Consider the following 57,671-nt stretch of genomic DNA (forward strand, 5'->3'; position numbering starts at 1 on the left):
ACAAGCTAGTTAACTACCGGGCACCGGAATTAGTAAAGCCGAGGATGATAAAGGAACTATACGCGGAGGTTAAGCGGAGACTCGACACGAGGTCTTACATCGCGTACGTGGATGTGGGTGATCCTGAAAACCCGCTTCTAGTAGAACTCGAGTCAGACTACTACTCGGACGCCATGAGTGTTAAGTACCTTTATGATGCTAAATCGGTAGCCATCCTCGTCTCGGAAGGGGTTGCCAGCGATCTGGCGAAACTAGTGGACGTTAATGTAGCTAAACGGGTATTAGAGGTCGAACGTGCGTATAGGAGCCTCGAAGAATTGCTACTTAACGCTGTCAGTAAGAACATGGTTAAAGAGGCCTCCGAGAAACTCGTTAACGCTGTCAAGGAAATGGGCATCACTACTTTACACGTAAACGAGGTTTTAAAAAACCTCGGTGAGGGTAATGTAAAGCGCGTCCTAAAGAAGGTACTCTCACTAGTGTTCGAAGGAAGGTCACTTTTATCAGGGGACTTACTAGAGTACATTGAAAGACTCGTTGAGGCGCTACGGGAATCGAAGTGATCTTCTAGTCCATACAACTGCCCCTTCGAATGAGCCACCATTTGCAGTTCAGCAATTCTACCACCATCCCTACCATGTGAAAGGAAACAGTTGATGCTTAGAGATACCCTACGAGTAAGTAGCCAGTACCATGGAGGGGTGATCGTGGCGCTACGTGAACGGTTTAATCAACGTCGTGGTTCCCGCTTAAGATTCATGAATTTTAGCTCGGAAGCGATGAAACTAGATTTCGGTGATGAGCACTGAAGGTCGCTGTATATACGGAAAAAGCCCCTAAACCCGTTGGTCCTTACAGCCAGGCAATCTGCACCAATGGCTGGCTCTTTTTATCTGGGCAAATTCCAGTGGACCCCATTACCGGTAGCCCCATCGAAGGAGACTTCAAGGTAAAGGTAAGGCGTGTATTAGAAAGCATTAAGGCGATTGTAGAGGCCACGGGAGGCACATTACGAGACATAGTCAAGGTAACCGTATTCCTGAGGAATATTTCAAGGTTCCAGGAGTTCAATGAAGTTTACAAGGAGTACTTCTCCGAGGAGCCTCCGGCTAGGAGCGTGGTCGAAGTAAGCGGTTTACCCCGGGATTCCGACCTAGAGGTCGACGCGGTAGCTTATGTTGGTAAGTGCAGGTAGAGCTAGGTCCAATGATCAAGATTACTCTTTTTTAACGTAAGGTTTATAAGTTACACGATACCATATATTCTTAGGCTCAACCGCCAGCTTAGTAACGAGGGATCTCTTATCGCATTTTTTCAGAAGAAAGTGGTAAGCCTTATCGATGATTATGCCAGTAGACTGAACCTGCCAGTACAGGTCATTATCGAGGCCAAGTTAATCGCGGAGAGGTCCATTGTAAAAGACATAGCACTAGGCTATAGACCTGAAGAAGTTGCGGCTGTTAGCATATACGTCGCGTGTAGAAGAAATAAAGTACCACTCTCATTTAGAGAAGTAGTAAAAACAACCCGGGTGAGTAGAGTTAAACTGGGAAACCTGTACAAGAGGATTCTAATACACCTCGACGTTAAGATGCCTTTATCGAGCCCCGAAGACTACCTGTATAAGAGGCTAGTACCATTGCTCGAAGTAAAAAACGAAGTCGTCTCCCGTGCAAAGGACATAATAGAAAAGCTCAGAAACAGGGGGCTTGCTGGTGGCAAAAACCCCGGCGCAGTGGCAGCTGCAGCACTTTACATAGCATCACTTTCCCTTAAACAGCCCGTGAGAATTAGTAGGCTTGCAAAGGCCGCTGGGGTGACCACGGTTACTATTAAAAACGTTACGAAAAGCCTTACGCGAGCCCTAAACTTATAGTTCTAGCTGGAGCGCCGTTATTTACCTCGTACTGTATAACTCTCTGACTGGGGTGCGCTTGGCTGGCGAGAAGAAGTTCGACTATTATGATGTGGCTGAGGCAGTTAAGAAGTGCTTAGAGCAGGTGAACGCTAGTTACATAGAAATACTCATCACGCCTCTAAGGAGTGGTTACAGAGTGGAGATTTATCCCCAGCAAACCCGCCAGCTCCTAGAAATGCTTGCTCGCTGTGTGTCGAGGCTCCTTGAAGCCGGTACCGAAATGAAGGAATGCCCTTACGGCGTAACACTAGTAGTAAAGAGATAAATTACATTGCTTACCTAATAATATACAAGGTTGGTGTATGCATTGAAGTTTAGACCTAAGATCCGTCCTTTTAGGCAGGAACATTATAGGTGGATGAGAGAGGGCGTTCCGAACTTCGATGATCGAATATTCCAGCACATCAAGGAACTGGAGGTTATAGCGAAGAAGGACGTGAAGCGGGTTTCACCGATCACTCCCATAATGAGAGCGCTCGAGGAGATGGCACGCTCGTACAGAAGCCTCGTGGTAACCTCCACCGACCTCTTCGCGGGGCTAGTTACAGTTATGAAGGTCGTGAATTACCTCGGTGGAGGGGATTTATTTCAGTTAGTTGAAAGAAAACACAAATACAACATATACTCGGCCCTAAACAGGGAAACGGTAGAAAGTATTACCGAGAAAAACCCCGTTGTCGTGTACGTGGATGAAAGTATACGAGAGGCACTAATGAGAATGATCGTGTACGGAGCTGGCATCTTACCGGTCTTAAAGCGAAGTGGTGAAGTTTACGGTATCGTAACGGAGCACGACTTCGTTAAGTACCTTGCTGGGACGGTATCGATAGGCCTAAGGGCGAGGGACTGCATGTCGAGCCCTGTGATCACCGTGAACGAAGGTACTAATTTAAAAAAAGCCTTAGAAACCATGGTGCATTACGGCTTTAGGAGGCTCCCGGTGGTAAACGATGAGGGTGTTGTAAGTGGAATAATTACGGCCGTGGACATTGTGAAGGGGTTTGGAACACACGATCTCATAGAGCGCTCTCAGAGCGGCGATATACGTGAAGTATTAGCACTCCCCATCACGAATATAATGGTGAGGGACGTTGCAATCGCCCATCTAGAAGACGACTTAGCGCACGTGGTGAGCACGATGCTTAGTAGAAATGTGAGCTCCGTCCTGGTTATCGATGAAGAGGGGGTTCTCAAGGGCATTGTAACCGAGCGCGATGTTCTTTATGCAATTTTAGCTCCGAAATAGTTCACTAAGCTCCGTCCGCACGTTTAGGCTCATTTTTATTTAAAGACCTTTACGGAGTTAATTTTACGGTCTTGTATATGAGTGACGAGCCGAGATTTATAGTAGATAACATGTTGGGGACAGTTGCACGATGGTTGAGGATACTGGGTTACGATACCGTGTACGATAAAAAGGCTGAAGACTGGCAAGTGCTGAGGAGGGCTGAGCTCGAGAAGAGAGTTATCGTGACACGAGATAGGGCATTACACAATAAGGCAATCAAGCTCGGTTTGAAGAGCATACTGCTCTGGGAAGACGGCATGGCTGATAGGCTTGCGCACGTAGCAGTAGTCACTGGTATAAGGCTCAGCGTAGACTTTCAAAGAACCCGTTGCCCCGAAGACAATACGCCATTGGTAAAGGTAGATAAGGAAAAGGTGAAGGAAAAAGTTCCACTTAATGTTTATAAGCTACATGGTGATTTCTGGGAATGCCCTAGGTGTGGTAAAGTTTACTGGATCGGCAGTCACTGGAGAATGATAGAAAGGATCCTCAGTGATGCCAGGGAAAAACTGGAAGCTTTAAAGGATAAAGTGGCTATTTAGTTAGCGTGTTTGATACGTAGTGTATTGAAAGCCTAGGTGAGCCAAGTGAAACCTATTCACCCCTCCGAGCTAACGTACGAAGAAGGCGTGTACCTTGTAAAGCTCGCAAGAAAAGCCATTGAAGAGTATCTCAGAACTAATGAACGCTTCAAGCCCACAGACATTCCCGGCGAAAAACTACTGAGACCTGGCATGACCTTCACGACGTTGGAAACGCTGAACACAGCTACTGGTAGGACCAGCCTAAGAGGCTGTATAGGCTTCTTGGCTCCAATTCACAGCTTAGTGGAGTCAGTTGTAGAATCGGCCATTGAAGCCGCCACCGGTGACCCCAGATTCCCGCCAGTAGAGCTTTGGGAAATGGACCAAATCGTGGTAGAGGTTACAGTGCTCTCTGAACCCGCTAAACTAGATGCGACTGATAGGCTTGAACTAGTAAAACGCGTAGTAATAGGTAAACACGGCTTAGTGGTGGAGAAGGGGTGGTTTAAGGGAACATTGCTACCCGTAGTCCCCGTAGAGTACTGCTGGGATGAGGAGACGTTTCTAGCTGAGACCTGCCTAAAGGCCGGCTTGAAACCGGACTGCTGGCTGGACCCCGCTACTAGAGTGTACTACTACGAGGGGAGGGTGTTCAGGGAAAAGACTCCGCGCGGAGAAGTATACGAAAGGGATATGAACAAGGAGTACAAGGAAGTTTGCCGGCTTACCGGGTAGGAGGGTTCAAGGACCCCGACACCCTCAACTACATGTCTAGCTGGTACCTTGCAATGTGGTAGTAGCAAAGGACTTGGGGAATCACCCATGGAAGTCTGGTTGTTTTGGGTCATGGGCTTAACGCTATCGACCTGTACGGGGGCCTTTCTGGTAAGGAGATTCAGGGACTCCTACGGTTACCCTGTACTGGTATCGCTGTACGTTGCGTTTATACTAGTATCGAACATCCTAGCGAGCAGGCTCGTAGTGTACAATCTCTTCGGAGTCGTGGCGGTAACTGCCGGTGCAACCCTGATCTTCCCCTTCGTGGCCCAGATAGTAGACATGGTGAACGAGGTTTACGGTAGAAAGGCGTCTTACATGGCGGTACTAATAACCCTCATGGTAAACATCATCGCAAGTACTTTAATATGGCATGTAGCTTGCGAAGAACCCGCACTAGAGGAAATGGGCTTATCGAGGGATCTAGCAGTAGTCTACGATGAGGCGTGGAGGTTTTACATGTTACAAACGCCGAGAATAGTAGTGGCCTCTTACACGGCGTTCTGGGTAGCAAATATTCTCGATGCGAAGATCTTCGCTGATCTGAAAAGGCACTTCTACGTCAAGTATAAAGAGGCTTATAAAGACGTGAAGATAGTAACAACGTTCGTGCTCGTTAGGAGCATTATAAGCGACTTGGTAAACATGGTTGTCGATAGCCTCGTATTCTTCCCACTAGCGTACGCTTTGACAGTGCCCTGGGAGGTTTTACCGGAAGTAATACTCGGCGGTACGTACGTCAAGGTAGTAATAATCTTGCTAACACAGCCGTTCCTGATAGCTTATAGGTTGCTGATTAGGGACGTTCCGAGGGTTATAGATTAGGCCCTTACATGATTATACTACATGATAATAGACTGGCTAGGCTGGGTGAAATGGTTGAAGCTCACAACTAAAGATGTTATTAACATACCTTACACCACTGTGTTGGACTCGCTTGTGCGTTTTGTAAGAGAGTACTTCAAGGATAGTGGGGCTATTAGGGTCGTCATGGGGTTAAGTGGAGGTCTGGATTCCTCCGTACTCTTAGCACTATTAGTCAAGGCCCTTTCACCCAGTAGAGTTACAGCTCTAATACTGCCTGATAGTAACGTAACGCCTGAAGAAGACACGAAAGACGCTGTCGAGCTGGCGAGGTCCATGGGCGTGGAACACCACGTCGTATACATCGATCAAATAGTTGAGGCGTATAGGGTTGCACCCTTCGTACAAATAGCCGAGGACATCCCTACGGGTAATCTGAGAGCTCGCATTAGAATGAACGTCCTCTACTACTACGCGAACAAGTACAACGCCGTGGTGGCCGGGTCTAGTGATAGGAGTGAACTACTAATAGGCTATTACACTAAGTATGGTGACGGCGCTGCCGACTTCCTTCCACTCGGGTGCCTGTACAAGACCCAGATCAGAGAGCTCGGAAGGCATCTTGGATTGCCTAGCCAAGTAGTCTACAAGCCTAGTGCACCGAGGCTTTGGAAGGGGCACACGGCACTGGGCGAACTTGGTTATAGCTATGATGAAATAGACTTGGCATTATACGCCCTCTTCGACTTAAGGATGGGTATAGATGATGCAGTTCAAGCAACAGGCCTACCTGTAGAGCTCTTCGAGAAGGTGCTATTAATGCATAGAAAAAGCCGGCACAAAAGAGTTGCTCTACCTATACCTAGTTTGCCGTGGCTTTCCGCTCCAATACGGGAGATCTAATGTAAATACTCACCAGGAACGGCCTTTCCTCGAGTCTAATAGCACCCGGCTCGTAGTGTAGAACAATTCTCTTGGGCGCGAACACGATGGAGAGGGCTAACCGGGCGCTTTCAGCCTTTACTACTAACTCGTAAACATCACGTACAGTATTATCAGTTCTCACGATCAAGCCTTTTCTGTACTCATGTACCTCTAGCCTACCCGGAGGAAGGGCTCCAGGCGTTCCTTCAACTACTAGTACTCCTGGGAGTTCCATGGAGACGTTTGCCTTCCCGCTGAGGAGCACCTCACCACTTATACCGCTACTTTTGCTGACCCTGATCTCGCCAGCCACCTCCCCGTGTATAAAGACCTCTGTAGCCGAGTATGGTTTACCGCCAACCTCCACGAGGCTATTCCGTATTTTCACAATAGGCATTAAGAAGACCCCCTATCAATACTCTAATAGGAGATGGTGGAATAAAAGCAATAGCTTGTTACGTTCACAGACCGCTCAACGCCACTGTTCTGGCAGAAACAGCGTCGTCGGCTGGGCTAGTACGGTATTACTGGTACTTTACCAAACCTCTTCAAGTCTACAATATCTCCTGGGTTGCCTGTCACGGGAATTGCTCTAAGCGCTAAGGGTCGGGACTTAACGTACGCTACCGCCATAGTGCTAGCTACGAGTTGAGTAAACATCTCTCTATTTTCCGGTACCACGACCATGTCCAATCCTGCAACGCATGTAGCAGCGTACGCCAAGAAGTCCCTGGCCCTGATCAGCCCGCTGGCTCCGTACTCTACGAGTGTGAGGTCCTCCGCATACGGTAGCATTACCTCGTTAAAGCCCGTCCTTAGGCGCTGATCCGAGCACTTCTGTATGTACCTGTTCATCAACCACGTACAATACTGCGCACCCGGTTCTAAGAGCGGGCACTCGATTACACTATATAGCTCCGCTACGCTGTTATCCATCCACGGAGATAAGCTGTAGTCCACGACTACTGGCAACTGCGAGATACTCTTGACAATACTCGCTACTTTTTCAACCTCACTGAAAACGCGCTCGAATGACTTGCCGAGGCTTAACCCGCTCCTTACCAATTTAACCAAATACCTCGGGTACAGAAGCGCTAATCCAATCGCTCTGAGTCCTTTACTTGACGAGTCCGGGAAGTACGGTGTTTGGAAGTCTTCGTCGTGAAAGCCTATCGCTATTCTAGTAGCAAATACGGGGTCTTTTAATGAAGCATCGTGAAATATTTGCGAATACGTCTTCGCGTCGTCAACATTGGGCTCCTTTGCATGGAGCAACGGTACATATAGTCCACTCGTAGCGAGATTAACGACATCCGTGGGTTTTAACGCCTTGGAGTAGCCTATGCTGACCAGCACGTCTTTACTCACACGATCTACCAGCCTATAGGCGAGCTCTCTTGATCCTCCAGGCAGGGAAATTCTTTTTGTGAACACTCCATACCCGTACTCTTTAAGCGCCTTCTCAACCCGGGTGAGAACGTCTTCAGCTATCTTAAGTTCGTTTTCAGCATCCTGGAGCGTTTCAATTCTACCCGTAAAGAAAGTTATAGCTCTAATCATGATGTCCGCGCCCAAAGAGGTCACCACGAGTTCATAAGAAGGGTCACAGTTATAAGCTAAAGTTCTACGGGACGATTTCATTCACGCGCATGGTGCGGGATTAGCACTACTGCATGCTAGGCTTATAAACTACACTAATAATATAGATAACCCTCGGTGGTCAATTATTGAAGCCTGAGGTTAGAGTGAAGCCCGGTAGTCCCGGATCGAAGTCTAAATACTGGATCGAAGAGCACTACAAGCACATTGCGACAACGACACACGATCCTGAAATACTACCACTGGTGATCGAGAGGGCAGAGGGGGCGTGGATTTACGACGTGGATGGAAACAGGTACTTGGACTTTTCTAGCGCGATAAGCGTTTGTAACCTCGGCTATCCCACGCACCCCGAAGTGAAGAAAGTAGTATTTGAGCAGCTCGAAAAGCTGGCACACGGTGCGGGTACAGACTTCTTTAACCCTTATCAGGTTGAACTGGCCAAGAGACTAGTAGCCATAACTCCCGGTAGCATGCCTAAGAAGGTGTTCTTCGCGAATAGCGGTACAGAGGCCAACGAGGCCGCGATTAAGCTAGTGAGACAGGCTACTGGAAAGAAATTCATAATAGCGTTCTACGGAGGGTTTCACGGGAGAACCATGGGCACTTTAGCGACAACTGCAAGCAAGAGCGTCCAGAAAAAGGGGGTATTTCCCTGGATGCCCGGAGTAGTGCATGTACCCTATCCGAATCCCTTTAGAAACCCGTGGCATGTTGACGGATACGAACAACCCGGCGAACTGGTGAATAGAGTGTTGGAGTTCATTGAAGAATACGTATTTGATAAGCTAGTGCCGCCGGAAGAAGTCGTAGCTACCATTTCCGAGCCTATTCAAGGCGAAGGCGGTTACGTTGTGCCGCCGAGCACTTTCTTTTCCGAGCTCAAAAAGCTCTTAGATAGGTATGGAGTGTTACTTATAGATGACGAAGTTCAGATGGGTCTTGGCAGAGCAGGCAGGATGTTTGCAATAGAGCACTTCAACACTGTGCCAGAAGTAATAACTCTGGCTAAGGCTCTCAGCGGCGGTGTCATACCAATAGGTGCAACTATTTTCAAAGCCGACTTAGACTTCAGACAGCCTGGCGTTCACAGCAACACTTTTGGAGGACACGCACTAGCGTGCCTGGTCGCGTTAAAGACTATAGAGATCGTTGAAAGGCTATTACCTCACGTACAGGCGCTTGAAAAGATTTTCCGCGAAGAACTACTGCCTCTCAAGGAAAAATTCGAGAGAGTTGGCGATGTCAGGGGCATTGGATTAGCGTGGGGCGTCGAGTTCGTAACTGATAAGAAGTCAAAGAGGCCGGATGCCATGACACGCGGCAAGGTCGTGAAAACAGCCCTCGAAAAGGGGCTAGTGATGCTCCCATGCGGTAAAAGCGCTATTAGGTTAATACCACCGCTTACGATAAGCGAGGAGGAGGCCAAGATCGGGTTAGAAATATTTAAGCAAGCCGTGGCCGAGTCTGCGTAACCATTTATTACATAAAAGTCATTAATACTATGATAGCGAGTGCCACGATTAACAGAATGACTCCAGTGGCCATGAGCATTTTAATTAATAAAGTTCTACGGGTACTCCGAACCACTGCTTTCTCCTCTTTGCGCGTTTCAGCCTCCTCCACCCTAAATGTCGCCTCGCGGCTAATGCTTAGTCGCTTTTCTTCCCTACATGGGATCTCTGAGAGGATTCGAGCCAGAATATCCGCGTATTCTCTAAGCTTTTTAATCCTAGGATCCCGTTGAATGCTGGCCTCGACTACGTCCCTGTAGCAGGATAAGGCCTTGAGCTCGTTAGCTATTAATGGGTGTTTTAGGGTCTTTTCAAAAAGCTCTCTCGCCCTTTCCACGTTGCCGTAACAATAGTCTTCTAAGTCGTATACTAGAGAGGATAGCTTAACTAAATATCCATCGATGCTTTTGGAATGCCTCAGCTCCTCCGCTAATACTTGTATCTTTTCCTGGAACCACAAGTCCATGCTTTCACCTAGTAATGAATACTCGGTACTTCCTATACAATAATAGGCCTGTAAAGGCTATTAGAGGTAGGTACTCGAGTCTACCGAAGTACATAAGCGCCATTAATACGATCTTTACGCCGAGAGGCGCGTGTGCTGAGATCACGCCGACTGATAGGCCAACGTTACTTGCAGCTGAAGTGGTTTCAAATACTGCGTCAACCATGTCTACGCCCGGTACAATAGCCTTCACCAGGCTAGCCCCTACGAGAAGGGCCGATAAATGCAGTATTATGTAGATCAGCGCGTTAGCAACTTCTCTTTCATCTAATACGTCTCCTCCAAGTCTAATGTCCGGGGAAACGGTGCCCCCAGTTAAGAAAGACACGATGTACGATTTTAGCTTCTTACAGAGAATAACCAATCTCACGACTTTTATGCCGCCTCCAGTTGAGAAGCTCATACAGCCTATGAACATCGCCAGCGTGAGAAGTAGTTTCACGTGATCGCTCATAGAACCCAGCCGACCTATGCTAAAGCCCGTTGTTGTCAGCGCAGATAATGCGTTAAAAACCCCGTAGAGCAGGGAGTTTTCTAAAGACCAGTTAACAGTTGGAAGGACTGTTAGCATTGAGATACCCATAAATGTGATGTTGAGGTATATGAATGCCTTAAACTCCTCGCTCTCCCACGCGCGCTTAAACTCGCCACCTAGTATGCGGCTAAGCGTTACGAAATTAAAGCCCCCAATGATCATGAGTATCGTTATAGGGTATATGCTTAGTGGAGCGTATTGGAATACCTTCTCGTAGTTTGCATCATAATTGCTCATTCCACCAGTAGCTATCGCCGTCATCACATGTACCGCCGCGTCTAGGGGCTCTACGCCGAGGTAAACGCACGTAACTATACCGAGTACTGTCACTAGCGAGTAGATATAGAAGATCTTCATCGCCGTTTCCCTCAACGACGCGGAGATCCTTGTGGGCCTTTCCAGGCTATAAAGTATGACCCCAAATCTCCAGAAGAACGGTAGGAATACCGCTGTAAATACCACTACACCGAGCTCGCCTGTCCACTGCATGAGGCCCCTCCAGTAGAGTATGCTACGCTTAGTCGAATCCAGGCCCATCATTACCGTGAGGCCTGTTCCCGTAAACCCGGATATACACTCGAAAAGAGCATCTTCGTAGGGTATCGAAGACTCCAATGAAAGCGCTACTGCTGATATTGCCGGTAGCAGTAGCCACGCAAGCGAGTACGTTATCATGGATTCGAGAAGACTCATTTCAACCACCTTGCCTACATGTTCTACTAACTTGTACAGCACATACCCGGTCACAGTACAAGCCAAACCCACAGTGAGGAACCACAGACTAACCGGTTCCCTGTAAATGGCATCTATTAAGGGCACGGTAAGCATGAGCAATCCAAGCAGCATGGTTACAGATAAAAAACCCTCTACTATTGCTAGTAGCCTCAAAATGCGAACACCCTATGGGCAGGCATCTACGCTAGTACTTCCTGTGTACACATCAGCAGTAGGAACATATATAGCTTGTCGGCTAAAAACACAAAACCAGCTATCAGGTACACCGTATGAACTAGGCTAGTGCATTAAGTTGCTTTTCAGCGAAGTCTTTATTTATAAGGTCTTACAATTATATAGTGAAGGTGCAAGAGAAAATTACCGAGGCTGGTTTTTTGAGCCGTGTACCGAGAAATATGAAACCACCAAGCCCATTAAAACTACTGAAAAGCGCGGAAGGTAGCATAGTGCTGGTAAAGACTAAAGGAGGGTACGAGTACATAGGTGTGCTCGAATTAGCTGATGGAGTAATGAACGTCGTTTTATCAAACTGTATAGAATACAACGATGAGAAGCCGACATTAAGACTCGGCAAAGTAATAATTAGAGGCAGTAACATAGAGTTCGTGAGCATAGATTATGGCAAGGTTGCCCCGGAAAACGTTCAAGTCAAACTCTAAACACGTGTTAGCAGAGCTAACCAGTTAGTAGAACAAACTCGACAGGCCGCTCACCGGTAAATTGGCAAGTTAGTAGAGTAAACGATTGGATTTGAAAAACAAATCACAAATTGTACAAGTTATAGGTTAGCATTAGATGCACGTAACTGTTCTTACGATCATCACACCCATATCCGCGTTCACGCTTAACTTAAACTCCAGGAGCGCTGATTAGCGTAAACGTGCCGTTCTGTTCTCACTATTCTCAGCGAATATCCAATGTGCCTTACGAGTTGCCGTGAAAGAGCTGGTGATGATTACTTCAACCATCACCGGTAAACTCGCAAAAATATCACAATCCCCGTAGACAAGGTAGAGCTTCTCGAGCGCGAAAACCGAGGACGAATGGTTTGACGTAACACATTAATTTACCATCTACCTACCTGGTAGCCATGTAGAAGTCATCAATACATTGACCCACATAAAAGAAACTCTCATCCACATCACGGGGTTTTACATGGTAGGTCTTTGGATGACCGGTAACAACAATTACGCCTCCCATTCTCAGGGCACTCTTCAGGTCTTTCAACATGCTAGGTGTTCTCGATAGAACACCCCATGTGGAGATCGAGACTATGAGGTCGAAGGCATCGTTACGGAAGGGCAGCTCTTCGGCGTAACCTTCAATGAGGATAATTAATGGTGACCTTACTTTAGCACCCGCTATCTTCAACATCTCTGGGTCCGGATCTAGGCATACGTATTTTGCACCGGTTTCACCGCGGTTTGATTCAACGTACTCGTATAGTAATGCCGTTCCACACCCCGCGTCTAGTATCGTTCCTTTGAATTCTACTCCCAGTTCAAATAGACACTCGTATTTTGTAAACTGCTCGTCTCTGTATAGGGAATCATATATTTCCGGCTTGATGAGACCCATTGCTCGGCGGCCTCCCCTGGAAGTCTGTTAAAGCCGCTTTCCTCCTTTGACCTTTTTTGAGTAATTCCCACAACTTCTTCGGATCGACGTGTTTACACTCTAGTCCGAGCTTTAAAGCTGTTTCAAGCGCTGTGGGAGAAAACGCGGGTGCCATGAGTATACCGCGTGGCACAACGCCGTACTCTATTCTATAAGACTCTACATACTTGTAAAGCTGCAGGACAGCTTCTCTAGTTGCCGTTACTCGTTTCAATTCTATGAGAACATGCCTACCCACCCCGTCAACGGCATATATGTCTACGTAACCGCCTCCCACCATCTTCTCTACCGCGAGAACCCTCAAACCTTCCTCTATTAGCGACGGGTTCTTGGCTAGCACGTCTCTCATTTCCTTCTCATCAATGTACATTGTAAACTCTCCTACATCTCTGAGTCGACTCACCACCAGGAGCAGAATCTTTGTGAATACAACTGTCAAGTACTCTCTAGGTCTATCCCTGAGGGTATGAAGTATTAAACCTATACCAGGCTTGTACACCACTTCTATGGTAGGTGAAGGAGGTTGCCAGTTGACGGGCGAGTAGCCCGTGGGTCTGTGAACTAGTATAGCTCCATCTTGCTTAATAATAACTAATCTCTCACCAGGTTCCAGTCTCGAGGCTGCACGACCTTCATAGTCCACTCTGCACTCGCCTAAAACAACTATCAATTGCTTACTCATAATAGCTTTTTTAAGAGCCGATGCAACGACTTCTAGGTCAGGGTTTTCTAGTACTTTTAATTCCATGATTCCCTATCCACTATTAATAGCAGGGTTAGGGGAGCTTTAAGCACATCATGGAGGGGTCTGTCAATGAAGGTTAAGTTCATATCGTTTGATAGCATGGGAGTTAGGAGCATGGCTACGCTTGTTGAGACAACCGGTGGCACCTTTTTCATAGATCCTGGTGCGGCGCTCGCACCCCGCAGATACGGCCTTCCCCCGCACGAAGAGGAGCTTGAAGCGCTTGAACGCTTTCTCGGCGAAATACGCGAACGGACTCGCGAGGTAGATTACTTAGTCATAACACACTACCATAGAGATCATTACCTTTACAGGAATGGGGAAGAGGAGTACTATAGGGGTAAGCTGATATACGCTAAAAACCCTTATGCGCAGATAAATCCAAGCCAGAGGGTTAGGGCTTACACTCTTTTCAAGAAGATGGGAGTTAGCTTCTTAGCTAAACGTGTCCTGTACGCTGATGGTAGCACATTCACCGTAGATGGTGTAAGAGTGGAATTCTCTCCACCACTGCCGCACGGCGAATGCGGAACAAAGCTCGGTTGGGTTATAGCAGTGACGATGATGGAGGATGACTATGTATTTACGCATGCAAGTGATACGCAGGGCTGTATGTGTTCAGAGTCACTCAACTATCTCGGGAGGAGAATGGCTGATCTGCTGGTAATAAGCGGCCCGCCGACATATTTCAGCCCGCGCTATGAAGTACCGGAGAACACCATTAAGCTGGTGAAGAGCCTCAAAGAGGGCTCGACGATCGTAATAGATCACCACTTCCTCAGGGATCGCAACTACATAAAGCACATGGAGCGTTTAAAAAACCTGAGAAAGGACGTGAAGGTATTGACGGCCGCCGAGTACATGGGGTTCGAGGTCAGGCAACTAGAAGCTTACAGGGATGCTTTATGGGGTGCCAGAAAACACGAAAAAAGGTGAACTTCAGCTCGAAAGCTACTAGGCCATCACTAACCAGTACCAGAAACCCATAGTTTTCTAGCAGTAAGCCTCTCGCACAGTCTGCCGATAAGGCGGTATTCGCCATTAAGTATAACGCTTAAAAGGTGTTCTTGGGAGATTATATAACTAGCTGGTGAATGGTGAGAATTGCATCCGGTAGCCCTGCTCTTCATAATTAACTTGACGTCTGCCATCTTAAAGATCATCAGCGTAACGGGGACTACCGCTACCAGCGTATTTGTAGACATGTTAAATGATGTTGGCGACGCCGTTGGATTGGGATTACTACTTCTCGGCCTCAGCTACGAGAGAAGAAAAAGTGACATTGTATATCCATATGGCACGCGGCGGGCACTTTACGTTCTCTCTTTAATAACAATATCGATCATTAGCGGTTCAATATTTACGATAGCCTTATTCAAGGTAGTTAACGTACTAAGAGCACATGAAGGCATGGTGGTCTCATTGCAGTCCATTTACGCATTTATGCCTGCATTCCTACTGAACGTGGGGGGCTTATTAGTGGTATATCTAAGCATGAGAACGGGTAACAGCGATCCGGCACTTGAAGGTGGGTTGTTGGACTCCATGAGCGATGTAGCTGGTAGCGCGCTGGCATTAAGCTCGCTGATACTTGCAAGCGAGTTCCTTGATATTGTGGGTAGTTTGGTGCTGTCCTGCGTAATATTGATATCCGCGATTAGCGTTGGTTACAGGTACTTCCAAGTACTAATAGGTAAGGCACCGCCCAGACAGGTGTTAAGACGTGTACTAGAGCGCTTACTTAACATGGGTGAGATCAGAGATGTGAACGTGTTTAATGCTACGATGATCACCGAAGACGAATACATGCTCGCACTGGAGGTAGAAGTGGATAAGCACCTGGATGTAGAGGACTTAGAAAGGCTATCAGGTAAGATAGAGGAAGAAGTAAAGAAAATAGAGCCGAGATTTAGGCATGTAATAGTGGAATTTGTAGCTGAAAAACACGAACCGAAGACGTATAAGAGGCTACTGCACGAGATTGAAAACTCGGAGAGCTTGTGAAAAGCATAGCTATATCGCTCTTTCTTCCCTGTAAAACACCTTACCCAGGCTCGTTGGCGGTAGTAGGGCTTTACCTATTCTCGTCTTACTGTAAATTATCATGGCTGCAAGCGCCGCTATAAAAGGTATGGACTTAGCTACGTCCACCGGTATTCGGAGAGTAGCCGTGAGAAGTATGCAACTATGATAAAGCCCTCCAAACAATAGTGACACCGGTATCAGCACTAGGGGATGCCTTCCAGCAACCAACGCTACGGTAAACGCTAGCCAGCCAAGGCCGAGCGTGTAGCTCCTGATATCCCAGTACCTCTGCCAGAGTAGTGGGAACAGTGAAGACCCGAAACCTATTAGCGCGAATCCTATAGCAGCCGCTAATAGCCTAGTCTTCAAGACGTCGACTCCAAGGGCTGTTGCGACAGCTGGGTTCTCACCGCACGCCACAATCATTATACCCAGTTTCGTTTCTTTTAGTAGAAAGTGGAGTACAATGCTCACGAGCAGTGTCGCCGCAAGTAACGTTACGTATGTTTCAGCGCTGATGGTGTAAGCATACGTCGCTATACCGCCAACGAACATTCTCACGGGGTAGCCGAATATTATGCCTAAGCCGTAACCAATGAACATCATTGAGAGGCCAACAGCTCCGTGGCTGATGGGCAACACCGTCATGACATATGCAAGTAAAAGCCCTATACCACTAGCTACGACTGCCGAGGCGAACGAGCCTACTAGTGGAGATCCTGTACTGCACGCCACGAATACAGCTACGCCGGTTGACAGGAAGAAAACCCCATCTATAGCTAGGTTTAAGAGACCTGACTTTTCAAATACGCTATGACCTAGTGCAATTAAGTGCAACGTTGCATACGCTGATATAATTCCCCAGAGCAGGTCTATTGACATCGCTATTTCATCACCTTGATTTCGTACTCGGATAGGAAGCTGAGTATAGAGTAAGAAAATAGTACTGTCCCAATGATGAGTAGTGATTGTTCAATACCACCTAAACCGGTTATTTGCAACGCTATGCCAGCATTCCTTAAGGCTCCGACCACGTACGCCATTACAGGGATATACTTCAATTCCAGCAGTGACAGCCAAGCAACAAGTATTGCTAAGTAGCCGTAACCGGCTGTTTGCGCCTCGATCGGGTATGAAAGCCTTTTAGCATAGCTGAGCAGGTACATCGCGCTGGTTATGCCTACGAAGAAGCCTGAAGCGGCTAAGGCAATGACGTAGTACTTTTTAACGTTAATGCCGCTTGCCAGGAGGAAGTCTGGATTGTGCCCCAGGGCCCTAAGTCGTAGCCCTAAGGTTGTTTTGCTCAGTATAAACCACACTACCAGGGCCGTCGCTATAGCTACCACTAACCAGTAAACGTAATAGGTTAACTGGTATGTAATGTCGTAAGCCCATCTCAGCACAGGATATAGCGGGCTCGATTCGGGAGTTGGTGAGCTCAGTTTAAGGTATACGTTCAGTGTGTAGTGTTTTGGTAACTCATCTGTTCTAGTGTAGCCGTATACATGTCGTCCTCTGAAGGGGTAGTATACGAGGTAGTTCACTATGTAGTAAGCTACGTAGTTGAGGATTAGCGTTATGGGAACCTCATTTACACCAGTATGCGCCTTGATTAGCCCCGCTAACATGGCCCATGATGCACCCATAATACCTGCTAAGAGGGTGGCTAAGGCTACCATTAGGCCTGGTAACGGAAATTCAGGGTACTTCACTATTAGTAAGTAGATAAGAGGTATCATCGCGACGAAGAACTGGCCTTCTGCACCAATGTTCCAAGTAGCTGCCTTAAACGAAAGTAGCAAAGCATAACCCAGCATCGTTAATGCGAGTACGTCTAGCACTATGCTCGGTGACGTGAAAGACATTAAAATAACTCTTAATACGTCTAGAAAGTTCTTACTTGTTGCTTGCAGTATTAAGCTGAACAGTATTACACCTAGCACTATTGAATAGAGCGATATAATAGGTTTTCCGCCTTTGAGAGGCTTTTTTCTCTTTAAGATTATAAACTTCAACCTCACATCACCATGAACTTTTCAAGAACGCTCTTTTCTACAGTCCGGGTTTCGAAAGGCCCATGCAAGATTCCGGAGCTCATTACGTATACGGTGCTACTCACCTGCATCACCTCGTCTAGGTCCTCTGAGACGTAAAGGACTGCGAGCCCTTCTTCACGGGCTTTCCTTACTATTTGTTTTCTGACAACACTGCTAGTATACTCGTCCAGGTTCCTTGTTGGATTGTATGCCACGAGCGCTTTTTTCGCGTACTCCAGTTCTCTGCCTATTACGACTTTCATTAGGTTGCCGCCTGAAAGCAGCTTAACGGGGACCTCATCATTTTTAGTGGCGATGTTGTAATCGTTAATGATTTTTAGAGTTGTTTTCTTCACCGCGTTTAAGTCCAATAAAAGCGTATTCCTACTCAACACTAGAGCGGTATTCTCGAGTATGCTCATGTCTAGCGCGACGCCGTACCTAAGCGGGGTATCAGGTATGAAACCCACACCCATGCTTCTCGCAGTACTCGAACCCTTGTTTGTTACGTCAAAGCCATCAATGTATATCTTTCCGCGGAGGACTTTTCGAAGCCCCATAATAGATTCTACGAGCTCGCGCTGACCATTTCCAGTTAACCCAGTTATGCCGATAACTTCTCCCGCCCTGACATTAAACGTTACACCCCTCACAGACTCTTCGCCATAGTCGCCGGAGACCACGAGCTCTTTTACAGTGATGACTTCCTTGCCTGAATGGGCGGGTTCACCGCGCTCTTCTACCATACTGTGGGCGGAGTTTACACCCACACCGAACATGAGTAAGCGCACTTTTTCAGGTGTTGCATCGTTCCTCGATAACACGTCTACGAGAACACCGCGTCTTAAGATGGCTAACCTATCAGCTACTTCTAGGGCTTCTGATATTTTGTGCGTTACTAGGATAATGCTGTTGCCCTTGGATTTAAAGTCCAGCATGAACTTGTAGAACTCTTTTCGTCCACTTTCAGGCAAGTATGTGAGCGCCTCGTCTACTAGCAATACGCGTGCATCGAGTAATATGGCTTTTATAACTTCAACTAACTGTCTTTGCGTATATGTAAGCGTATGAACCTTTAGATCGAGGTCTACCCCAATACCGAGTTCGCTAGTGATTTTTTTAACGCGCTCAAGAAAGGCCTTCCTAGTTGTAAACGAGCCCGCCTCTCTAAGACTTAGTAGTATGTTCTCGGCGCCAGTGAAGTTATCTATGAGCTGGGGAATTTGCGAGATCAGTACTATTCCGTGCTTAATAGCGTCTCTCGGAGCACTTATTTTAACTTCCCTGCCGTTGATCAGGATTTTACCTTCATCCGGAACGTACATGCCATACAGTATCTTGATCAGTGTGGACTTCCCAGAGCCATTTTCACCTAAAAGAGCTAACACCTCCCCAGGATATACATCGAGAGAGACCTTGTAGAGCGCCTTAATCCCCCCGGGAAAGGACTTCGATATGTTCCTTACCGATATGATTGGTGAGCTATAAGCACCCATAAATCCACCTTGAAAACGATGCTGGGAAGCGCGATGAGAACGTTCTAGAAGGAGTTTTAGGAACTGAAAAAAACAGAGATTGAACACTACTATTCAAGGTCGTCCGCACCCTTTGCCTCTAGCCGCCCACTTTAACTACCCACGATACAAACCAATCCATGTTCCACAAATCGGCGTGACCTAGCATCAGGCCGCTAGGTATTTTAACGGTCCCCCCTGGTCCTGGGCTCTGGCACCACGAACTATAAGACCTCTCTGGTGGTAGTAGACAGTAGCCTTCAAGGGGCCCAGTAAACGGCTCGAAGAGCTGTGCTACCGGGTACTTCACCACTCCTATCTTACCGGCCCAGTTAACGCTGATGTACGAGGTGTTTGTGTATTTATGTCCAATGGCACTAGTATCCAGTATCGTTGGCAACATTCCCGATCTCATCTGGTAGTACCTCTTCATGACGAGGTCATAAACGTTCACGCGCTCACCGGTAAGTTTGTCTACAACGTGGACAGTACTGAGCACCTGCTCGTACATCGGGTTAATCATTACTACCGATCCGTCAGGGTTGATGTCAGCTCCTAGTTCAACTGCACCCGAGCTTAGAAGCCACCAGTAATCCACGTTCTCCAAGTTGTATGGTGTGTAGATGCCGCTCCTGATCTTTAGTAGTATGTCCGCGTATATGTACTCCCATCTGACGAGCTGCCCGCTCACCACCACGTCCTGACCGAACTTGAGCATGGGCCCATAATGGCTAAAGACGTAGAGTCCATTCTCTTTCGCGTATTCAACCACAGCCGTTGAGTCTTCCGTAAACGCTAGCACGTCTACACCATACTGTCTGTGAAGAACCTCTGCCGCCTGCCTAGCTCTAGCGGGGTCGTACCATGCACCTATTTCAATCACGTACACCTTAATGTCCTTGCCGAGCTGTTCACCCACCTCTTTTGCACCAATGGCAAACGCGTTAATGTGCCTAACTACTTCTGGTATCAGATGTGCCGCAACGTAGCCTATTTTATCGGTCTTTGTAAGCGCGCCTGCTAATAACCCATTCAAGTAGTAAACCTGGTAGAGGTCTGCAAAATACGTCCCCACGTTAGGCGCCCTCTTGTAACCGGAACAGTGGAAGAACATTACGTCCGGGTACTTCTTAGCTGCCTCGATCGTCATGTCCATGAACTCGAAGGATGTCGTGAAGATTACGTTGTATCCTTGCGCTACAAGCTCGTCAATCACGCTAAGAAGTTGCGCCTCAGTAACGCTCTCTTTATACGTTGTCTTAAGCCAATCTCCAAACAGCTCCTCTACCACCCTCCTTCCAATATCATGCATGTAGCTCCAGCCCATGTCCCCGACCGGCCCCACATATATCCACGCCGCCCTGATCCTCTCAGGGGGAGTCCATGCCGGTTGCGATGACGGCGTTGGTGTAGTGCTCTGTATAGGAGATGCGGGAGTTGTTGACGGTAGAGGGCTTTCTTCACTCACTACGGGCGGCTTCGTCAATACTCCAATATAGTACCCGGATATTGCTGCGACGATTGCGATGACTAGTACTATAGCAATTAAAGCGTGCTTCTTCATGCCTAGGCACCAGAACAAATTGTAACTTCGTTAAAATCGCTTAAAAAGTATATATAAGATAGGGTATCAGCATATATTGATATTTTGGAAACAGTACGGGTATTATTGGATCATCTAAAGCATGTAACGCCGTTAACCTGGAGCCACCAAGTTCATAGTAGTTACAAGGACTTTTATACCCTCTCGTTGAAGCCGAGTCTACGCGTTTCTTCTTGTGGGTATAAAGTGGGCAACTTATTCTATCTCCATTTAACCTCTCTTTTTGGGTCTTCTCAGGTTTATGTGAGATGTAGCACGCTTAATTAGGAAGGTTATGCCTACTAGTTTTAGGTGTTAGTGCTTAGAACATCTAAGGTGTGGCCCGTGAAGGCGGCGGTCCTCTATAAAAACGCGGAGATCTTCGTTGAAGGCTTACCTCGTAGATCCATGGAGCTTCCACTAAAAGAAGACCCTCTTACACTTACAGACCTCGACACCCCCGCTCCGAGTAATAACCAGGTACTTGTACGCGTAGAAGCCTGTGGTGTCTGCTACACAGACATAGATATTATTGAAGGTAGGATTAAGTGCAAACTGCCCATAATACCTGGACACCAAGTTATCGGTAAAGTCGTAGAAGCCCCGAAAACTATTAGTAGGATCGCACCGGGGGATAGAGTTGGTATTGCTTGGATTGCTTGGACGTGTAGTAACTGCGATTTCTGCAAGAGGGGCTTAGAGAACCTCTGCGTGGACTTTAAGGCCACGGGGTGCCACATCGATGGCGGCTACGCGGAATACACCACGGCTTACTTAGACTATGTATACCGGGCTCCGGTGAACGTTAACTCCGTTAAGCTCGCGCCATTAATGTGCGCTGGCGCAGTTGGATACCGTGCACTTAGGTTAACTAACATGTCTAACGGTCTTAGACTAGGCTTGTTCGGTTTCGGCGCATCTGCTCACATAATAATACAGGTCGTTAGGAGGCTGTACCCAGACGCCGAGATATACGTCTTCAGCAGGAGCTCCGAGCACAGAGAGCTGGCTAGAAGGCTTGGAGCGGATTGGACAGGCCACCCGCAAGAAGACCCTCCTGCGAGGTTAGACAGGGCAATAGACTTCACACCCGTGGGAGAGACCGTTAAACGCGCTCTTGAACTACTGAACAGAGGTGGAAGACTCGTTATAAATGTTATTAGGAAGCAGACGCCTGTAAATCTCGTTTACGAAAACCACTTATGGGAAGAGAAGGAGATCAAGAGCGTTGCAAATGTTACAAGACGAGATATAGAGGAGTTACTGCGACTGGCGGCTGAAGTACCCATAGATATCCACGTAGAGGAGTATGAGCTTGAAGGGGTCAACATCGCGCTGAGAAACTTAAAGTCGGCGAGGATCAAGGGATCGGCTGTACTACGAATAAGCTAAGTTTGGTTGATGCGGTAAGGTGACTGGATTTCAGCTCTACCGAGACGTTATCTCCTTCCATATATCATCCCTCATCTTGCGGTATTTTAGATAGTACTCTAAGCCGTTTGCTATTAGCGGTCTGCTGTTGACGAGAGGATACCGGTACGGCAGGTACACATACCCCTGATCGGTTTCGATGTAAATGCCATCAACGTATTTGAAGCGTGCTAAGTCTTTGTTCCTCCATAAGTAATCAATGTAGTACGTTGCCCCATCTATGCTGTATTGCCCGTTACCGATATTGCGCGATTTCACGCTATGTGGTAGTCTACTTGTTATGTACTGATGCGTCCTTCCACGCGGCGGATGATCACCCAGTATGCCGCCAACTATTACGTACTTCGCCGTTGCCAGGTCCTGGTAGGTTAAGGGCGTTTCAGCTCTTGGGTCCAGCACTATGATTTCCTCGAGCTTCATCTCGCCATTGCTGACAAGGGCAATTACGCTTTCGCGCCTTACTTTACCGTACCTAGCCAATAGCTTGTGGTACCTTTCAGGTACGTTAGTGAATATTACGTGGTCGCGGCCATATATCAGCGAAGCGTGTCTGTATTCTAGAATAAGCCATGGACTTAAATCCGGCTCGCAGTGCTCGATAACTAGCATGGGTTTACGCGTCGACATGATCGCGCCACTTCAACTCGGTGTTACCCTGACTCGCGGCATTAAAGGTCAACGCTACGTGAACGTTACCTGGTCCGTAGACTACTCGCTTCTTCGAGTACTTTCACCACCTCTTCTAGGCTTTTAACAACCCTCAATTCGGGTATTTGACGGCATAACTCTATGGCCTCTTCGCTCCTTGCGAGAAGTATCGGCTTTATTCCAGCAAGATACGCTCCAATGACATCTCTAACGCAGGAATCCCCTAAGTGAACGGCTTCGCTTGGCTCTACGTTTACAGCTTTAAGCGCGGCGTAAAATATTCTTGGATTAGGCTTCACCACCTCGGTGTCCGCTGAAGAGACTATGTAGTCAATGTATTGTAGTAAACCGGAGTTTTCCAGAATCTTCGCGATTGCTTTAGCTGAGAATGACGTGTTCGAGACTACAACGACCTTTAAACCCCGTTTTTTAACGTATTCGAGTAGTATTTGAGCGCCCTCCATCACTTTTGGTTTATAGGCATATACAGCTTCCTCGTAAGCCCTTACGGCTTCTTCCGTAACCGGGTTACTTGGTTCAAACCCCTGTAGTAGTGCTAGTATGCGGGCAAAGAGCCGGGGCGGTATTGTGTCTTTGTAACGCATGATTTTCATATATGTGCGCAGAAGGTCATCTATTTCGATAGACCTATATTTACTTAGTGAGTATCTAAGTGCCTCGAGCTTCATCAGCGTGTAAGATTCTAAGGGCCCCTTCTCATTCTCTATTATCGTGCCCCAGAGGTCCAGCGAGACCGCTTTTATCACCTTCTCACCCCCAAATGACCTGCAACCTCGTAGAGTACTATTGCCGTTAATAGCCACGCGCCGTAAAAAGTTGCAAGACCTCGAAGATATGTTTGGAACCTGCTAGTGGGCTTGTACTTGACCACGATGTGAACTACCGTTACGTAGTATACTAGCACAGACGTAGACCATGCTAGGGGGGAGAGCGTGAGTGGAGGGACGAAGAAGGACGCGGCGAAGACTGCAGCTCCGAAGATGATCCCCACTACGAGTCTGTGCAGTACGATCCTGTCTTCGATGGTCAGGTTCTTGAGTACACTTATCAAGCACTACACCTAAGTGTGTAATATGAGGTCCCCCTGCTTAAAAGCCACTCCAGGTGTTAATGGTGCTCAAGAAGTCTATGGACGTCGTGGATACTTATGTTTGGACAAGCCTTCACAGTGAGGATCTGAAAGAATGCTTCGTAGATAACGCGTATAGGTTGAAATATAGCTGGCTTTTGAAGATCAGGTGCAAGGGCTCTACTAAGTTGCTAAAGGTAGAGCCCGGGCAGCGAATACACATCTCCGTTAGCGAGCCCGGGGAAAAAAGTATCGACAATGTGGCTAGGTACTTGCGTGCGCATGTAAGAGATGGAAAGATCGTGAGCGTTGAAATGCCGTGGTGGGAAAGAATAGTAGTTATCAAGGCTCTAAAAGGTAGTAAAGAGCTAGTAAACTACGTTGAATTACTGCCACGGGGTCTATGGGTATTAACGGATGCAACCGGTAAGGTTATCTACTCTTCGCGCTTCGAGGAGTTCAAGGATAGAACTATAAAGCCCGGCCTACAGTACCAACCACCACCGGTAAGAGGGCTACCACCTTGGAACGTTAAAGCGCTAGTAGACGCTGTGTTGAAGGGAAAGGACCTTGTAAGGGGTCTAGTCTCTGAATGGGGATTACCCGGCTACATCGCCGAAGAATTACTTTTGAGAACGGGGCTTTACGAAGATAAACTAAAGAAACCTACAGAAATTCCCAAATACGCTTTAGAAGAACTTGCACGCTATTATGTGCTATTGGTAACGGAGTCTCTAGAAGGCAAAGGATACTTAGTCTACGGGAACAAGGGAATTGAGTTTTACTCGCCCTATAAACCAAGGCTTTTCGCCGAGATCTACGGGTTAGAGGTTAAGGAAGTCGGAGACTTTGACAGCGCAATAGACGCGTACTTTACTGATCTAGAAGCTTACTTTAAATCCGAAGAGGAAAGAATGAAGGCCGAGAAGCAGGCTGAGATGTGGAAAAAGAGCATTGAAGAGCAAAAAAAGGCTATTGAAGAGTACCGAAAAGAGCTTGAAAGGGTCACGAAAGCCCTTTCACTCATTTACGAAAACTACTACACCGTACTAGGAGTACTAGAGTGCGCGAGGAAAACGCGCGTTGAGAGAGGATGGCAGTATTTAGCGGAGTGCAACGTAGTGGAGTACGACGAGCGACGTGGAACTATAAAAATCAAGACCGGTGACAACGAGCTAGAGCTCTCCATTAGGGAAGACCTCGATAACCAGGTTTTGAGGTTGGAAAAGCGGCGCGGCGAACTCCAGAAGAAGATTGAAAGGGCACTGGAAGCCCTTAAGGCCCTTGAGAACAAGTCTATCGAGCTGGAAAAGCGTCTGGCTCCTCGCATACACGCTAAACCTCCACCTAGATACTGGTATGATAAGTTTAGGTGGAGCTTAACCAGGAACAACCTTATTGTTGTAGCCGGGCGCGACGCTGCTCAAAACGAACTACTTGTCAAGAAGTATTTGGGAGAAGACGATGTATTTCTCCATGCCAATGTACATGGTGCGCCGGCAACTGTAATGCTAAGAAACAGAGCAGAGCTTAACGAGGATGACATAGCCGACGCTGCCGTTATTGCCGCGTGCTACTCCAAGGCGTGGAAAGCCGGTTACAGCTACGTGGAGGTTTACTGGGTTAAGGGAAGACAGGTCTCGAAAAGCCCACCTTCAGGAGAATACCTTTCCAAGGGCGCGTTCATGGTTTATGGCGAGAGAAACTATCTCAGGGTTCCGCTAAGGCTCGGAATAGGTTTAAGGGTGTTCTGTGATAGTATTTATGGAGCTTACGTCAAAGTTTACGCGGCCTCTCCTGAACTAGTAAAAAAGACTTGCGTTTCCTACGTCATAGTGGTACCGGGTGATGTAAAGCCCGTGGAGGCGGCCGGCGAGATCGTGGGAATTCTAGTAAACAAAGCGCTCGAAAAGACCGGTACCAGATACGTTTTAAGCGAGCAGCAAGTACTTGATGTGCTGCCCGGTCCGCTTAGGGTAGTAGAATACGGTATCGGTGAAGGGCCCTTTTATTGTGAGGAGTGAAACTAGCTGCTCAAGGAGCTATGGCAGTAAACTTTAAAATCTTTGGATTAATTAGCAGAAAATAGCATTCAGGGTGCTCGCGGTGGGGGTTTCCCGAAATATTGAAGTGGAGCTTCTACGTATGCAGAACGTTCAAGACATGAAAGTGGAACTGGTTGAGAGGAAAGGTCTCGGACACCCCGATTACATCGCGGACTCCGCCAGCGAGGCGGCTTCCCGGATGCTCTGCAAGTACTACTTAAAGGAGTTTGGTACTATTCTACACCATAACCTAGATAAGACGCTACTGGTGGGTGGGCAGGCGTCCCCGAGATTTGGGGGCGGAGATGTAATAGAGCCTATATACATAATCGTCGCCGGCCGCGCGACTACAGAGGTTAGAGTTAGTGGTGTTACCTACAGCATTCCATACGGTAAGCTTGTAGTGGAAGCAGTAAAGGACTGGATTAGAAAGAACTTCAGGTACCTCGACCCCGACCTCCACGTGATAGTGGATTACAAGATCAGAAAGGGTAGTACGGACCTGGTAACCGTCTTCGAAGCCGGCAAGGAGTACGTACCTTTAGCTAACGATACAAGCATCGGAGTAGGTTTCGCCCCGTTAACGGTTCTCGAGAAACTGGTCTACGAAACCGAGAGACTTCTCAATAGCAGGGAATTCAAGAAAAAGTACCCAGCCGTGGGAGAGGACATCAAGGTGATGGGGCTGAGAAGAGACAGGCAGGTAATACTCACGATAGCTGCGGCTATTATCGATAGTGAAGTAAGCAATAAATACGAGTACTTGAAGGTTAAAGAGAGCATAGTCGAGGAAGTTATGGAATTGGCCCACAAGATCGCGCCTGAATATGATGTCAAAGTATACGTCAACACCGCTGACATCCCTGAAAAAGACAGCTTCTACATCACGGTGACGGGTACTTCAGCCGAACATGGCGATGATGGGGCTACAGGTAGAGGTAATAGAGCTAATGGCCTGATAACGCCGATGAGGCCTATAAGCCTCGAAGCGACAGCGGGCAAGAACCCAGTTAACCATGTTGGAAAAATCTACAATGTACTAGCGAAGATCATTGCGGAAAGGGTTCACGCCGCGCACGGGGATATACTAAGCAACGTCTACGTCGAGATCCTTAGCCAGATAGGCAAGCCCATAGATCAGCCGCTCATAGCCAGCGTGAAGCTTGTACCGGGAGATATGAATATTCCAGACATACCTGGACATGTAAAGAACGACATCATAGGAATCGTAGAGGAGTCTCTTCTCAACATCAAGAAGATAACGGAGCTCATTATAAACGACCAGGTCATCCTCTACTGAGTCTTTTTTCTAAGCTCTTGATACTCCTTTATCATTTTGAATATCCGTTCCCTCCTTTCGCGTGCCTCCAGCTCTTCAATTCTTTTCCATTCGTTCTTTATTTCTTCGAGAACGCCGCTATTTACCAGGACATAGTCTCCGAGATCTGCAACAACGTCCACCTCTACTACAGGTACGCGAAGCGCTTCTAAGCCCTGTACCCCAAAACGCCTCGGAACAAGTATACCTGTTCTGTGACTTCTAGCGTACTCCACACACTTAGTGATGTCTAGTTCCTTTTCAACGTATGCAGGAAGCCCTTTACACACGGATATTGCCTGGGCTTTACACGCTATAGTGTTCTTACCCATGGCTGTGTCTACGAGCAGTTTCTCGAACAAGGAAACCTTATCGCGTAGCGTACCAACCAAGTTAGACCTCTCGTCTAGGAGCCTTTTGAGGGCATCCAGCTCGACTTGTACCTGGTTAAGTTTTCTTTCGCATTCCTCGTCTAGGGGTCTTTTCTTAAGTAGCTTTAATTCCACTTCAAGGCTCTTTAACAACTCTTCCCTACGCTTTAACTCCTCTTCGAGTCTTTTTACAGCGTTCTCGAGCTCGGAGACCTTACTACGTAGCCTCGCCGTTTCATCGCTATCTCTGTATGGTTTTTCCACCTTCCTCTCAGCGGCTTCAACGCCTCGTATTCTTCTCCTGCTAAGCACCTTCAAGAACACCTCTTCTAGGACATCTGAGAGCGTCCTGCCTCGTAGAACTTGAACTACGACTTCGTCTCTGTCTACGCCGCTCATGCCCCTGATCTTGGACTCTATCTCCTCCATGAGGGGTCTGATGTGTTTATACGCCTTTATGGCCGCTGCGAGAGCGTCTCTGGCATGCGTATCTGGCACATCAATGTTGTGCTGTGACAAGTACTCGTTTACTATTTTTTGCTTCTCCTCGAAGCTTAAGTCCTCGTCAGGGGTGTGGAGTTGTGCCCTGAGCATTGAAGCTATCTTTCTGACATACTCCGGTGGCTTAGCAACGTCTACCGTTACTATGACGGGTTTACCCACCGAGAACACCTCTGCAAGAATTTGCTCTCTATCTGGATTCTTGTAACTTCTAACGAGAAGGGGCCTTCCGTCAAAGTCTAATACGGCGACGCCGACGCTAATACCCGGGTCTAAACCCAGTATCACCACTCTGCGGTGTTTCGTGACCGTTCTTACGGTAGTCACGGGCTTAACCGAGATCTTGACGTTTCTGCACCTTACCGGCGATATTATCGCACGTACCTTATCCGGTGAAGCATAGACGACGAATAGCCCCCTTTCGAGCCCTCCATCGCTTTCCTTAACTACGAGATCGTAATCTACGTGGTTTTTATCTAGAGCTTCCTTGATTTCTCTCACTAGTTGAAGAACAGATGCTCTGATACTTCGTTTAAACCTATCACTACTTGCACCCCCCTGACTCGGGGTTCTACCCTTAGATACAATGATGTAAACTCTCTCGGGAGGGAGTTTTACTACTCTCCCGTAACCCAAATACGCAGCGTAGGCGTTGATTAATGCTGTGTCAAGGGACGTTGTAGGCTTGACTTGCAAGTTCAATATCGTGGCAAGCTCCTCTACGCTAACAAAACCGCTTTCAGTGCTTGTAACCTCTACCACTTTGCACCATGAGGGAATTATTCTGGATATCCTTGCAAGGTCTTTCGAGCTCCCTACGACCTCGTAGATGTTGTCGACTGCGAGCACGTCGACATGGTACTCTATTACGAGCCTTATGATGCTGTGTAGTGGCACGTCATCTAGCCTACTGATTACCCGACCATCTCTCAAGATCACAACTGCATATTTAGGTGTCCTGGAGGACCTGGGTGAATGTCCTGGCTTTATATCAATGCCCATAACCGTGACTAATGCGCCCACCCGTGCACCAAGCCACCTTTAATGACAATTAAGCGTTTGAACTTTTATATCTCCTTATGTACTCTGCCAGCTTAATACGCGTTTAAAGGCGTCTTCGAGACGAACTTCTACGCCATAGACCCTATTGAAGAACTTTGCTATGTAGTAGACGTCTCTCTTAAGTAACTCCGTGGAACTAGGGTCGTCCCTGTAAACGTACTGCGGCCAGTCTATTATGAATGGGGCCTCATCACCCTTCCTTATCAGTACATTATATTCGCTTAGGTCTCCGTGAACGATTTGAGCCCTATGATAGGCTACGGCGATCGTCTCTACTATTTTGTCTAGGACTTCCTCTGGGCTTTCTAAAGGAGGCCTCCTGAAGAGTTCAATGCCGTCAATAAACTCTGTTACCACTACGTGTCTGTTGTACCCCACCGGCACGGGGACCTGCGCCTTAAACTCCACCAGCTTCTTTAAGGCCCTGTATTCCCGTTCAGCTGCCACTTTTGACTGAGTGTACCACGAGAGGCTCCCATCACGCGTCCATACCCTAACTCTTGCTGTTTGCCTAAAGCTTGTTTTGCCTATTCTCAAGAACTTCACGGCGACCTGCATCCCGCCCCGTGCAAGGCCCAGGTATATCTCGCTCTCTTTGCCTGTGCCGACCTTACTCCCTAACGCCTCGATAACGTCAGCTTTCACGAGAGCTCGTAAGGCTAGCATGTCATAACCCAAGTAGGTGAGCCTATACATCTTCTCGCCACCGACTGTTTCGCGTTTAATGAGCTTAAGGTCGTGTAGTTTCCTGAGAACCAGCTGCAATCTTTCTTCATACATACCGCTAAGCCTTTCAAGCACCCTTAATGGAACATACTCGTGGTCTGCTAAGCCCTTTTCTAGTGCGGCTAAAACCTTGAAATCCTCCTCCACAAGGCTCTTATACGTTACCCCGATGTGTACCAACTGCTCCCAGCCCTACGTTCTTGGCGTTTCACGAGGCAGCCTCCTACACACTATTAAGTAGTACTTAGGCTAATAACACTACCATGGATGCCAAGAAACGCTCTAGGTGGTTACTCGTTGAGTTTTTACATTTCAAGCGGTTTCAAGGTAAAGTGCAATAAGTGTAGCTCACAAGCTATTGTAAGGGTGCCGTACGCTAAGCTAAACTTGTGTAGAGAACACTATCTCAAGTACATCGAAAGCAGGGTGCATAAGTTTATCGAGAAACGTGGACTGTTAAAGGGCGTTAATAGTCTGCTCGTGGCCCTCTCCGGGGGGAAGGATAGCTTGAGCTTACTGTACATTTTAAATGAACTAAAAGACGCCCTCGGGCTCAAGGCCGTTTACGGCGTTCACTTAGATCTCGGAATAGGGCTGTATTCTGAAATGTCAAGGAAGGCCGTAGAGTTGGCGTGTGAAAACGTAAACGCGAAGTGCTTTACCGTTGCACTCAGCGAATTGGTGGGACATACTCTTCCAGAGCTCGTTAAGTTGGTTAAGAGGCCTGCTTGTAGCCTTTGCGGCATGATTAAGCGGTACTTCATAAACTTATTTGCGGTGGAACTAGGTGTAGATGCCGTTTCGCTTGGACACCACATGGATGACATCTTAGTGTTCATACTAAAGGACTTCATGCTACAAGACCTGGTGGACATGAGCAAAATGGTGCCTGCCATACCCGGCATACCGGGCATTGCCACGCCAAAGCTCAAGCTTCTATATGAGACATATGAGAACGACCTCTTGATGTACGCCTCATTACGGAACATCAAATACGTCGAAACGGACTGCCCCTTTAAGTACAGGGATCCATTTAAAGCATCTATTCGCAAGATGCTGGATGAGCTCGAAGAGGTAATGCCGGGCTTTAAGCTTTCTCTAGCGAGAAGAATCTTCAAGAACCTCTCAAAGTACGTTAGTGCCAACATCGAGAAGAAGGTAGTGCCGTGCAAATATTGTGGAATGCCCTCATCAACGGGTACTTGCGCCTTTTGTAGGCTAACCGAGAGAGCAACGGGCGCGCCTCTAGGCCCCGTAACTAGGGAAAGAATCAAGAACATTGTAAAATTAGCCAGAGGGTATTGAAAGGTCGTTTGGGTAGAGGGCTGGCTGTAAGAAGCGGTAAGCGTAATGGGATGAATGTAATCGGTAGCTGAAGTCGATGTAGCCGTTGTAGGTGAAATAGTTACGTAGCATTTTGGAAGCTACCAAGCATGCAAGCGTATTCCCATTTAGGTCTTTACCCGTTGACCTGAGAAGGGTCACCACCGGTTCTCCCGGGTCCTCTCTCCACAGATAACTATGGGTCTCAGGAACCCAGAGCCGCTGGTAAGCATTTTCCACGGCAAGGCCCGTAAATGATCACCACTAGCGACCCCGAAAGCCTCAAAAAAAGCCTTAACCTACAAAACCTAGAAGCGAAGAAACGGCAACCAGCTCGTGCATAAAAGGTCTCCGTTTCACGAGGAGTGGCGGTTTGAACTTTGATCTGGTGTACTTGGCTATTTGAGGAATTTCTCTTCGTGCTGTCTCAAGTACTCTACGCTAGTTGATAGGTCTATGAATAGTTTAGAAGCCTTCTCCACGTCTTGCACGTCTATAATCTGTGAACCACGTTCTTCGGATATGATACGGGCTGGTTCTAGTAATTGAACAGCGTACCTTAAGCTCCTCCTTGTTCCGAGTTCAACGAGCTTTTCAAGCGCCTCTTTTGAAAGCTCTATTTCCATCTCTTCTGCCCTGATCCTAATTATCTCGCGTATTTCATCGGCAGTGTAAGGCCTCGTAGGTATAATTAGTAGTCTATCTAGAAGGTCTAGAGGCATTCCATGTGGAGATTCCAGGTCAGTGCCTCTTATCTTTGCAAAGCCTCTGTTAGTAGCTAGTATCATTATTGGAGCGAGCTCGCTTTCCATAGCTCTTGTTAAGAAACTGAATGCCTCTATGTCAAGCATGTGAGCATCATCTATGAATAGCACTCCGGGCACGAGCTCCGCCTTCCTCTGGTCAAGCCATTTCTTAACCGTTTCATCGACATCTCTCCTGACTTCACTGGGTATTTCACGTTCAAATGTCAAACCGAAGAAGCTTACCAGGCTTCTCTGGGCAGCAAAGTAGACATCGAGGTTGTGTAGTGTCACGACTGTAACTATTTCCTTTTCCTTCTTGACGGGGCCCTTGGGAATTTCAACGAGCCTCTTGATTTCGATGTCGTACGTCTTAGCGCCTTCGATTTCACGGGTTCTGCCAACCCTGTTAACTCTACCCGTTTCTGCGTCAATCCATATGACATCTCCTTTCCTGATACCAAGTTCTAAAATTTGCTGTGTAACCTCTTCCGGCACCGTTAGAGTCATTTCTTCGTCCTTCGTCGACAGCGTTATCTTAGCCTCCACGGGCACTGCATAGTATGGTATCATTGGGTGTCTGGCCCTTCTGATCTTTACCTCCTTAACCACGCCCTCGTAGACTTTCCTAACCTCTTTAATTCTGACTCCCAGGGCCTTTCTGACAGCTTCCATTAAGATCTCGGTTTTCTTTCTCTCCGTGCTATAAATTTCGCTACCAGACATCATTACGAACGGCGTGTCTTCACCCAGCTCCCTAGCAATAGCAACCGCTATAGCTGTTTTACCAGTACCGGTAGGGCCTACTAGGAGTATTCCTCTACCGGCCATTTTACCTTCCTTTATCATCCTAACGACTATCCCGGCAGCCTCCCTCGCTTCAACCTGCCCTACTAGGCCGTCTGCTTTGAATACCGCCTTACCTTTCTCATCTAGTCCAAGTCCACGTATATGACTGTGAGCACCGATCCTTCTCCTGGCCACGCTTTCAACCCTTATATCGGTACCACTCATAGATACCACCCCAGTTGGCAGGCATGCCCCTAAGTAGAGATATCTTACATCTTTCACACTACTTTTTAGCTTTATTAAAGCATCTTAACTCGATTCCTCAACGGTGACTTCATGTAATTCGCCATTAACTAGCATCCACGCCTTGTAGTCTCCCGTGAGCGAGCTTACTATTAACCACGGAAGCGGCCAGTGTTCCATGCCCTTTCGATCCTCTGCACTGGGTACTGGTTGTGCTGGGTGGCTGTGGACAAGTACAACTATCTCCAGGACCCAGCTCTCCGCCTTCCTGTGAATATCATACAGGCAAAGGGGGTCCGCTTCGAAGCGCGTACTTGGCTTCTCCGCGATGTTTGGACATTCATGTAGATCTTTGACGACGTACACGTTGCCACTTCTATGCCCAATACCAATGAATACTTTCTCAACGCTCGAGTTCAACGAGTCCTTTACCACCCTTTTCAGCTGTTTAGAGGGTACGATTAATGTTACCATGAAGTGTCAACTTGTCGTCTACTTTCATATTCAAGTATTTAAGCACGTAACTTAAATGGGTTTATGGGTTTGAGTGGTCGGTTTGAAGATACTAATAGATGACGTTTTGAGAAGGCTAGACACGCTTATATCTATTCTTGAAAGCCGTGAGTATTGCGCCTGGGGCCGTGGCGAGGTTTCCAGGCTTAAAGACACGATCATTAGGGCACGGAAGCCGTTAGTGCCTTCGCGCACGGTGTGGGAGAGGTACACCGTGCTGGTTGCACTGATAGAAGAGATTTCAAAACTTGCAGACAATCCAGGCTACGAGTACGCGCTCTACTCGAGTCTCCTTTCACTGAGAGAGCGTGTAACCGAGTTCAAGGACGTCCTTGAAAAAGCATACGTAATGGAAAAAGTTCAGGTCGCTTTACCCGCCGTACTCGGCTTCATGGTTACAGCAATACGTATAGTGTCCGTGGGCCTCGATTTCGAACTAGTATACCTGGCAGTCTCCACGGCGTCGTTAATTCTCACATTGCTGAAACCAATTCTAGGACTTACAGGTACCGTTGCTCTTGGGATACTACTAATAGCCTTAGAGGCCGAACTGAGTAGCGCCCTTACCGGTACCTTGCTCGTGGTCATTTCAATGACGTACATTTACCTACTCCTCTTGGCCAGGTCTTCTAAGTTCGAAAAGAAGATCAAAGATGCCGTTAGGGGGGTAGAGCAGTTATTACAAACGCTAGCGCCGGAACAAGCTAAAATAGACGATGTTATCACCCTGCTGTTGGAAGCTTACAGTGTAGACGATACGGGTATTTTCAAGTACCTAGATAAGCGGGAGCTTCTGAGGTATAAAGCAGGCCTTCTCGTAGCATTAGGGCTCGCGCCGAAGGCGCCAGTACTTCACAGCAATAAAAGCCACGAGTAGTATATTTAACATGGTACGGATTTTACGGTGTAAATCTTATGGGCGGGTTAAAGAAATCCAAGGCGGCTACTCCACAGGCTGGTACCGAAAAAGGCAAGGAAATAAAGATCCTGACCAGGCATGTTATAACGGTATCCGATATATTAAAGAATCAGAGGATCCTCAGGCTACTATATCTGATCTCCTTAGCTACGAACGGCATAAGTGAAAAAGCACTAGCCCACTTGGTATACAGTGTCGAAAAGAGCTCAAATATTAAGTTAGGCTACAACTTCGTTCTACTGGGCGATACGCCCGTGAGTAAAGATCTGATCAATGACTTGACGTCACTCAAGTACACGGGGCTCGTAGAAATGTCCACTAAGAGCAGAAAACTAGTCATAACGGGGCTGGGTAAAGAAGTTTTAGACAAAGCCGCGGAGAGCATTCAGGGTGATGTAGATACCTTAAGAAAGGCCTTCGAGGAGGCTTGGCCCAAGATCGCGCCTGTAGACGTTGAAACTACCTTGAAGGCTACTAAACGTTAGAGTACTGGTGTTGGGGGCTGCCTTCTGCCTTCCTTTTCTTCACGTGAAGGCCTAATAGTAAATAATGGGTTAATGGCGTTCGTCTCCTCTAAGTTCTTTAGGTGCTCGGCGAACTTCGAAGTATGTTCTATATCCAGGTCTATCAACTTATAGAATATTTCCCTGAGGCTGTCCCAGAGCTCTATTAGCAGTTCGCGGGGCATGTGGGTGGTTATCATGGGGTCCTTAAGCCAGCTATCAAAAGCCTCGATCGTTTTCCCCATGTGCTGAAATGCCAGCCTGGAGAGTGTTATTAGTGTAAGCCTGTCCGCCTCCTTATACTTCTCTTCAGCCTTCATGAACATTTTCTTAACTTCGCGTTGCCTCTTAACCCATGTTTCTAAGTTCTCGTAAAACCCGTCCACGCAAAATCACCTAGGTTACTACAAGAGTAAACCCTACTTTATACTTTACTGTTCCATGAGGTACAGCAACCTTCCTCACTGACACCTTTATGCTTAGAGGGGTTTGCAGTTCTTCCTAGATATTTTACCGCTTACGAGCTCATGTGCTTCATGCCACTATTCGGTACCTTCGCCACTTGCTGATAAATGGCTAAAACCTCTTTACCACTCACACCAATATAAAGCTCTGGGAGCAGCCGTAATGAAGGAGAACTCGTTGACTCGCATTGGCATAGATGAGGCGGGACGGGGGCCGCTAATAGGTGACATGATCGTATCAGGTGTTCTGGTGTCCCCCGACATGCTTGAAAAGCTTAAAAATCGAAGCTTAAAGGAAAGCAAGCGGTTAAGCCCTAAGAAAAGGTACTGGTTTTATAAACAAGCACTTAGAGAGGGGGTAGTTGTAGTTGCCGTATACGTGCATCCCTGGAGAATGGACCGGGAAAACCTTAACGACGTCGAAGAAGAATGCATTGGGTGGATCCTGCGCATACTCTGCACGCTAATCGACCCCGACGTAGGCGGGGTGCACATATATGTAGATGAAATTAAAGGACGTGCTAGCAGAATCAGGGACATTGCGGAAACCTGTTTTAAAGGGTTTCCGGTAGAGTTCGTAATGGAACCTGGCGCCGATGCCAGGTATCTTCCAGTAGCACTTGCAAGCATTTTTGCAAAGGTAATGAGGGACCTCGACCTCGTTAAACTAAGGAAACACGTTGGAAACTTCGGTTCAGGTTACCCGGCAGACCCGCTTACAAAGAAGTGGCTTAAAGAGATGTATACGCCGGGTTCGGACCCCCCTCTATACGTTAGAAGGAGCTGGCGCGTACTGAAAAATATAGCACCCACATGGTATAGGGAAAAGAGAAGAGGTGGAAAAGCTCCTAAGCACAAGAGCTTACTAGACTACGCCAGACGGTGAAACACATGCCTACGAACCTACCGGCTGAAGCTAGGGCTAAGTGGATAAGGGTAATGGATGCCAGAACTATCGAAGAAAAGATCAAAGCTCTTGAAGACTTCATTTCCAGTGTACCGAAGCATAAGGGTACAGAAAGACTTCGTGAATGGGCTACAAAGAGGCTTGCCGAGCTACGCGACGAGCTCGAAGAAAGAAGAAGGAAGAGGGCGGGTTCACGGACATCCTTCTTCGTTGAAAAGGAAGGGGACGTTCAAGTGACTGTAATAGGGCCTCCAAACAGCGGAAAGAGCCTCCTGGTGCATAAATTAACTGGTGCAAAAACGATAGTAGCTGATTATCCCTTTTCCACGACGTACCCCGTACCCGGTATGTTGAAGTACAATGACGTCTACTTTCAACTCGTAGATACCCCTCCACTAGTCTCGGGATCGCTCTTTAGGAAGGTCGTTGGGCTCATAAGGAACGCTGATGGAGCACTGATCGTACTGGATGCGACTTCGAACATACTTCACGAGCTCGAAAACTTGGTGAGTTTGTTAAAGCGCGAAGGCGTCCTTCTCGTTAAGCCTCGTGGCAGGGTCGTGCTGAACGTGATGAGAACGGGTAAACTGGGTATACGTATAACCCTTATGGGTAAGCTGCTGGACGCTACAGCCGATGAAGTTCGTAAACTCCTCGAAAGCTATAGAATATATAATGCGCACGTGAAGATCTACGGCGAAGTAACCATAGATGACGTTGAACAGTCAATATTTGAGGCAACGGTATACAAGCCGTCGGTGGTGTTTATCAATAAGGCTGATCTGGCCAGCCCCGATCGCGGCGTGGTGGAGGCGATCGGCCGGGCACTACCGGGTACGCCAGTCATAGTGGGATCCGCTATAACCGGTGAAGGCCTGGACTCCATTGCGCTGACACTCTACAATGTCCTCGAAATTATAAGAGTTTACACGAAGGCGCCAAACGCGCCACCCTCTCAGAGACCATTGGTACTTAGAAAAAACGCTACAGTAAGGGACGTTGCTATTGGTATTCATAGCGAGTTCGTTGAAAACTTTCTTTACGCGCGCGTGTGGGGTACCTCTGTCAGGTATCCCGGCGAGAGGGTGGGCTTAGATCACATGTTACACGACGGCGATATCGTGGAAATTCATGCTAAGGGCTAACATTCAATTTGCTTTACAGGGGTTATTCTGAGAAAGTCTACGAGTACCTTTAGTGCACCGTACTTATCGCACGTGTATATAATATCGGGAGTAGCAACCTTAAAGACCCTGAGGGCGAGTTCTTCCGGCTTCTTGCCAGCAAACACTACCATTTTATTCTCGTTAACTTTTGACAGTATGTTAGACCTCGCAAGAATCTCGGTGGATTTCTTGTCAACAACGAGCCAGATGCGGTCTCTGTGGTGCTTTTCAATGACCACCTTAACCCAGTTAAGCTCATCATTCTTTCTAATCGATGCAGCGATCAAAATATTCAAGTTTAACGCCCTCACGCCCACAACCATTTAGAGAGTAAATCCACCTTAAATTAAGCCGGTTTCTCGAATAGTGACTGCGCGTTGCAGCACCATTTAGCTGATCTAAGATACTATAGTGCTACGTTAACGCTACAAGCACATCAAGAGGGGCTTTTTAACCCGTTGGTAACTTAATATTGGAGTTATGGTTTTACTTACCAGGGTGCGTGTTTTGAGCATCGTAAATGAGCTCGCAGAGCATCTCAAATCCCTTAATTACATCGTTATACTTCATAGCGAGCATGAAATACGTGTCTTGCACCCCTCACTTCCCATTTACCTTCAAGTAGAGGTTAGAAATAACTTCGTTTACATGACTATAAAGCACGGTGAGGGGCTTAGAGAGGTTCTCGAAGATCTCCGCGATAGCGGTGAAGATATCGAAAACACCATTGAAGAGGTACTAAGTTACCTGAGCGTCGTCTCTTTAAAGGTTAGAAAATGGGTTGAAGAGCGGGGCTACGTTTCTGTTTTTAAGCTACGTGATGGTAGTCTTGAGATTTACGAAATGCTCGAAGAACTTTTAGAGGAGGAAGAGTATTGAAGAAGCTCTTCGGGACAGATGGTGTAAGAGGGGTAACCGGGATAGATCTGGTGCCTAACTTTATAGTGAGGCTCGCATCGGCCATAGGCGCGTTCTTCGGGGAGAGGTCCAAGATACTCGTAGGCATGGACATGAGGGCTGGCGGTGACGCGATCAAGAGGATAGTGGAGGGCACTCTCATTCTTTCGGGGCTTAGGGTTTACGATGCCGGGTATACGCCAACACCTGCACTACAATACGCCATTAAGACCCAGGGCTTCGATGGAGGGGTGATGATCACCGCCAGCCACAACCCACCCGAGTACAACGGTATAAAGGTCATCGGGCCTCACGGAATAGAGATTGATAGGGATGAGGAGCGTGTTATAGAGGAGTACTTCTGGGAAGAGCGGTTCAGAGTAGTAGACTGGAAAGAGGCAGGCGAGAGTGTCGTAAGGTATCCGCTCGTGAATGACATGTACGTCAATGCCGTTATAAGCCATGTTGATAGAGAAGCCATCGCAAGGCGGCATTTTAGAATACTCGTAGACCCCGTTAATAACGTAGGTACGTTGACAACGCCCTTAGTTCTCAAAAAACTAGGCGTTAAGCCGGTAGTAATTAATGGAACACTCGATCCGTTTCCAGCGAGGCTACCAGAGCCCACACCGGAAACACTCGCGGAAACGGCCAAGGCCGTTACGATCTACAAATGCGATCTCGGGGTGGGGCACGACGGGGATGCCGATAGAGCTATATTTATAGATGAAGGTGGAAGAGTTCATTGGGGTGATCGGTCCGCAACCTTGCTAGCTAAACACCTGGTAGTACATAGAGGTGAACGAGGACGCATATATACGGGCGTATCATCTAGCACCATTATCGTAGATGTATTAAAGCATTTTAACGTAGAGGTCGTATGGCTAAAGGTGGGCAGTGTAGACATAGCCCACACCATGAGGAAAAGCGGCGATGCGCTATGCGGCTTTGAAGAGAACGGTGGATTTATGTACCCACCACACCAATACGTACGTGACGGTGCAATGACAACAGCGCTATTCCTCGAATTAATGGCCAAGGAAGGTAAGAGGGCATCCGAGCTCTTTGATGAACTTCCCCAGTACTACACGATCAAGGTGAAATACAGGTTAAACCGTGGTCTGGCCCTTGAAGTAATCAGGCGCGTCGAGGAGGAGTTCAAAGATGCCCTACTGATCACTATTGACGGTGTGAAGGTCGTATCAAGAGATTACTGGTTATTGGTGAGGCCTAGTGGTACCGAGCCCGTGCTAAGGGTCATGCTCGAAGCTAAAACAGAGAACTTAGCTAAAGAGATACTGGAAAGAGTTGATAGCATAGTTAAGGGGGTGGTGGGCTCTTGATGAGGTATTGGGGCTTAGATGTACTTAAATGCGTTCACTGCAAAAGTTTTCCGCTGGAGATGTATGTTATTGAGGAGGAAAAACAAGAAGTTGACGTAAGTGGCTTGGAAATGCCTCTTTGCAAGTCTTACTGTGGTTACTTAAAGGAAAGTGTCCAGCAGGGGAAAGAGTATCCATGTAGCGAGTGCCTTAGAATGGCCATTAAGACAGCCGTGCTTTACTGCCCAAGTTGCAAGCACTGGTACCCTGTGAGAAACGGCATAGTCGTGATGCTAACTAATAGCAGGCGCAAGGTGGAACGGGACCTTGACTTTCTGAAAACTTACAAGGACAAGATACCAGCCTTCATACTAAACGAAGGTAAACCCATAAACCTGGCCGGAGGACTTTCAAGGACTACCCAGTAATTTTACCGTACCCTTCCCTACTAGGCCGTTAAGAGGCGGCTCGTCGCTGTTTCCTAAGCCCCTCTTTTCACAGGCCACGAAGCAGGTTAAAACTTGTAAACCACTGTACTTTATAAACCTGTCTTAATAAGCGGCTAAGAACCGGTTGAGGCCTCGTAGCTTGAACGCGTGTGGACTACAATGTAGCGCGCAACCAGTTAGCTTATTATAAGTTCGAATCGGTTTAGCCTTCCACGAGGCGCGTGAGCGAGAGGTGGGCTGGTACCTTTAGACTTCTTAGTCTTCACCATCTAGGCTATAGAAATAAAAGCTTCCAGCCAGATATTTTATTGTGGCTACGTGGGTGTTATCACCGTTGATACGAGGAGAGGTACCTCCTGTTCTTACGAGTAGTGCGAATCCTCGTAGAGCACCATGTGTACGTATTCAGACTCCTCGCAATTATGCTTTGCACTGTTTTCATGGCATTTTGTACCTTGGAGTCCCAGAGCAACCCCCGCTTACAGCTTTCTGCGCGAACCCAACACATACAATACCCTTCCTGCTGTCGGTGCAATGTCTCTAGGGGCAACTCGGTTATGAGGTATTCGAGTGAGAAGCTGAGGATCTTAGGGGTTGACAGCAAGACATGTATAGCTACCATGGAGAGCCGCCTTCACAGGCTCGACTGCGTCTTAGTCTTTAACGTGGATATACGCTCGGGATTGGCAGAGGTAGTATACAATGCCGATAAGTGCAATCTGAACGACATTTACGAGGCAATAAAAGATGCCGGTTACGATGTGCATAAGGGATCTGTAATTTTCAAAGCGGATAAGTTAAGCCCCCGCGATGCCATACAGTTAGAAGGCGAATTGCTAAGGATGGCAGGAATACTTGAAGCAAGGGCCTCACCAGCTACCAGGCTGATTAAAGTGGTATATAATCCGCTAACTACCGACATGCAAAGCCTTTTAGGTTACTTGAAAGACACCGGGTTCAATGTAAGGCCCGTTACCAGGGCGAGGCCTACTACCTACACGTACCGCTTCCGGCGGTTTATAGCTTCAATGAGGATCTTCACATTCATCGTTAGTGTCGTGGTGATAAGCGATGCGCTGATCTCCGCGTCACGCGTTATTGAACTCGAATACTTAATTCCGCCTCAAGTTCACCTAACCTTAGCTATGACGGCTATCGCTTTAACGGGCGACGTGCTGATTAGGGGGATAAAGGCCCTCTTAAAATGCTCTCCAACGTCAGAGTCTCTCGCCGCCTTATCCACGCTAATTTCGTTCATGGCAGGGACTCTTACGTTAACAAGTTACTTACAGTATCCCGGCATAGATGCGAGTCCAAGGTTTTTTCTCGGAATCGCTGCAGGTATTTGTGGATTCTTAAGTCTGGGAGTATTTCTAGAAGAAAGACTAAAATCGTGGAACGCTGGGTACCTGGAAGAGTCGGTGCAGAGGTATCTAGGCAAGGCGAGAGTGCTACGGAAAAACGGTACCTCAGAAGTTGATGCCTTTAAGGTAAAGCCAGGCGATATCGTCGAGGTCAATGCCGGGGAGATGATACCCGTTGATGGGGTCGTGGTGGAGGGTTGGGGGTACGTCAATGAGATCAGTTTCACGAGTTCGCCTTTACCGGTAGTCAAGAGAAGTAATTTAAGGGATCCCGTATACGCGGGCAGCCTCTTAGTGTCAGGTTCTATGAGGGTGAGGGCTACGAGGCCTGGTGAGGAAGCGCTATTCATGCATATAATCGAGGCCGCGAGGGAGGCGCGGTCGAGGAAGCCGACTGTACGCAAGGCCGTAGACAAGGTGTGTAATGTAATTACATGGATGGCCTTGGGCATAGGGATCTTTACTGCGCTGTACTGGTGGTTCACTAGGAAATCCCTCCAACTAGCTCTAATATTTACAGCTACAGTGTTTGCTACCACATACCCCTGGGCCCTGGGAATAGCTGCACCGCTCATCATAACGCTCGCCGCTTACAAGGCCTCTAAAACGGGAATACTGATCAGGAGCGGTGACGTGTTCGAACGTGTTCCAAAGGTAACGGTAGTTCTTTTCGATAAGACGAGGGTACTTACAGTTGGTAAGCTGGCCATAAAATCCCTGTACGTCGCTAATGCTCTTAGTGACGAAGAAGTACTCTACTACGTGTGTGGCCTAGAGTCCAGAGGTAGCCACCCACTAGCCTTAGCGATCAACGAGTATTGCTCTAGTAGGGGAGTTAGATACGGTAGCCCTAGCCACTATAAACACGTCCCCCAAAAGGGCACAGTTGGCCGTGTTGGTGACCGCGAAGTGATAATTGGCAGGTACGAAGCAGTAAAGGGGTTGAAGATTAGGGTAAACGAGGGCACCGAGTTCCTGGTAAACTACTTAGAAAACCGCGGTTCGCTGCCGCTAATTATAGTGTTTGACCGTAAGGTGGCAGGCATCTTAGAGGTGGCTGACAGTGTACGAAACGGCTCCCTAGAAGCCGTTAAAGCACTCAAGAGGCGCGGACTAGCTGCGGGCATTGTGAGCGGGGATCGTGGGGCTTCCGTATCCTACTATGCCAGGGTTTTTGAGCTGAATCTAGCATACCCTGAAATGAGACCACAAGACAAAGCGAAATTAGTCGCGGAAATGCAACATAAAGGTGAAAGGGTAATGTTTGTTGGTAAGGGGATAAATGATGCTATTGCGCTGTCAGCCGCGTTTGTAGGAGTAGCTATGGGCAACGACTTCGGCATCGTGAAGGAATTCGGGGATGTTGTCCTATCAAACGACGATTTAGCAGGTCTTTTAAGACTATTCGAGCTGAGCGAGTTAGTTAAGAGAAAGCTGTACCAGAACCTGGTATTAGCGTTTATCTATAATGTTTTCCTAGCACTACTAGCAACTGGTGTATTGTACGAACTCTTCGGACTAGTGGTAAAGCCGCTGTTAGTATACGCGGCGATGATTCTAGGGCTTTTAAGCGTGGCTATGAATGCCGGTACTTTACTTAGAACGCGGATAACCTAAGACCCATCGCGTGTCGACTAGCGACCTCTTTCCTGCCTTATCTCCGAGACGGTCGCTATGTACAGTGATAGCAGTATTAATCCACCACCCACCATCTTATACGGTTCTACGGTTTCAAGCCCCATTAGCACGGAAAACTGTGTCGCGAACACCGGTTCTAGTAGGAATATTAAGGCCGCTGTTGAGGCGGACACATACCTCTGACCTAGTACTTGGAAAAAAGTTGCTAGAATGGAGCAGACCAATGCCAGGTAAACTATGTAGATCACCGCTTCGCGCGTCAACGTTATACCCGTGTAAAGCGATGGGGGGGCGAAGATCGCCCCCGCCATGAACGTGCCGAGCAAGAATTCGAGGATGCTCGACCTTCTATACCTAGCTATCAGTATTATCTGTAGGGCCCACATGAAAGTGCTAGCGAACACTAGCAACTCTCCAATGCCTAAACCGCCTACAGGGAGGGTTAAGCAGTATAGCCCGGCTATGGCTATAGTTAACGCGACGAGGTCCAGTATTGTGTACTTCCTGTTTACCACGGCTACGTAGAAATGAACATGTATAGTACTCAGCCCGGTTATGAAGGCGCTCATTGAAGGGTCAATGTAAGAAGTGCCAGCAGCCTGTAGGCAAAGACCAATTGAATATACCAACCCTGTTATAAAGCCGCGTTTAATGCTTAGGGGGTCCAGGCGGCCTTTAATGTACTTAACTAATATTAGTGGTAAGAGCAGTGCTGAGGCGGTCATGGTTCTTACAAAGGTGTAAGTATAAGGAGAAGTTTCACCCATGGACAGCTTTATGAAGGCGAAGGAGGTCCCCCAGAGAGCAGTAGTGGTGATTAGCGAAGAGACTCCTCCCAGCTTTAAAAGGGAACGCCTCTCTACCACCGTGGCTATCCCGGTATAATTCTAGTACCCGCTTCTCCCTGCAACGCGTCAAGAGCCTGTCTTAAATGTGCTATTATTGCTAGTCTGCCACCGTTTTGCACGAACCTTACACCGGCTAGTATTTTTGGCCCCATACTGCCCGGCTTGAAGTGCCCTTCCCGGTAATACTTTAAAGCCTCGCTCGCAGTCATGACCTTGAGCGGCCTAGCGCTTGGTGTGCCGTAATTTAAATATGCCGAGTCCACGTCCGTTAGTATCATTAATATATCGGCTCTAAGCGCCGTTGCCATTTTTTCAGCGCCCAGGTCCTTATCTATTACGGCTTCCACACCGTTAATTCTTCCATCCTCCTCTACCACGGGTACGCCCCCACCCCCATCCGCTATAACTACGAAACCGTTTTCCACTAGAGTTCTTACCGCCTCTATCTCAACCTGTAAGACGGGGTCTGGTGATGGTACTACGCGCCTGTAGCCTCCACGCGGGTCCGGCTTGAACGTCCACCCGAACTCTTTAGTTAGCCTTTCAGCCTCCTCTTTCTCGTACCAGGGTCCAATGTACTTGGATGGATCCCTGAAATCCGGGTCGTCTTTTTTAACGAGTGTCTGCGTTATGATAGTCACGACGCCTTTAACCTTACCTGGTAGAACGTTCCCTTCCCTTAACTTATTGTACAATGCTTGTTGCAGTAAATACCCTAGCCATCCCTGACTCATAGCTCCGGCGATATCGAGGCTCATTGGTGGAATGCTCTTGTATTTCATGCCTAGAGTCATCCATTCTTCTATGATACCCACCTGTGGGCCGTTGCCGTGTGTGACAACTACTTTGTAGTCTTCCTTGATAAGCCGCGTTATTATCTCGGCTACTATGTATGCGTTTTTCCAGTAATCTTCGACCGTTCCCCGGTCACCTTTGGTCTGGAAGGCATTACCACCTAGTGCTACCACTATGAGGCCTTTACACCTGCTCATATTTTCCTCGACCTGTGACAATTGTAAAGGTTTAGGTGGGGGTTTGCGCAGCCGGAGACTTCTCTCTATATAATAGAGGAGGATAATATACTTTGGGGGAGGCTCGAGTAGGGCGGGTTTTCCCCTTACCGGCTAGTATTCTATTCTAGTGGATAGGACCTGCGCTTTCATGTCTTCCATGTACTTAAGTAGCTTTTCACTTATCCACGGGTATTTAAGGCCAAGGATCCTTAGTGCTAATATAGCTGCGTTTTTTGCTGAACCTATACCAACAGTGGCCACGGGGACTCCTGACGGCATTTGGACAATTGATAGTAGGGAGTCAAGCCCGTTAAGCTGTTTAGAGGGTATTGGAACACCTATTACCGGTAGGGGGGTTAGCGCCGCTAAAATACCCGGCAGGTGTGCAGCACCTCCGGCCCCGGCTATTACTACCTCTATTCCCCTTTCATGCACGGTCTTAGCATATTTGAACACTTCTTCGGGCGTTCTGTGAGCTGATAAGACCCGCACCTCCACTTCTACTCCAAATTCCTTTAGAAGGTCTACGGCTTCGCGCATGTAATCCCAGTCGGATTTACTGCCCATCAATATTGCAACTTTCGGCACGGTTCCTCACCCAAATACAGCTAAGTGTATACACCGCTTTCACGTTAAAACCTTTTCCAATGATGCTGCCTTGAGCGCTAGTTTCAATTCCCTAGCTATTCTACGACCTACGCTCATAGGCTCGTCCCAGTACAGGTACGAGTATGGACTACCGCTAACATACAAGTTCGTGCCCGCTACTATGCGCCCTGAAAACTCAAATACGACTATTTCAAGGTCATCCCTTACAACGCTCTCCAAGCAGAATGGCCCGATGGCGCCGGGCGGACTCTGCTTCCTGGTGTATTCTACGAACTTTATGCCGTATTCGAGTATAGTTGGTAGCAGGCTTTCACGTACAACTAAAGGTAAGTTTCCCGTTACAACAAAGGATGGCTCCACGTCTTCAGCTAGGTATTTCAGTGGCACCCTTCGCAGTCCATCAACGTTACTCTCATACCTGATGTCAGCTCCGAGAACCTCCACTCTATTCAGTACTGGACTGTAAAAGTAGTGAAAATAGGCGGGAGTCCCAATAACGTATTCCTGTATTATAACGTCATCAACGCTCTTTATGGCTCCCTCTTTGGCCATTTGTTCTAGTTTTTCCTTGATGTGCGTAGATGAGCGGGAGAGAAAGTATCCCTTACCACCCTTAGCCCCTGGGAGCTTTACTATAACGAGCTTGTCGATTTCTCCACCGTACTTGTAAATTCTCGGGGTCTTAATGCCGGACTCCACGAGGTATTGCATTTTTAGTCGCTGATCACTTTCAACCCTAAACAGGTATCTGTTGCCGAAGTAGGGTACTGGTATGTTTTCAGCGCATTCCAGGCCAACGTATTCGATGATGCTACCGTGAGGCACCATTACGGCGTTTTCTCTCCGGAGTTCCTCTAAAACCTTACCGGTGCATAGCTCCTTCCAGCCGTTTACTACGATGAACTTGTCTACTATGTGATCGAATTGCCTATAAAACCACTCCCTACTAGCTAGCGTCACTAACAGGGTCTTGAACCCCTCTTTCTTGGCTCCGTGAAGTATCTGTAAAGAGCTGTGACTGCTAAGTGTCGCAATAGATACTTCTCCCCTGCTTGCATAATCCTCGATTATCCTAGACACATCCTTATTCATGGGTGCTCACCAGATCCGAGAACGCTTTTAGCGTATTCAGCTGTCCGTGCCACTATTTCTCGGACGCAACCGATGTAGTTTTCGGGTTGGAGAAGCGCTTCGAGCTCTTCGCGCGTAAAGTACTTTGAAAGCTCAGGGTCTTTCAGTACAGCGTCTACTAGGGTCTCTCCTTCGCGCACTTTCCTGGACAGGCTCATCAGCCTGGAGTGCGCTGTGTGCCTAGCCCAACCCCTCTCAACCAGCTTCATTACGAGCATTTCGGTGTATATCAGGCCGCGAGTAATGTCTAGGTTTTTCCTTCCAGCTTCAGTATTTACGTAGAGTACCTCAAGGAGCTTCAACATGTCTTCTAGCATCTGATCGATCGTTAGGAACGCGTGTGGAACTATTATCCTTTCACTCGAGCTATTGGTCAAGTCTCTCTCGTGCATTAATGGAATGTTTTCAAGCGCCGTAAGTACGAATCCTCGCATTACTTTTGCAAGGCCTGAGATCCTCTCGGAGATGACCGGGTTCCTCTTATGAGGCATGGTGCTACTGCCTATTCTCTGTGCCGATTCGTACATCTCATCTATTTCAGGCCTCGAAAGCTCTCTAACTTCTAGCGCGAACCGGTCAAGTTGAGATGCCAGAATGGCGAGTACCGAGATTAGTTCAGCGAATCCATCTCTAGGGGCTACTTGCGTGGTTATGACGTGTGGTTCTAAACCAAGTTCTTCTGCAACTAGTCTTTCTATTAGTAATCCCTTGTCGCCCCACGCTGCCATCGTTCCAACGGCTCCCGACATCTTTAACCTTATAACCCTCTTACTAGCGTCCAGCAACCGCTCGTAGGACCTCGTTAGCTCGTAAACATAGTTGGCAAATTTAAATCCAAAGGTTATTGGTACAGCATGCTGGTTATGCGTTCTACCAGGTGCCACGTCATTAAGGTACTTAAGTGAGAGCTCTACTAGCCGCTCTATTACTAGTTTTAGTTTTTTCGTAACAATGCTTAGCGCGCTTTTAATGAGGAGGGCCCATGTGGTGTCCACTATATCATAGCTTGTTGCACCCAGGTGTACGTATCTACCGCACTCGCCGCATCTCTCTCCGAGTATGTATGTTAGTGATGCTATGTCGTGCCCTAGCAGTTTTTCTCGTTCATACACGTCTTCGGGCTTGACATCTCTACTGCAAATTTCAAATTCCTCTACACACTTTGCGGGGGCCATCCCTGCGCGTGTTAGTGCTTTAATCAGCGAGGCTTCCACTTTCACGTACGTGTTTACAATATTGGATGCGGAAAAGAGTTTTCTCATATCGCTCGATCCGTACCTCCACTCGAGGACGCATGTGTGGTCTAGCATCAAGCATCACTTCACGTAATCAAGTCTTCTAAGCATCCACGATAGATACACTCCTTTATTTCAATTGATATCCTCTGACCCAGGCTAATAGGCTTCCTGAAGTATAGCTTACTGTACTGACTTCCAATACCCATGTAGGCGTTCGTTCCGCCTCCAATTCGTGGTGCTATATCGAATACAACTGCCTCTAAGTTCTTCGTGATCATCAACTGCAAGGTGAACGGGCCGATGATGCCGGGAGGCTCTAGTCTCTTCGTGGCCTCTACGAATTTCTCGCCTACTTCGAGTATTTTCTCTAGGAGGCTCTCCCTTATTGTGACGGGTTCGTGTCCCACCTCGATCATCTCTACGTCAAAGTACTTGCTTAGTTCTAGCTGTACATCTGCCGGTAGTTTGAGGTAGCCCGCTAGATCTGACTGTATCCGCCTATCTATGCTGATCAGCTCCAGCCTCTTGTACGCCACGGAATAGAAGAAGTTCACGTTGAAGTCTGCTCCTAGCACTAGCTCTTCTATCGATGCACGTTGCAGGTCCTCCTCCCTTATTACACCTGACCCGACCAGCCTCCTAGTCTTCCTGGTGAAGTCGTCTTTATCGACAGCGATGAAGAAGCCCCTTTCAACTCTCTTAGTGGCGTGTGGTACCTTTACGATGACTGGTCTATCGATCTCGACGGGATCCTTGAAGGTCTTGGGTCTCCTGATCCCGGCCTCATCTAGTAACCTGTAATAGTTCTTCTCGCCAGTTCTCTCTTCGTAACGAAGAAGCCATCTATTACCGAGTACCGGTACCGGAAAGCAGTTTTCAATGTTATCGTAACCAACGTAAACAGCGAAGCTCCTATTTGGCACAAAAATTGCGTTCTTCGACCTCAAGTACTCCGTCACATCCTTGTCAACTACATGGGAGAACTTTTCCAGTACTAGTGTCTCGTCTACGACTGTTGAGAAGTACTTTGTATACGTCTTTTCGCGCCCTTTCTGACATACCGCTATAGTGTAAAAGCCCTCATCCTTTGCGCCGTCAAATACATCTAATGCGGAATGGCTTGCTATTGTTGCGATTGATATTTTACTTAAGTCGTACCTCTTCGCTACCTCACGAGCCTGGAATCTAGAACTCAACGATTTCACCCCGAGCCCATGAAGGCTTAATCGCGATTCTCCCGGAACCGGGCTTAACCGTTCCCAGAACGTGAGGTTCGAAGCCGTGGCCCTCGACGATGCCGGCAACTGTTTGTAGCGTGTGTGGTTTTGTAAACAGTACGAGACCTATACCCATGTTAAAAACCCTGTAGGCTTCACTTACGGGCACATCACCGCTCTCGATCAGGAGCTTGAATATAGAGGGGGGTTCAGGCGGTTCTAGTTCGAAGTCCAGCGTCTCACCCAGTACCCTTTTGAGCTTACTCCATCCCCCTCCTGTTATGTGTACGGCAGCCGTTATGAGGCCCTTCTCCCTGAGCTCGTGAACTAGGTTATAGTAGAGGGCAGTAGGCTTTGATAGCTCTTCTCCCAGGTTGATTCCGTTGACCACTGCGGTGTAGTCTCCACCCAGCCTCTCTTCAACTATTTTTCTAACCAGACTATATCCGTTTGCGTGCAAGCCACTACTGCTCACACCTAACGCTACGTCACCCGATTCTGCCCTGTTAGCGCGTTCTTTCTCCCTATAACTAAGCGTTATGCAGACAACGTCAATGCCCTTAACTAGTCCCGGCATTATTGCCGTTTCGCCTGAAAGGAGCGGGGCTTTAATCTGTACGAGTGCTTCCTCAATACCCTTCATTACCTCTTCAAATAGTGCCAGATTCGATGACTCCAGGGCTATGTAGTCTGATAACGCCAGTATTTTAAATCCATCGCAAGCAACGTCATTAGCGTTCATCGCAACGCAATCCCAGCCGGCTGTTCTCATCTTTCCGGTTTTCAATAATACCAGGGTTTTTGTACCCACCCCGTCAACGTGGATGTTTAGTTCCACGTTTCCAAAGTTTATTGAGGGAGCATATCCTTCCATGTTCTTGATGCGAATACCGGTTAACTCGGAGAGCCTCGTAGCGGTATCCCTAGCCACTCTGTGCATTAACCTGTGCACGTCGAGGTTAACGCCGGCGTCGGAGTACTTCAAATACAACACCTCTGCTCGAAGACCTTGAACCAGTCTTGCTTGACTTGGAACGGATAGTTACATGAAAAACACGCATGACAGACACTGGGTAACCCAACCGCTTTAACGACGTTGTCTAGCGTATTATACACAACGCTGTCGGCTCCCAGCTCCTTGGCCACCTCGCCACCACTTGTATCATATATTAGTTCTCTGGTCGAGGCGACGTCTATGCCCATGAAACACGGGCACTTGAAAGGTGGAGATGCTATTCTCACATGAACTTCGCGTGCACCCCGCTCTTTCAGCCTCTTGATCAGGTGCTTCAATGTAGTTCCCCTCACAATGGAGTCATCTATCAAAACTACCCGTTTACCGTTCACTACGTCACCTACAATTCCGTATTTTAACGAAGTAACGGCTTCCCGGCGTGCAGGTGACACTATGAAGCCCCTCCCAAGGTACCTGTTTATGATCAAGCCCTCGTGCACTTCGATCCCGGTCTTCTTGCTGTAACCTAAGGCTATGATCCTACCACCCTCGGGTATGGGCACCACCACGTCGGCGTTTACGGGAGCTACTTCAGCAAGCAACCTGCCCATCCTAAACCTCACCTCGTACACGCTTACATCGTTAAAAGTGGTGTCAGGCCTACTGAAGTATATGTATTCGAAGACGCAGGGAGTGGTTTCTACGGTTGCGTTCATGTAGTGCGCTTCGAGACCATGCCCATCATAAGATAGCACCTCACCGGGTTTAACCTCGAACCACTTGGTTAAGTCCATCACTTCTAGGCTGATATTTTCGGATGCGACATAGAGTTCACCATCCTTGTAGCTGTATACTAGTGGGTGGAATCCGCGGGGATCCTTGGCTACAACTAACCTTGGTTCATTCGTAAAAACGATAACGTTGTACGCTCCCGTTACGTGGAGCGGCAGATCCTTCATGGCCTCTACCACATCGTACTTATGCTCGGCCATCAACCTGCTCATGAGTAGTGACAACGCCACGGCATCATTCAACCCTCTATTCACCGGTGTGTATTCTACGCTTCTTCTTTCCTCCCTCACATTGTTCAGTATCTCGACGTAGTTTGTTATAGTCCCATTGAATACTAGCGAGAACTTCATTTTCGGGGCCTTAACGAGTACTGGTTGAACCGGGTAATCGTATACGCCGGTGGTGGAGTACCTTGTATGCGCTACTCCACCAACAGCGTCCACGCCGCTAAGTGAATTTGTGAGCTTGAATTTATACCTGTCGAGGTACGGGGTGGGAGTCATAGTAGTTCTGATTACCCGGAAAGAGCCGTCTTTATGCAGTACACTAATACCGAAGCCTTCTTGACCTCTGTGTTGCAGATTTATCAGCATTTTTATAAGGGTGAAAAACGTGCCGACGTAATCTCTTGGACCATAAACGGCGACGATACCGCACATCCTACAACTCCTCCATTTCTCTTACTAGCTTGTTGTAGTAAGTATCAACCAGGCCGCCAAGATCTAGGTTAGCTATCTCCTTTGACCTGTTCATCACTTTAACGCACGGGGTATCCAATGTCCTTCCAATTACACCTATTTCAACACCGTGCTTAGAGGCAATCCTCTTCACCTCGTCCAGTGCGCCTTGATCTATTTCTAGTATGTAGCGCGCTTGCGTCTCGGAAAATAATAGCTCTACGATGTCACAGCCATTGTGAGGAATAGCAGAGACCTCCACTATTCCTCCTATTTTCCCGGTAACATTCATTTCCAGCAATGCCGTTATGAGCCCGCCCACTCCCACGTCGTGTACCGAGATCACGAGGTCCTCTTCCACGAGTTCTCTTACAAGGTTAAATGCCCTTAGCTCGCTGAGGGGTCTAGGTCTAGGTATTTCTCCTTCCTCCACGTTGAACAGCGATTTTAGGAATTCAGAGCCGCCGAGCTCCGGGTAGGTTGTCCCTGCAACGAGTATTAACGAATTGCTGGACTTAAAGTCGAATGTTTTTGCCCTAGACACGTCATCGATTCTGCCTACCCCTATAACAGTGAGCGTCGGCTTGACCTGCACACCACGCGCATCTTCATTGTAAAAACTTACCTTGCCACCTACTACCGGCGTGTTTAACTCGCTGGTAATCCAGGAGAGGCCTTTAATCATCATTTCGAAGTACCAGAAGTGCCACGGTTTCTCCGGGTTACCAGCATTAACCTCGTCTACGAATGCTAATGGGGTAGAGCCCACCGCTACCAGGTTCCTGAAGCACTCACACACGACATTGGCAGCGCCGTTGAAGGGATCTAAGCTCGTATATCTCGGGTTAGCATCACCTTTAACCGCTATGCCACGTAAGTCGTATTTGTCTTCTGGGTTTACCCTGAGCACCGCGGCATCGCCAAGACCCGGCTTTATAACCGTTCTAACGCCGACTTCGTGATCGTACTGCTCGTAGATCCATTTCCTAGACACGATGGCAAGGGAGGAGAACACCTTTAAAATCGCGTCTTCAAGGCTTACCCGCGGTAAATTGTAAACAGGCTTCAATCCTCTCAGTGCTTCAGGCGGGGGTTCCGATTCACGCCTTATACTGCGCGGCTTAGCCAGCTCTTTGACAGGTACATCTGCTACTAGTTTACCATTGTAGTAAGCCCTTAGCCTACCGGTCTTGTTAACTACACCTATTACTGAAAACCTTAACTCGTACTTTTCTAGGACTCGTTTTAGCTCATCTAGCTTGTCGGGAGACACGATAACGAGCATTCTCTCCTGGCTCTCGGACACTAGTATTTCGAGCGGCGTAAGGTTTGTTCTGAGGTGTAAGCGCGTGAGCTCTATTTCGGCTCCCCTATCAAACTCTGCTAGCGTCTCACTAAGCGCTGTCGTGAGTCCACCCCCACCGAGGTCTTTAACGAACTTAACTACGCTGTTTTTAATGAGCTCTAATGTGGCGTTAATTAGTAGCTTCTCGGTCAGCGGATCACCTATTTGGACCGCGCCTATTTCCTTGGAGACATCTTCGCTCAACGCCTTGGAAGCGAAGCTACTTCCCAGTAGGCCGTCCCTGCCCGTGGGATTGCCGTATACAACTACAAGGTCGCCGTCCTCGATCGAGGTGTTTATGACAGCTATCAACACGTCTCTGCTTACTAAGCCTATGCAACCAACGTTTACGAGTGGTTGCTTATTGAATGCATCGTCAAACCACGTATCGCCGGCAAGCGTTGGTATCCCTATTCTATTACCATAGTCACTTATGCCTTTCACTATGCCTTTTATTAACCAGTTAGCATGGGGGTCTTTGGGGTTACCCATGTACAGTAGGTCGAGCAACGCTATGGGCTTGGCGCCTAGTGTTAGGACATCCCTCACTACGCCTCCAATACCCGTTGCCGCGCCGCTATAGGGTTCGACAGCTGAGGGGTGGTTATGGCTTTCTATTTTTAAGATCACCACCGTATCCGGGTATACTTCCACAGCCGCCGCATCTCTACCCGGGCCCACGAGCACGTGATCTCCTCTAGTGTGTAGTAATTTCAGCAATGGTCTGCTACTTTTGTAGGAGCAGTGTTCGCTCCACTGCGCTTCGAACATTGCTAGCTCTTCTATCGTGGGTTCTCTCGAGAGAATGTTCTTAATCTCCTCTACTTCCTTCTCGTTCAGTGGCGTATTTACCACCCCTCTTTGAGGCTTTTCTCTAAGCTTTTGAAGAGAAGGTGCCCGTTGGCGGTGAATCCGCGTGGTGCCAGGCTCCTATTACTAGCCCTTTCGGGGTGGGGCATGAGCCCTAGAACCTGCCCGTTGGCGCTTCCTACACCAGCTATGTCGTGTACGCTTCCGTTAGGGTTATTGCCTTCCAGGTAATATATTACCGGGCTTGCACTGGCTATTATTTTAGCGTATTCTTCTTCGTGTATGTAGTACCTTCCCTCACCGTGCGCAACTGGCATGTGTATTTCCTGGTTGTCTTTCACGAGCCTTAGCCACGGCCCTTTGGGATTTTTAACCCTTGTCTTAATCCATCTACATATGAACCTACCGCTTTCATTAGCTAGTAGCGCGCCGGGTAAGAGCTCCGCTTCTACGAGTATTTGGAAGCCATTACAAATACCGAGAACGGGAGTTCCGTTCTCCACGTCCTTTCTCAGCTCGTCTATCGTCTTTGTTCTAGCTGCAACTGCTCCGGCGCGTAACCAGTCTCCATAGCTAAACCCCCCGGGAAGGATCGTGGCGTCGTAGATTCCAGCCTTATACTCCGTGTACCACACCACTTCTGCGTGAAGGCCGGTCGTTTCGTGTACGGCGACAACAACATCTTCGTCGCAGTTTGTTCCAGGAAAACTAACTACTGCTACTCTCGCCACGAAGCATCACCTCGATTTCCTGCACGACGGGATTGTATAGTCTGAGTTCCTTACACATGTGCTTAACGGTGTTGATCGCCTCTTCGGGTGAACCGGCTTCAATCCACATATTGAAGAACTTGCCCACTTCGAGCTTCTTCACTGATTTGTATCCTTTCCTTAGGATGAGGTCCTTGTATATTACCTCGCTCTCCGGATCTCTTAACTCCCTCTTGTAGCGCACTACTACCCCGACATTATATAATACCAAGGCCTTCACCATGTGCACTTTGGTTGCAGTAATTTCTTTGCACTCCTAGCCTTATTCAATGCATCTTCCACCGTAGTACCTCTAGCCAGTATTACTGCCATCCTTCTCCCTCTGTACGTTTGAGGCTTACCGAAGATTCTGATATCAACACCGGGTGTTTCAAGGGCCTTGTATACCCCCTCGAGAACGCAATTCCACTTAGAGTCCTCGTCTACGTAGAGAGCTATGCTGGCTCCAGGCGTTAGTATCCGCGGCTTAGGCACGGGTAGTCCGAGTAATGCTCTAACGTGTATTGCAAACTCGCTCAGTTCCTGGGTAGCCATGGTCACCATCCCGGTATCGTGAGGCCTCGGGGCCACCTCGCTGAACAATACCCTTCCCTCTTTTGTCAGGAAGATCTCCACGCCGAAAATGCCAAGACCCCCAAGCGCGTTGACTATCTTCGAGGCAATGCTTCTTGCCACCTCTAGCACTTCCTTAGGCCTCGGAGACGGCTGCCATGACTCTATGTAGTGGTATTCCCCGTACCTCCAATGTTCTACCGGATCGCAGGCATCTGTTACCACGTTCCCGCCTGTACCCAGGTACCTGTAGGTTAGTACAGTGAATTCTGTTTCGAGATTAACGTACTCTTCAATTACCACCTTCCTGCCCTTACCTCTGGCATGGGCGATCGCGTATTCGTACGCCTTTACAACACCCTCTTTACTGGGTTCGGTTATCTTTACGTGCCCGTGACCACTACTACTCATTTCGGGTTTGATGATGCATGGATAGCCCACCTTCTCACAACCGTTTACCGCTTCTTCAGGCGATTCCGCGAAGGCGTACCTCGTGGTAGGCAACCCGACCACCTCGTGCGCGAATTTCCTCAGTTCAACTCTATTCATTGCTATTTTCACCGCGTTCGCGTTCGGCGCAACGAAGTAGCCTTCTTCTTCGAGGTCTACGAGGGCGTCCGCGTTTATCGCCTCGATTTCAGGTACTATTACGTCCGGGTTTTCACGGTACACTATAGACTTCAGCGCATTGTAGTTCAGCATGTCTATTACATACTTCCTCTGCGCGACGAGCATTGCCGGCGCGTTATCATACCTATCTACGACAACAACCTCTACTCCGAGCCGGGCTGCCTCTATCGCGACTTCTTTTCCAAGCTCCCCTCCACCTAGTAGTAAAAACTTTACTGGTTTGTATATGGAGGTTAGAGGTAAACTAGTTCTAGGGTTCATGGTACCCACCCATAAGCATGATCAGCGGGTTCGAGACTAGCCCCTTCGACGGTAACCACACGTACAGCTTTCCGAGAAGGCCTCGTTCCTCCCTGTACTTGTATACTCTTCTCGTTCTCTCGGCCACCTGCATTCTCCTCTGAACTAGTTCGGGGGAGCCGATATCGCTTCTATGGAAAAGTGGCCAGCCGTCTAGCGTGTTCACGAACTGCATCGAGTTTTCGGACTTGATATACGCCTTCTCGTAGGACTCATCACCGCAAATCACTTCAACGATCCTGGAACCCATCGTTATCAGCTTGCCGTTCTCCAAGCTTACACTACCGTACACTACGTCACACCCCTGCTCGGCAATGCCTGCCTCGTTTACTGTTACCGGGTGTCCTTGAGCGCTATGCCTGTCAACTGGATAACCCACGGGGGCGATCGCTTTCACTACGGCTACTCTGCTTTCATCTATTTCCAGCTTTACACTACTCAGCTTCCTCGATGCAGCTTTTTCAAGTACTTCCAAAAAGTCTGATTTTAGTATGGGAAGGAGGGCGGAGATTTCGGGATCTCCAAACCTACTGTAGAATTCTATGATCGTGGGGCCCCACACCCAGGTCAGCATCATCTGCCCGGCCAAGACGCCAGTGTATGCCTCGCTCACTTCCTCTGCAAGCTTCCCGAGAACCTCGCCTACTATTGAGACGCTTCTCTTGAATTCCTCCATGGTCAGGAAGGGGGGCACCCAGCCCGGCCCGGCTATGCACCCCATTCCACCCGTCTCGGGGCCTATATCGTGGTCGTAAGCGTGAGGGTGATCTTGTATAGCGGGTAATGCGACGTAGGCCGTTCCGTCCGTGATCAGGTGGACTGTGTATTCGACGCCTTCAACTCTCTGCTCAACGAGGATTTTGTACTCAATGTCCTCGTACCTTTCTATTTCGCGCATTATGCTACCAGTAGCGCTCAGCTTCACCTCGCTCTTGTTTAAATACGCCTTAGTGTCTTTCAGCACCCTAACGCCCTTACCCCCAACCTGTCTTGCTGGCTTCACCACAACGTCACCGGAAAACTTCATGAATTCCTCCGCTTCTTCGAGGCTCTTAAATGCCTGGAAGAAGAGCCTGCCGGGGATGTTGTGTTTCCACATGAAGCTCCTCGCATAGACCTTATTCTGCTCTATCCTGGCTAGGTTTTTCGTTGCCCCGAACACCGCGAACCCCCTATCCTTCAGCGCGTCGACCACCCCGCTGAACTGCGGCTCTTCGGGGCCCACGACTATCAAGTCCGGCGAAGACTCCTCTGCCGCCTTAAGGGCGGCGTAAGGGCTGGTGGTTTTCCCCAGGAAGACCACACCTCCAGTTATCTCGCACGCTCTCTTCAAACCTGGATTTGCGTAGTCCGAGAGCGAGTATATTCTCACTGGATGGGTACTCTTAAGCACGAGTTTCGCAATAGCGTGTTCACGTGCACCTGAACCTATTATCAAAACCCTCACTAACGGACACCCAGTACAGGCTTTCCCAAGCAATACCCGCAGAGCTTTAAGTTACAGCGCCGTGACACAGCTTCAAGTACGTCTAGGTCTAGCCAGGTCACGCTGTCCACTTCCAGGTACTCTACGACCTCGCTATCCTTTAAGTTAAGGGATATGAGTAAACGTTCATTTATTGGCATGTAGTTGAAGGGGCAGTTCTTCAGGAGCTTAGAGCTCGCTATCATTAAGTGTATCTCCTTTACGCCGACCTTGTTTCTCAAGAG

At 48.1% G+C, this 57,671-nt stretch carries 58 protein-coding genes (2 of these 58 running past the window's edge); 25 read left to right on the forward strand and 33 right to left on the reverse strand.

Annotated features, from left to right (window positions below):
- The 9 genes from QXU03_03915 to QXU03_03955 form a co-directional block, all read left to right on the forward strand.
- On the forward strand, positions 1-563 hold the final stretch of the coding sequence (locus QXU03_03915; protein MEM2170887.1) for a hypothetical protein. The gene continues 760 nt to the left of window position 1, outside the view; the window shows 563 of its 1,323 coding nt (coding positions 761-1,323); its start codon lies off the left edge, out of view; the stop codon is at positions 561-563.
- 242 nt (positions 564-805) lie between these two features.
- Positions 806-1,195 carry a RidA family protein gene (locus QXU03_03920; protein MEM2170888.1) on the forward strand — a complete coding sequence of 130 codons (390 nt, stop codon included), beginning with the start codon at positions 806-808 and terminating at the stop codon, positions 1,193-1,195.
- A gap of 129 nt (positions 1,196-1,324) precedes the next feature.
- The gene (locus tag QXU03_03925; protein MEM2170889.1) at positions 1,325-1,876 is read left to right on the forward strand and encodes a hypothetical protein; all 552 of its coding nucleotides are present in this window, start codon (positions 1,325-1,327) and stop codon (positions 1,874-1,876) included.
- Between the two features lie 58 nt (positions 1,877-1,934).
- Positions 1,935-2,183 (forward strand): hypothetical protein, encoded by a 249-nt coding sequence (locus tag QXU03_03930; protein ID MEM2170890.1) that lies wholly within the window; start codon positions 1,935-1,937, stop codon positions 2,181-2,183.
- A gap of 42 nt (positions 2,184-2,225) precedes the next feature.
- Entirely contained in the window at positions 2,226-3,164 is a 939-nt protein-coding gene (locus QXU03_03935; GenBank protein MEM2170891.1) for a CBS domain-containing protein, read from the forward strand.
- A gap of 77 nt (positions 3,165-3,241) precedes the next feature.
- Entirely contained in the window at positions 3,242-3,748 is a 507-nt protein-coding gene (locus QXU03_03940; GenBank protein MEM2170892.1) for a Mut7-C RNAse domain-containing protein, read from the forward strand.
- A 45-nt stretch (positions 3,749-3,793) separates the two neighbouring features.
- Entirely contained in the window at positions 3,794-4,465 is a 672-nt protein-coding gene (locus QXU03_03945) for a TIGR00296 family protein (protein MEM2170893.1), read from the forward strand.
- Between the two features lie 87 nt (positions 4,466-4,552).
- Entirely contained in the window at positions 4,553-5,332 is a 780-nt protein-coding gene (locus QXU03_03950; protein MEM2170894.1) for a queuosine precursor transporter, read from the forward strand.
- 21 nt (positions 5,333-5,353) lie between these two features.
- Positions 5,354-6,214, forward strand: coding sequence for an NAD+ synthase (locus tag QXU03_03955; protein MEM2170895.1), 861 nt, complete (start codon positions 5,354-5,356; stop codon positions 6,212-6,214).
- Here the strand turns inward: QXU03_03955 and QXU03_03960 are convergent.
- Together QXU03_03960 and QXU03_03965 are read right to left on the reverse strand one after the other, a co-directional pair.
- Complete coding sequence (locus QXU03_03960) at positions 6,174-6,632, reverse strand: hypothetical protein (protein MEM2170896.1); 459 nt, start codon at positions 6,630-6,632, stop codon at positions 6,174-6,176. The two genes, QXU03_03955 and QXU03_03960, sit on opposite strands and share 41 nt — an antisense overlap.
- Before the next feature lie 116 nt (positions 6,633-6,748).
- Positions 6,749-7,810 carry a DUF711 family protein gene (locus tag QXU03_03965; GenBank protein MEM2170897.1) on the reverse strand — a complete coding sequence of 354 codons (1,062 nt, stop codon included), beginning with the start codon at positions 7,808-7,810 and terminating at the stop codon, positions 6,749-6,751.
- 152 nt (positions 7,811-7,962) lie between these two features.
- Between QXU03_03965 and QXU03_03970 the strand changes: the two genes are divergently transcribed.
- Complete coding sequence (locus QXU03_03970) at positions 7,963-9,309, forward strand: acetyl ornithine aminotransferase family protein (GenBank protein ID MEM2170898.1); 1,347 nt, start codon at positions 7,963-7,965, stop codon at positions 9,307-9,309.
- 7 nt (positions 9,310-9,316) lie between these two features.
- Here QXU03_03970 and QXU03_03975 read toward each other — a convergent pair whose 3' ends face one another.
- Positions 9,317-9,814, reverse strand: a complete 498-nt coding sequence (locus QXU03_03975; GenBank protein MEM2170899.1) for a hypothetical protein — start codon at positions 9,812-9,814, stop codon at positions 9,317-9,319.
- A 4-nt stretch (positions 9,815-9,818) separates the two neighbouring features.
- On the reverse strand, positions 9,819-11,276 hold the full coding sequence (locus QXU03_03980; GenBank protein ID MEM2170900.1) for a potassium transporter TrkG: 1,458 nt from the start codon (positions 11,274-11,276) through the stop codon (positions 9,819-9,821).
- 185 nt (positions 11,277-11,461) lie between these two features.
- On the opposite strand from QXU03_03980, the gene QXU03_03985 reads away from it, so the two are divergent.
- Positions 11,462-11,782, forward strand: coding sequence for an LSM domain-containing protein (locus QXU03_03985; GenBank protein MEM2170901.1), 321 nt, complete (start codon positions 11,462-11,464; stop codon positions 11,780-11,782).
- A gap of 418 nt (positions 11,783-12,200) precedes the next feature.
- On the opposite strand, the gene QXU03_03990 is transcribed toward QXU03_03985, so the two are convergent.
- Positions 12,201-12,701 carry a class I SAM-dependent methyltransferase gene (locus QXU03_03990; GenBank protein ID MEM2170902.1) on the reverse strand — a complete coding sequence of 167 codons (501 nt, stop codon included), beginning with the start codon at positions 12,699-12,701 and terminating at the stop codon, positions 12,201-12,203.
- The gene (nucS, locus tag QXU03_03995; protein ID MEM2170903.1) at positions 12,673-13,488 is read right to left on the reverse strand and encodes an endonuclease NucS; all 816 of its coding nucleotides are present in this window, start codon (positions 13,486-13,488) and stop codon (positions 12,673-12,675) included. Before nucS ends, QXU03_03990 begins: the two co-directional genes overlap by 29 nt.
- A 66-nt stretch (positions 13,489-13,554) precedes the next feature.
- Here nucS and QXU03_04000 point away from each other — a divergent pair, with 66 nt between their 5' ends.
- On the forward strand, positions 13,555-14,421 hold the full coding sequence (locus QXU03_04000; protein ID MEM2170904.1) for an MBL fold metallo-hydrolase: 867 nt from the start codon (positions 13,555-13,557) through the stop codon (positions 14,419-14,421).
- Between the two features lie 168 nt (positions 14,422-14,589).
- Positions 14,590-15,489, forward strand: coding sequence for a cation diffusion facilitator family transporter (locus QXU03_04005; protein MEM2170905.1), 900 nt, complete (start codon positions 14,590-14,592; stop codon positions 15,487-15,489).
- Positions 15,490-15,498: 9 nt separating this feature from the next.
- On the opposite strand, the gene QXU03_04010 is transcribed toward QXU03_04005, so the two are convergent.
- From QXU03_04010 to QXU03_04025, 4 genes are all read right to left on the reverse strand, one after another.
- Positions 15,499-16,392, reverse strand: coding sequence for a ribose ABC transporter permease (locus QXU03_04010; protein MEM2170906.1), 894 nt, complete (start codon positions 16,390-16,392; stop codon positions 15,499-15,501).
- A gap of 2 nt (positions 16,393-16,394) precedes the next feature.
- Positions 16,395-17,525 (reverse strand): ABC transporter permease, encoded by a 1,131-nt coding sequence (locus QXU03_04015; protein ID MEM2170907.1) that lies wholly within the window; start codon positions 17,523-17,525, stop codon positions 16,395-16,397.
- A gap of 2 nt (positions 17,526-17,527) precedes the next feature.
- On the reverse strand, positions 17,528-19,042 hold the full coding sequence (locus QXU03_04020; GenBank protein ID MEM2170908.1) for an ATP-binding cassette domain-containing protein: 1,515 nt from the start codon (positions 19,040-19,042) through the stop codon (positions 17,528-17,530).
- Positions 19,043-19,160: 118 nt separating this feature from the next.
- On the reverse strand, positions 19,161-20,624 hold the full coding sequence (locus tag QXU03_04025) for a BMP family ABC transporter substrate-binding protein (protein ID MEM2170909.1): 1,464 nt from the start codon (positions 20,622-20,624) through the stop codon (positions 19,161-19,163).
- Positions 20,625-20,954: 330 nt separating this feature from the next.
- On the opposite strand from QXU03_04025, the gene QXU03_04030 reads away from it, so the two are divergent.
- Complete coding sequence (locus tag QXU03_04030; protein MEM2170910.1) at positions 20,955-22,034, forward strand: zinc-binding alcohol dehydrogenase family protein; 1,080 nt, start codon at positions 20,955-20,957, stop codon at positions 22,032-22,034.
- A gap of 36 nt (positions 22,035-22,070) precedes the next feature.
- Here QXU03_04030 and QXU03_04035 read toward each other — a convergent pair whose 3' ends face one another.
- From QXU03_04035 to QXU03_04045, 3 genes are all read right to left on the reverse strand, one after another.
- Positions 22,071-22,700, reverse strand: a complete 630-nt coding sequence (locus QXU03_04035) for an RNA methyltransferase (protein ID MEM2170911.1) — start codon at positions 22,698-22,700, stop codon at positions 22,071-22,073.
- A 65-nt stretch (positions 22,701-22,765) separates the two neighbouring features.
- Positions 22,766-23,488 carry an HAD-IA family hydrolase gene (locus QXU03_04040; GenBank protein MEM2170912.1) on the reverse strand — a complete coding sequence of 241 codons (723 nt, stop codon included), beginning with the start codon at positions 23,486-23,488 and terminating at the stop codon, positions 22,766-22,768.
- The gene (locus tag QXU03_04045) at positions 23,485-23,793 is read right to left on the reverse strand and encodes a hypothetical protein (GenBank protein MEM2170913.1); all 309 of its coding nucleotides are present in this window, start codon (positions 23,791-23,793) and stop codon (positions 23,485-23,487) included. Before QXU03_04045 ends, QXU03_04040 begins: the two co-directional genes overlap by 4 nt.
- A 62-nt stretch (positions 23,794-23,855) precedes the next feature.
- Between QXU03_04045 and rqcH the strand changes: the two genes are divergently transcribed.
- Positions 23,856-25,835 carry a ribosome rescue protein RqcH gene (rqcH, locus tag QXU03_04050; GenBank protein MEM2170914.1) on the forward strand — a complete coding sequence of 660 codons (1,980 nt, stop codon included), beginning with the start codon at positions 23,856-23,858 and terminating at the stop codon, positions 25,833-25,835.
- A gap of 82 nt (positions 25,836-25,917) precedes the next feature.
- On the forward strand, positions 25,918-27,156 hold the full coding sequence (locus QXU03_04055; protein MEM2170915.1) for a methionine adenosyltransferase: 1,239 nt from the start codon (positions 25,918-25,920) through the stop codon (positions 27,154-27,156).
- Here QXU03_04055 and QXU03_04060 read toward each other — a convergent pair.
- The gene (locus tag QXU03_04060; protein MEM2170916.1) at positions 27,150-29,069 is read right to left on the reverse strand and encodes a DUF460 domain-containing protein; all 1,920 of its coding nucleotides are present in this window, start codon (positions 29,067-29,069) and stop codon (positions 27,150-27,152) included. The two genes, QXU03_04055 and QXU03_04060, sit on opposite strands and share 7 nt — an antisense overlap.
- A 54-nt stretch (positions 29,070-29,123) precedes the next feature.
- Complete coding sequence (locus tag QXU03_04065) at positions 29,124-30,014, reverse strand: RIO1 family regulatory kinase/ATPase (GenBank protein MEM2170917.1); 891 nt, start codon at positions 30,012-30,014, stop codon at positions 29,124-29,126.
- Positions 30,015-30,131: 117 nt separating this feature from the next.
- On the opposite strand from QXU03_04065, the gene QXU03_04070 reads away from it, so the two are divergent.
- Positions 30,132-31,139 carry an ATP-binding protein gene (locus QXU03_04070; GenBank protein MEM2170918.1) on the forward strand — a complete coding sequence of 336 codons (1,008 nt, stop codon included), beginning with the start codon at positions 30,132-30,134 and terminating at the stop codon, positions 31,137-31,139.
- A gap of 416 nt (positions 31,140-31,555) precedes the next feature.
- Here the strand turns inward: QXU03_04070 and QXU03_04075 are convergent, their stop codons facing one another.
- Together QXU03_04075 and QXU03_04080 are read right to left on the reverse strand one after the other, a co-directional pair.
- Positions 31,556-32,914, reverse strand: a complete 1,359-nt coding sequence (locus QXU03_04075) for a RuvB-like helicase (GenBank protein ID MEM2170919.1) — start codon at positions 32,912-32,914, stop codon at positions 31,556-31,558.
- A gap of 84 nt (positions 32,915-32,998) precedes the next feature.
- Positions 32,999-33,406: a M67 family metallopeptidase gene (locus QXU03_04080; GenBank protein ID MEM2170920.1), complete on the reverse strand. Its 408-nt coding sequence runs from the start codon at positions 33,404-33,406 to the stop codon at positions 32,999-33,001.
- Between the two features lie 73 nt (positions 33,407-33,479).
- Between QXU03_04080 and QXU03_04085 the strand changes: the two genes are divergently transcribed.
- Together QXU03_04085 and QXU03_04090 are read left to right on the forward strand one after the other, a co-directional pair.
- Entirely contained in the window at positions 33,480-34,322 is an 843-nt protein-coding gene (locus QXU03_04085) for a hypothetical protein (GenBank protein MEM2170921.1), read from the forward strand.
- A gap of 38 nt (positions 34,323-34,360) precedes the next feature.
- Complete coding sequence (locus QXU03_04090) at positions 34,361-34,849, forward strand: hypothetical protein (protein MEM2170922.1); 489 nt, start codon at positions 34,361-34,363, stop codon at positions 34,847-34,849.
- Here the strand turns inward: QXU03_04090 and QXU03_04095 are convergent.
- Entirely contained in the window at positions 34,846-35,253 is a 408-nt protein-coding gene (locus QXU03_04095; protein MEM2170923.1) for a DUF2153 family protein, read from the reverse strand. The two genes, QXU03_04090 and QXU03_04095, sit on opposite strands and share 4 nt — an antisense overlap.
- 241 nt (positions 35,254-35,494) lie before the next feature.
- Here QXU03_04095 and rnhB point away from each other — a divergent pair, with 241 nt between their 5' ends.
- Entirely contained in the window at positions 35,495-36,217 is a 723-nt protein-coding gene (gene rnhB / locus QXU03_04100) for a ribonuclease HII (GenBank protein MEM2170924.1), read from the forward strand.
- A 5-nt stretch (positions 36,218-36,222) separates the two neighbouring features.
- The gene (locus QXU03_04105; protein MEM2170925.1) at positions 36,223-37,383 is read left to right on the forward strand and encodes a TGS domain-containing protein; all 1,161 of its coding nucleotides are present in this window, start codon (positions 36,223-36,225) and stop codon (positions 37,381-37,383) included.
- Here the strand turns inward: QXU03_04105 and QXU03_04110 are convergent.
- Positions 37,380-37,727, reverse strand: coding sequence for a hypothetical protein (locus QXU03_04110; protein MEM2170926.1), 348 nt, complete (start codon positions 37,725-37,727; stop codon positions 37,380-37,382). The genes QXU03_04105 and QXU03_04110 overlap by 4 nt on opposite strands.
- A 184-nt stretch (positions 37,728-37,911) precedes the next feature.
- On the opposite strand from QXU03_04110, the gene QXU03_04115 reads away from it, so the two are divergent.
- The 4 genes from QXU03_04115 to QXU03_04130 all read left to right on the forward strand — a co-directional run bounded on the left by QXU03_04115 (position 37,912) and on the right by QXU03_04130 (position 43,053).
- The gene (locus QXU03_04115) at positions 37,912-38,283 is read left to right on the forward strand and encodes a hypothetical protein (protein ID MEM2170927.1); all 372 of its coding nucleotides are present in this window, start codon (positions 37,912-37,914) and stop codon (positions 38,281-38,283) included.
- Entirely contained in the window at positions 38,280-39,644 is a 1,365-nt protein-coding gene (glmM, locus tag QXU03_04120; protein MEM2170928.1) for a phosphoglucosamine mutase, read from the forward strand. Before QXU03_04115 ends, glmM begins: the two co-directional genes overlap by 4 nt.
- Positions 39,644-40,051 (forward strand): Trm112 family protein, encoded by a 408-nt coding sequence (locus QXU03_04125; protein MEM2170929.1) that lies wholly within the window; start codon positions 39,644-39,646, stop codon positions 40,049-40,051. The genes glmM and QXU03_04125 overlap by 1 nt, the downstream gene beginning before the upstream one ends.
- 578 nt (positions 40,052-40,629) lie before the next feature.
- Positions 40,630-43,053: a heavy metal translocating P-type ATPase gene (locus tag QXU03_04130; protein MEM2170930.1), complete on the forward strand. Its 2,424-nt coding sequence runs from the start codon at positions 40,630-40,632 to the stop codon at positions 43,051-43,053.
- 17 nt (positions 43,054-43,070) lie between these two features.
- Here QXU03_04130 and QXU03_04135 read toward each other — a convergent pair whose 3' ends face one another.
- The 14 genes from QXU03_04135 to QXU03_04200 all read right to left on the reverse strand — a co-directional run.
- Positions 43,071-43,940 carry an EamA family transporter gene (locus tag QXU03_04135; GenBank protein ID MEM2170931.1) on the reverse strand — a complete coding sequence of 290 codons (870 nt, stop codon included), beginning with the start codon at positions 43,938-43,940 and terminating at the stop codon, positions 43,071-43,073.
- Positions 43,941-43,945: 5 nt separating this feature from the next.
- A complete protein-coding gene (gene arcC / locus QXU03_04140; GenBank protein MEM2170932.1) occupies positions 43,946-44,914 on the reverse strand; it encodes a carbamate kinase in 969 nt (322 codons plus the stop codon).
- Positions 44,915-45,046: 132 nt separating this feature from the next.
- Positions 45,047-45,523: a 5-(carboxyamino)imidazole ribonucleotide mutase gene (gene purE / locus QXU03_04145; GenBank protein MEM2170933.1), complete on the reverse strand. Its 477-nt coding sequence runs from the start codon at positions 45,521-45,523 to the stop codon at positions 45,047-45,049.
- 39 nt (positions 45,524-45,562) lie between these two features.
- On the reverse strand, positions 45,563-46,636 hold the full coding sequence (locus tag QXU03_04150) for a formate--phosphoribosylaminoimidazolecarboxamide ligase (protein MEM2170934.1): 1,074 nt from the start codon (positions 46,634-46,636) through the stop codon (positions 45,563-45,565).
- The gene (purB, locus tag QXU03_04155) at positions 46,633-47,985 is read right to left on the reverse strand and encodes an adenylosuccinate lyase (GenBank protein MEM2170935.1); all 1,353 of its coding nucleotides are present in this window, start codon (positions 47,983-47,985) and stop codon (positions 46,633-46,635) included. Before purB ends, QXU03_04150 begins: the two co-directional genes overlap by 4 nt.
- A gap of 11 nt (positions 47,986-47,996) precedes the next feature.
- Positions 47,997-49,118: a formate--phosphoribosylaminoimidazolecarboxamide ligase family protein gene (locus QXU03_04160; protein ID MEM2170936.1), complete on the reverse strand. Its 1,122-nt coding sequence runs from the start codon at positions 49,116-49,118 to the stop codon at positions 47,997-47,999.
- The gene (locus QXU03_04165; protein ID MEM2170937.1) at positions 49,099-50,115 is read right to left on the reverse strand and encodes a phosphoribosylformylglycinamidine cyclo-ligase; all 1,017 of its coding nucleotides are present in this window, start codon (positions 50,113-50,115) and stop codon (positions 49,099-49,101) included. Before QXU03_04165 ends, QXU03_04160 begins: the two co-directional genes overlap by 20 nt.
- Positions 50,112-51,536, reverse strand: coding sequence for an amidophosphoribosyltransferase (locus QXU03_04170; GenBank protein ID MEM2170938.1), 1,425 nt, complete (start codon positions 51,534-51,536; stop codon positions 50,112-50,114). Before QXU03_04170 ends, QXU03_04165 begins: the two co-directional genes overlap by 4 nt.
- 1 nt (position 51,537) lies before the next feature.
- Positions 51,538-53,754, reverse strand: coding sequence for a phosphoribosylformylglycinamidine synthase subunit PurL (purL, locus tag QXU03_04175; protein ID MEM2170939.1), 2,217 nt, complete (start codon positions 53,752-53,754; stop codon positions 51,538-51,540).
- Positions 53,748-54,440 carry a phosphoribosylformylglycinamidine synthase subunit PurQ gene (gene purQ / locus QXU03_04180; GenBank protein MEM2170940.1) on the reverse strand — a complete coding sequence of 231 codons (693 nt, stop codon included), beginning with the start codon at positions 54,438-54,440 and terminating at the stop codon, positions 53,748-53,750. Before purQ ends, purL begins: the two co-directional genes overlap by 7 nt.
- Positions 54,418-54,699 carry a phosphoribosylformylglycinamidine synthase subunit PurS gene (gene purS, locus QXU03_04185; protein ID MEM2170941.1) on the reverse strand — a complete coding sequence of 94 codons (282 nt, stop codon included), beginning with the start codon at positions 54,697-54,699 and terminating at the stop codon, positions 54,418-54,420. Before purS ends, purQ begins: the two co-directional genes overlap by 23 nt.
- Positions 54,696-55,922, reverse strand: a complete 1,227-nt coding sequence (purT, locus tag QXU03_04190; protein MEM2170942.1) for a formate-dependent phosphoribosylglycinamide formyltransferase — start codon at positions 55,920-55,922, stop codon at positions 54,696-54,698. The genes purS and purT overlap by 4 nt, the downstream gene beginning before the upstream one ends.
- Positions 55,912-57,408, reverse strand: a complete 1,497-nt coding sequence (purD, locus tag QXU03_04195; GenBank protein ID MEM2170943.1) for a phosphoribosylamine--glycine ligase — start codon at positions 57,406-57,408, stop codon at positions 55,912-55,914. The genes purT and purD overlap by 11 nt, the downstream gene beginning before the upstream one ends.
- Positions 57,408-57,671 carry the final stretch of an amidophosphoribosyltransferase gene (locus QXU03_04200; protein ID MEM2170944.1) on the reverse strand. 996 nt of this gene lie beyond the right edge of the window, so the window shows 264 of its 1,260 coding nt (coding positions 997-1,260); its start codon lies beyond the right edge, outside the window; it ends in the stop codon at positions 57,408-57,410. The genes purD and QXU03_04200 overlap by 1 nt, the downstream gene beginning before the upstream one ends.

Source organism: Desulfurococcaceae archaeon (assembly GCA_038845865.1).
GTDB lineage: Archaea > Thermoproteota > Thermoprotei_A > Sulfolobales > Desulfurococcaceae > UBA285.

Bases quoted from the DNA above. Each gene is read 5' to 3' on its own strand.
- QXU03_03940 (MEM2170892.1), top strand. From the start codon at position 3,242: ATGAGTGACGAGCCGAGATTTATAGTAGATAACATGTTGGGGACAGTT.
- QXU03_03950 (MEM2170894.1), top strand. From the start codon at position 4,553: ATGGAAGTCTGGTTGTTTTGGGTCATGGGCTTAACGCTATCGACCTGT.
- QXU03_03955 (MEM2170895.1), top strand. From the start codon at position 5,354: ATGATAATAGACTGGCTAGGCTGGGTGAAATGGTTGAAGCTCACAACT.
- QXU03_03960 (MEM2170896.1), bottom strand. From the start codon at position 6,632: ATGCCTATTGTGAAAATACGGAATAGCCTCGTGGAGGTTGGCGGTAAA.
- QXU03_03975 (MEM2170899.1), bottom strand. From the start codon at position 9,814: ATGGACTTGTGGTTCCAGGAAAAGATACAAGTATTAGCGGAGGAGCTG.
- QXU03_03990 (MEM2170902.1), bottom strand. From the start codon at position 12,701: ATGGGTCTCATCAAGCCGGAAATATATGATTCCCTATACAGAGACGAG.
- nucS (MEM2170903.1), bottom strand. From the start codon at position 13,488: ATGGAATTAAAAGTACTAGAAAACCCTGACCTAGAAGTCGTTGCATCG.
- QXU03_04000 (MEM2170904.1), top strand. From the start codon at position 13,555: ATGAAGGTTAAGTTCATATCGTTTGATAGCATGGGAGTTAGGAGCATG.
- QXU03_04010 (MEM2170906.1), bottom strand. From the start codon at position 16,392: ATGTCAATAGACCTGCTCTGGGGAATTATATCAGCGTATGCAACGTTG.
- QXU03_04020 (MEM2170908.1), bottom strand. From the start codon at position 19,042: ATGGGTGCTTATAGCTCACCAATCATATCGGTAAGGAACATATCGAAG.
- QXU03_04025 (MEM2170909.1), bottom strand. From the start codon at position 20,624: ATGAAGAAGCACGCTTTAATTGCTATAGTACTAGTCATCGCAATCGTC.
- QXU03_04035 (MEM2170911.1), bottom strand. From the start codon at position 22,700: ATGTCGACGCGTAAACCCATGCTAGTTATCGAGCACTGCGAGCCGGAT.
- QXU03_04075 (MEM2170919.1), bottom strand. From the start codon at position 32,914: ATGAGTGGTACCGATATAAGGGTTGAAAGCGTGGCCAGGAGAAGGATC.
- QXU03_04080 (MEM2170920.1), bottom strand. From the start codon at position 33,406: ATGGTAACATTAATCGTACCCTCTAAACAGCTGAAAAGGGTGGTAAAG.
- QXU03_04090 (MEM2170922.1), top strand. From the start codon at position 34,361: ATGGGCGGGTTAAAGAAATCCAAGGCGGCTACTCCACAGGCTGGTACC.
- rnhB (MEM2170924.1), top strand. From the start codon at position 35,495: ATGAAGGAGAACTCGTTGACTCGCATTGGCATAGATGAGGCGGGACGG.
- QXU03_04105 (MEM2170925.1), top strand. From the start codon at position 36,223: ATGCCTACGAACCTACCGGCTGAAGCTAGGGCTAAGTGGATAAGGGTA.
- QXU03_04110 (MEM2170926.1), bottom strand. From the start codon at position 37,727: ATGGTTGTGGGCGTGAGGGCGTTAAACTTGAATATTTTGATCGCTGCA.
- QXU03_04125 (MEM2170929.1), top strand. From the start codon at position 39,644: ATGAGGTATTGGGGCTTAGATGTACTTAAATGCGTTCACTGCAAAAGT.
- QXU03_04130 (MEM2170930.1), top strand. From the start codon at position 40,630: ATGAGGTATTCGAGTGAGAAGCTGAGGATCTTAGGGGTTGACAGCAAG.
- arcC (MEM2170932.1), bottom strand. From the start codon at position 44,914: ATGAGCAGGTGTAAAGGCCTCATAGTGGTAGCACTAGGTGGTAATGCC.
- QXU03_04150 (MEM2170934.1), bottom strand. From the start codon at position 46,636: ATGAATAAGGATGTGTCTAGGATAATCGAGGATTATGCAAGCAGGGGA.
- purB (MEM2170935.1), bottom strand. From the start codon at position 47,985: ATGCTAGACCACACATGCGTCCTCGAGTGGAGGTACGGATCGAGCGAT.
- QXU03_04170 (MEM2170938.1), bottom strand. From the start codon at position 51,536: ATGTGCGGTATCGTCGCCGTTTATGGTCCAAGAGATTACGTCGGCACG.
- purT (MEM2170942.1), bottom strand. From the start codon at position 55,922: ATGAACCCTAGAACTAGTTTACCTCTAACCTCCATATACAAACCAGTA.